The 57,671-nt window shown below is 51.3% G+C and carries 55 protein-coding genes and 1 pseudogene (2 of these 56 cut by a window edge); 43 read left to right on the plus strand and 13 right to left on the minus strand.

Annotation, left to right across the window (positions count from 1 at the left end; all coding sequences use genetic code 11):
* Together EDM52_RS10835 and spoIIP are read left to right on the plus strand one after the other, a co-directional pair.
* On the plus strand, positions 1-788 hold the 3' portion of the coding sequence (locus tag EDM52_RS10835; protein ID WP_122909010.1) for an NAD-dependent epimerase/dehydratase family protein. The gene continues 103 nt to the left of window position 1, outside the view; 788 of the gene's 891 nt are visible here — the last part of the coding sequence; the start codon falls outside the window, past its left edge; its stop codon occupies positions 786-788.
* 187 nt (positions 789-975) lie between these two features.
* Positions 976-2,709 (plus strand): stage II sporulation protein P, encoded by a 1,734-nt coding sequence (spoIIP, locus tag EDM52_RS10840; protein ID WP_122909011.1) that lies wholly within the window; start codon positions 976-978, stop codon positions 2,707-2,709.
* A 62-nt stretch (positions 2,710-2,771) separates the two neighbouring features.
* On the opposite strand, the gene EDM52_RS10845 is transcribed toward spoIIP, so the two are convergent.
* Both EDM52_RS10845 and EDM52_RS10850 read right to left on the minus strand, forming a co-directional pair.
* Positions 2,772-3,887 (minus strand): aminopeptidase, encoded by a 1,116-nt coding sequence (locus tag EDM52_RS10845; RefSeq protein WP_122909012.1) that lies wholly within the window; start codon positions 3,885-3,887, stop codon positions 2,772-2,774.
* 108 nt (positions 3,888-3,995) lie between these two features.
* Positions 3,996-5,195, minus strand: a complete 1,200-nt coding sequence (locus tag EDM52_RS10850) for an iron-containing alcohol dehydrogenase (RefSeq protein ID WP_122909013.1) — start codon at positions 5,193-5,195, stop codon at positions 3,996-3,998.
* Between the two features lie 277 nt (positions 5,196-5,472).
* On the opposite strand from EDM52_RS10850, the gene purC reads away from it, so the two are divergent.
* Genes purC through purN form a run of 7 tightly spaced genes read left to right on the plus strand, consistent with a single transcriptional unit; the run spans position 5,473 to position 12,455 of the window.
* Complete coding sequence (purC, locus tag EDM52_RS10855; protein ID WP_122909014.1) at positions 5,473-6,192, plus strand: phosphoribosylaminoimidazolesuccinocarboxamide synthase; 720 nt, start codon at positions 5,473-5,475, stop codon at positions 6,190-6,192.
* Complete coding sequence (gene purS, locus EDM52_RS10860; RefSeq protein WP_122909015.1) at positions 6,185-6,433, plus strand: phosphoribosylformylglycinamidine synthase subunit PurS; 249 nt, start codon at positions 6,185-6,187, stop codon at positions 6,431-6,433. The genes purC and purS overlap by 8 nt, the downstream gene beginning before the upstream one ends.
* Positions 6,434-6,436: 3 nt before the next feature.
* Positions 6,437-7,129, plus strand: a complete 693-nt coding sequence (gene purQ / locus EDM52_RS10865) for a phosphoribosylformylglycinamidine synthase subunit PurQ (RefSeq protein ID WP_122909016.1) — start codon at positions 6,437-6,439, stop codon at positions 7,127-7,129.
* Positions 7,110-9,353 (plus strand): phosphoribosylformylglycinamidine synthase subunit PurL, encoded by a 2,244-nt coding sequence (purL, locus tag EDM52_RS10870; RefSeq protein ID WP_122909017.1) that lies wholly within the window; start codon positions 7,110-7,112, stop codon positions 9,351-9,353. The genes purQ and purL overlap by 20 nt, the downstream gene beginning before the upstream one ends.
* A complete protein-coding gene (gene purF, locus EDM52_RS10875; protein ID WP_122909018.1) occupies positions 9,338-10,756 on the plus strand; it encodes an amidophosphoribosyltransferase in 1,419 nt (472 codons plus the stop codon). Before purL ends, purF begins: the two co-directional genes overlap by 16 nt.
* A gap of 47 nt (positions 10,757-10,803) precedes the next feature.
* Positions 10,804-11,844: a phosphoribosylformylglycinamidine cyclo-ligase gene (gene purM, locus EDM52_RS10880; RefSeq protein WP_122909019.1), complete on the plus strand. Its 1,041-nt coding sequence runs from the start codon at positions 10,804-10,806 to the stop codon at positions 11,842-11,844.
* The gene (gene purN / locus EDM52_RS10885) at positions 11,838-12,455 is read left to right on the plus strand and encodes a phosphoribosylglycinamide formyltransferase (RefSeq protein ID WP_122909020.1); all 618 of its coding nucleotides are present in this window, start codon (positions 11,838-11,840) and stop codon (positions 12,453-12,455) included. The genes purM and purN overlap by 7 nt, the downstream gene beginning before the upstream one ends.
* Positions 12,456-12,513: 58 nt before the next feature.
* On the opposite strand, the gene EDM52_RS10890 is transcribed toward purN, so the two are convergent.
* Both EDM52_RS10890 and EDM52_RS10895 read right to left on the minus strand, forming a co-directional pair.
* Complete coding sequence (locus EDM52_RS10890; RefSeq protein WP_338068301.1) at positions 12,514-12,993, minus strand: helix-hairpin-helix domain-containing protein; 480 nt, start codon at positions 12,991-12,993, stop codon at positions 12,514-12,516.
* 19 nt (positions 12,994-13,012) lie between these two features.
* On the minus strand, positions 13,013-13,498 hold the full coding sequence (locus tag EDM52_RS10895) for a DinB family protein (RefSeq protein ID WP_122909021.1): 486 nt from the start codon (positions 13,496-13,498) through the stop codon (positions 13,013-13,015).
* A gap of 120 nt (positions 13,499-13,618) precedes the next feature.
* Here EDM52_RS10895 and EDM52_RS10900 point away from each other — a divergent pair, with 120 nt between their 5' ends.
* The 5 genes from EDM52_RS10900 to EDM52_RS10920 all read left to right on the plus strand — a co-directional run bounded on the left by EDM52_RS10900 (position 13,619) and on the right by EDM52_RS10920 (position 18,590).
* Positions 13,619-14,563 (plus strand): helix-turn-helix transcriptional regulator, encoded by a 945-nt coding sequence (locus EDM52_RS10900; protein WP_122909022.1) that lies wholly within the window; start codon positions 13,619-13,621, stop codon positions 14,561-14,563.
* A 93-nt stretch (positions 14,564-14,656) separates the two neighbouring features.
* On the plus strand, positions 14,657-15,028 hold the full coding sequence (locus EDM52_RS10905) for a hypothetical protein (RefSeq protein WP_122909023.1): 372 nt from the start codon (positions 14,657-14,659) through the stop codon (positions 15,026-15,028).
* Between the two features lie 191 nt (positions 15,029-15,219).
* On the plus strand, positions 15,220-16,770 hold the full coding sequence (gene purH / locus EDM52_RS10910; protein WP_122909024.1) for a bifunctional phosphoribosylaminoimidazolecarboxamide formyltransferase/IMP cyclohydrolase: 1,551 nt from the start codon (positions 15,220-15,222) through the stop codon (positions 16,768-16,770).
* A 38-nt stretch (positions 16,771-16,808) separates the two neighbouring features.
* On the plus strand, positions 16,809-18,080 hold the full coding sequence (purD, locus tag EDM52_RS10915) for a phosphoribosylamine--glycine ligase (protein ID WP_122909025.1): 1,272 nt from the start codon (positions 16,809-16,811) through the stop codon (positions 18,078-18,080).
* 90 nt (positions 18,081-18,170) lie between these two features.
* Positions 18,171-18,590, plus strand: a complete 420-nt coding sequence (locus tag EDM52_RS10920) for a hypothetical protein (RefSeq protein WP_122909026.1) — start codon at positions 18,171-18,173, stop codon at positions 18,588-18,590.
* Between the two features lie 55 nt (positions 18,591-18,645).
* On the opposite strand, the gene EDM52_RS10925 is transcribed toward EDM52_RS10920, so the two are convergent.
* The 4 genes from EDM52_RS10925 to EDM52_RS10935 form a co-directional block, all read right to left on the minus strand.
* Positions 18,646-19,839, minus strand: coding sequence for an MFS transporter (locus EDM52_RS10925; RefSeq protein ID WP_122909027.1), 1,194 nt, complete (start codon positions 19,837-19,839; stop codon positions 18,646-18,648).
* A gap of 10 nt (positions 19,840-19,849) precedes the next feature.
* The gene (locus EDM52_RS10930; protein WP_245996783.1) at positions 19,850-20,293 is read right to left on the minus strand and encodes a MarR family winged helix-turn-helix transcriptional regulator; all 444 of its coding nucleotides are present in this window, start codon (positions 20,291-20,293) and stop codon (positions 19,850-19,852) included.
* Between the two features lie 88 nt (positions 20,294-20,381).
* Positions 20,382-20,510 (minus strand): EYxxD motif small membrane protein, encoded by a 129-nt coding sequence (locus EDM52_RS25430; protein ID WP_338068308.1) that lies wholly within the window; start codon positions 20,508-20,510, stop codon positions 20,382-20,384.
* A gap of 18 nt (positions 20,511-20,528) precedes the next feature.
* Entirely contained in the window at positions 20,529-21,035 is a 507-nt protein-coding gene (locus EDM52_RS10935; RefSeq protein ID WP_122909028.1) for a YgaP family membrane protein, read from the minus strand.
* Positions 21,036-21,226: 191 nt separating this feature from the next.
* Here EDM52_RS10935 and EDM52_RS10940 point away from each other — a divergent pair, with 191 nt between their 5' ends.
* The 11 genes from EDM52_RS10940 (at position 21,227) to EDM52_RS10985 (ending at position 31,883) form a co-directional block, all read left to right on the plus strand.
* Positions 21,227-22,660, plus strand: coding sequence for an amidohydrolase family protein (locus tag EDM52_RS10940; RefSeq protein WP_245996787.1), 1,434 nt, complete (start codon positions 21,227-21,229; stop codon positions 22,658-22,660).
* 12 nt (positions 22,661-22,672) lie between these two features.
* Positions 22,673-22,981 (plus strand): adenine deaminase C-terminal domain-containing protein, encoded by a 309-nt coding sequence (locus EDM52_RS25160; protein ID WP_245996789.1) that lies wholly within the window; start codon positions 22,673-22,675, stop codon positions 22,979-22,981.
* A 330-nt stretch (positions 22,982-23,311) separates the two neighbouring features.
* Positions 23,312-24,553: a branched-chain amino acid ABC transporter substrate-binding protein gene (locus EDM52_RS10945; protein ID WP_122909029.1), complete on the plus strand. Its 1,242-nt coding sequence runs from the start codon at positions 23,312-23,314 to the stop codon at positions 24,551-24,553.
* A gap of 196 nt (positions 24,554-24,749) precedes the next feature.
* A complete protein-coding gene (locus tag EDM52_RS10950) occupies positions 24,750-25,703 on the plus strand; it encodes a branched-chain amino acid ABC transporter permease (protein ID WP_122909030.1) in 954 nt (317 codons plus the stop codon).
* Positions 25,704-25,712: 9 nt separating this feature from the next.
* Positions 25,713-26,996, plus strand: coding sequence for a branched-chain amino acid ABC transporter permease (locus EDM52_RS10955; protein WP_122909260.1), 1,284 nt, complete (start codon positions 25,713-25,715; stop codon positions 26,994-26,996).
* Between the two features lie 20 nt (positions 26,997-27,016).
* On the plus strand, positions 27,017-27,793 hold the full coding sequence (locus EDM52_RS10960; protein WP_122909031.1) for an ABC transporter ATP-binding protein: 777 nt from the start codon (positions 27,017-27,019) through the stop codon (positions 27,791-27,793).
* Between the two features lie 14 nt (positions 27,794-27,807).
* Positions 27,808-28,515 carry an ABC transporter ATP-binding protein gene (locus tag EDM52_RS10965; protein ID WP_122909032.1) on the plus strand — a complete coding sequence of 236 codons (708 nt, stop codon included), beginning with the start codon at positions 27,808-27,810 and terminating at the stop codon, positions 28,513-28,515.
* A gap of 538 nt (positions 28,516-29,053) precedes the next feature.
* A complete protein-coding gene (pdxR, locus tag EDM52_RS10970) occupies positions 29,054-30,496 on the plus strand; it encodes a MocR-like pyridoxine biosynthesis transcription factor PdxR (RefSeq protein ID WP_122909033.1) in 1,443 nt (480 codons plus the stop codon).
* Between the two features lie 50 nt (positions 30,497-30,546).
* A complete protein-coding gene (locus EDM52_RS10975; RefSeq protein ID WP_122909034.1) occupies positions 30,547-31,230 on the plus strand; it encodes an AzlC family ABC transporter permease in 684 nt (227 codons plus the stop codon).
* A complete protein-coding gene (locus EDM52_RS10980; RefSeq protein ID WP_245996791.1) occupies positions 31,220-31,546 on the plus strand; it encodes an AzlD domain-containing protein in 327 nt (108 codons plus the stop codon). Before EDM52_RS10975 ends, EDM52_RS10980 begins: the two co-directional genes overlap by 11 nt.
* A gap of 133 nt (positions 31,547-31,679) precedes the next feature.
* On the plus strand, positions 31,680-31,883 hold the full coding sequence (locus EDM52_RS10985) for a hypothetical protein (protein WP_148038745.1): 204 nt from the start codon (positions 31,680-31,682) through the stop codon (positions 31,881-31,883).
* Positions 31,884-31,972: 89 nt separating this feature from the next.
* On the opposite strand, the gene EDM52_RS10990 is transcribed toward EDM52_RS10985, so the two are convergent.
* Positions 31,973-32,728, minus strand: a complete 756-nt coding sequence (locus EDM52_RS10990) for an IclR family transcriptional regulator (protein WP_122909036.1) — start codon at positions 32,726-32,728, stop codon at positions 31,973-31,975.
* Positions 32,729-32,912: 184 nt separating this feature from the next.
* On the opposite strand from EDM52_RS10990, the pseudogene EDM52_RS10995 reads away from it, so the two are divergent.
* The 6 genes and pseudogenes from EDM52_RS10995 (at position 32,913) to EDM52_RS11020 (ending at position 39,054) form a co-directional block, all read left to right on the plus strand.
* Positions 32,913-34,040 (plus strand): annotated as a pseudogene (locus EDM52_RS10995) (ABC transporter substrate-binding protein).
* 9 nt (positions 34,041-34,049) lie between these two features.
* Positions 34,050-35,147, plus strand: coding sequence for an ABC transporter ATP-binding protein (locus EDM52_RS11000; protein ID WP_122909262.1), 1,098 nt, complete (start codon positions 34,050-34,052; stop codon positions 35,145-35,147).
* 3 nt (positions 35,148-35,150) lie between these two features.
* The gene (locus tag EDM52_RS11005) at positions 35,151-35,993 is read left to right on the plus strand and encodes an ABC transporter permease (protein ID WP_122909037.1); all 843 of its coding nucleotides are present in this window, start codon (positions 35,151-35,153) and stop codon (positions 35,991-35,993) included.
* Positions 35,990-36,790, plus strand: a complete 801-nt coding sequence (locus tag EDM52_RS11010; protein WP_122909038.1) for an ABC transporter permease — start codon at positions 35,990-35,992, stop codon at positions 36,788-36,790. Before EDM52_RS11005 ends, EDM52_RS11010 begins: the two co-directional genes overlap by 4 nt.
* A gap of 12 nt (positions 36,791-36,802) precedes the next feature.
* Positions 36,803-37,939, plus strand: coding sequence for a M20 family metallopeptidase (locus tag EDM52_RS11015; RefSeq protein ID WP_122909039.1), 1,137 nt, complete (start codon positions 36,803-36,805; stop codon positions 37,937-37,939).
* A 140-nt stretch (positions 37,940-38,079) separates the two neighbouring features.
* Positions 38,080-39,054 carry an aldo/keto reductase gene (locus EDM52_RS11020; protein ID WP_122909040.1) on the plus strand — a complete coding sequence of 325 codons (975 nt, stop codon included), beginning with the start codon at positions 38,080-38,082 and terminating at the stop codon, positions 39,052-39,054.
* 67 nt (positions 39,055-39,121) lie between these two features.
* Here the strand turns inward: EDM52_RS11020 and EDM52_RS11025 are convergent, their stop codons facing one another.
* Entirely contained in the window at positions 39,122-40,621 is a 1,500-nt protein-coding gene (locus tag EDM52_RS11025) for an IMP dehydrogenase (protein WP_122909041.1), read from the minus strand.
* Between the two features lie 153 nt (positions 40,622-40,774).
* Between EDM52_RS11025 and EDM52_RS11030 the strand changes: the two genes are divergently transcribed.
* A complete protein-coding gene (locus EDM52_RS11030; RefSeq protein ID WP_245996793.1) occupies positions 40,775-41,566 on the plus strand; it encodes a GNAT family N-acetyltransferase in 792 nt (263 codons plus the stop codon).
* Positions 41,567-42,141: 575 nt separating this feature from the next.
* Here EDM52_RS11030 and EDM52_RS11035 read toward each other — a convergent pair.
* Positions 42,142-43,542, minus strand: a complete 1,401-nt coding sequence (locus tag EDM52_RS11035) for a HAMP domain-containing sensor histidine kinase (protein WP_122909042.1) — start codon at positions 43,540-43,542, stop codon at positions 42,142-42,144.
* The gene (locus tag EDM52_RS11040; protein WP_122909264.1) at positions 43,539-44,240 is read right to left on the minus strand and encodes a response regulator transcription factor; all 702 of its coding nucleotides are present in this window, start codon (positions 44,238-44,240) and stop codon (positions 43,539-43,541) included. The genes EDM52_RS11035 and EDM52_RS11040 overlap by 4 nt, the downstream gene beginning before the upstream one ends.
* 159 nt (positions 44,241-44,399) lie before the next feature.
* Here EDM52_RS11040 and EDM52_RS11045 point away from each other — a divergent pair, with 159 nt between their 5' ends.
* The 9 genes from EDM52_RS11045 (at position 44,400) to mglC (ending at position 54,940) form a co-directional block, all read left to right on the plus strand.
* Entirely contained in the window at positions 44,400-45,455 is a 1,056-nt protein-coding gene (locus EDM52_RS11045) for a DUF3048 domain-containing protein (protein WP_122909043.1), read from the plus strand.
* 108 nt (positions 45,456-45,563) lie between these two features.
* Complete coding sequence (locus EDM52_RS11050; RefSeq protein WP_055747723.1) at positions 45,564-45,854, plus strand: YerC/YecD family TrpR-related protein; 291 nt, start codon at positions 45,564-45,566, stop codon at positions 45,852-45,854.
* Positions 45,855-45,867: 13 nt separating this feature from the next.
* The gene (gene pcrB, locus EDM52_RS11055; RefSeq protein ID WP_122909044.1) at positions 45,868-46,557 is read left to right on the plus strand and encodes a heptaprenylglyceryl phosphate synthase; all 690 of its coding nucleotides are present in this window, start codon (positions 45,868-45,870) and stop codon (positions 46,555-46,557) included.
* 136 nt (positions 46,558-46,693) lie between these two features.
* The gene (locus EDM52_RS11060) at positions 46,694-48,304 is read left to right on the plus strand and encodes a response regulator (RefSeq protein WP_122909045.1); all 1,611 of its coding nucleotides are present in this window, start codon (positions 46,694-46,696) and stop codon (positions 48,302-48,304) included.
* A 4-nt stretch (positions 48,305-48,308) separates the two neighbouring features.
* Positions 48,309-50,066, plus strand: a complete 1,758-nt coding sequence (locus tag EDM52_RS11065) for a cache domain-containing sensor histidine kinase (RefSeq protein WP_122909046.1) — start codon at positions 48,309-48,311, stop codon at positions 50,064-50,066.
* 13 nt (positions 50,067-50,079) lie between these two features.
* A complete protein-coding gene (locus tag EDM52_RS11070) occupies positions 50,080-51,057 on the plus strand; it encodes a substrate-binding domain-containing protein (RefSeq protein ID WP_122909047.1) in 978 nt (325 codons plus the stop codon).
* Between the two features lie 128 nt (positions 51,058-51,185).
* The gene (locus EDM52_RS11075) at positions 51,186-52,229 is read left to right on the plus strand and encodes a galactose ABC transporter substrate-binding protein (RefSeq protein WP_122909265.1); all 1,044 of its coding nucleotides are present in this window, start codon (positions 51,186-51,188) and stop codon (positions 52,227-52,229) included.
* Between the two features lie 129 nt (positions 52,230-52,358).
* On the plus strand, positions 52,359-53,879 hold the full coding sequence (locus tag EDM52_RS11080) for a sugar ABC transporter ATP-binding protein (protein WP_122909048.1): 1,521 nt from the start codon (positions 52,359-52,361) through the stop codon (positions 53,877-53,879).
* A 41-nt stretch (positions 53,880-53,920) separates the two neighbouring features.
* Positions 53,921-54,940, plus strand: a complete 1,020-nt coding sequence (gene mglC / locus EDM52_RS11085) for a galactose/methyl galactoside ABC transporter permease MglC (protein ID WP_183184984.1) — start codon at positions 53,921-53,923, stop codon at positions 54,938-54,940.
* Between the two features lie 216 nt (positions 54,941-55,156).
* Here the strand turns inward: mglC and EDM52_RS11090 are convergent, their stop codons facing one another.
* Positions 55,157-55,372 carry an EamA family transporter gene (locus tag EDM52_RS11090; RefSeq protein WP_122909050.1) on the minus strand — a complete coding sequence of 72 codons (216 nt, stop codon included), beginning with the start codon at positions 55,370-55,372 and terminating at the stop codon, positions 55,157-55,159.
* 144 nt (positions 55,373-55,516) lie between these two features.
* On the opposite strand from EDM52_RS11090, the gene EDM52_RS11095 reads away from it, so the two are divergent.
* Positions 55,517-56,326, plus strand: coding sequence for a VanW family protein (locus EDM52_RS11095; protein ID WP_122909051.1), 810 nt, complete (start codon positions 55,517-55,519; stop codon positions 56,324-56,326).
* Positions 56,327-56,434: 108 nt separating this feature from the next.
* On the plus strand, positions 56,435-57,671 hold the 5' portion of the coding sequence (pcrA, locus tag EDM52_RS11100) for a DNA helicase PcrA (RefSeq protein WP_122909052.1). It continues 1,091 nt past the right edge of the window; the window shows 1,237 of its 2,328 coding nt (coding positions 1-1,237); the start codon lies at positions 56,435-56,437; its stop codon lies beyond the right edge, outside the window.

Genomic DNA, 57,671 nt, shown 5'->3' on the forward strand with positions numbered 1-57,671 from the left:
GGGCCTCAGATCCTTTTGGTGACAATGTTCAGAGATTGATCATCGACCGGGAGGACAAGCAATCTCTGGAAGCAGCATTTGAAGTAGAAGACCTGTTTTATGATTGCGTGTTCGATCAATCCTGCTATTCGCCCCAGGAAGTAAAAGACGTACTCGATGTTTTGAATGGCAGGATCGGTCACTATGTGTTTACCTCCACGATGTCTGTTTACGATTACGGTACCTTCAAGCAGGAAACAGAGTACGATCCGTATCGCTATCCAATCGAGCTGAAGTCACGCCGAGAGTATTCCGGGATCCCTGGGTACAAGGAGGCGAAGAGGCAATCGGAAGCAGTATTGTTCCAGCTTGGAAATCTTCCAGCTACTGCCATTCGCTTTCCGCTTGTTGTCGGGGATGACGATTATACCGGGCGCTTTCAATTTCACGTGGACAGGGTAAAAGCTGGGGAACCGATCGGTTTTGCCAATCCGGAAGATCGCCTCGGCTACATCACATCCGAGGATGCAGCAAGATTCCTTCAGTTTGCCGCGGAAGAAAAACTGCAGGGACCGTACAACCCAGGATGTGCAGGCGACCTTTCGCTTCAGGAGCTGGTCGATCGGATCGCTGCTGCATCCAACACAGAAGCGATTGTCATCACCCCGACGGAAAAGGAATCCACTTCCCCATATAATGTGGGAGGGTCGCTCTCTCCCGATGTGAGCAAGGCTGAGGCTGCCGGTTTTGAATTCCGCAGGCTGGATGACGTCTTGGATGAATGGATTGGACATTACCTGCAGAAATAGGTCATTCACATATTCGATGTATCCATACAGGCCGGTCGAGACACGAACAAGTGTCAGATCGGCTTTCTTTTTTGCGAATGCCTGAAAAACATGTCATAAAATGAAGGATTATGTAAGGAGATCGAGAAATTCTTACTATATAGATGATTTTTCCAGTCATAATGAGTCGAAGAGAGGGACGAGGCTGTTGCGGTTACGTATAAATACTTGGTTGATCGTGGTTTGTTTCCTGTTGTTGTTCATGCCGCCATCGTTTGCGCAAGCTGCTACCCACGTTGAGGTAGCGGTAGACCAATTAAATATTCGCAGTGCTCCCAACACAACATCCCAAATCATCGGAACTGTCGGCAAACCTACACGACTTCCGATCCTTACCCAGCAAAACGGCTGGTCACAAGTGAAGCTGACGAATGGGAAGACGGGCTGGGTCATCAATAAATATGTCAAGATGATTGAAGTTCCGCGGATCATCTATGTAAAAAGCACGGTAGACATGCTGAATGTACGGGCTGAGCCGAATGCAAATGCCCAAATATTGCAGATCATCGACCAAAACGGTGTCTATTTGCAATTGAAAAAACAAGAAAATTGGGTGCAAATCAAGCTGTCTGACCAAGTGAGCGGCTGGGTGAATGCACGTTATATGGTCGAAACAGCAGCGCCAGCACCCGCACCTGCTCCCACACCCACTCCTGCACCGGTGCAAACACAAACACCTCTGGACCCGATTGCTGTACCCACTATACCGGTAAATCCGCCGCCTCCTCTGCCCGCAGGGGATGGACAAGCTGTTGGTACCATTGTGCTGCAAGAAGGGCTTGAAATTTTCTCCCAGCCCGATTTTTTGAGCCATGTCATCGGCCAGCTGCAAGGCGGTGTAGTGATCAATCAATACGGATATGCAGACGGCTGGTACAAGATCAGCTTTAATGGAACCTATGCCTATATTTATAAGCCTATCATCCAGGAAGCTCCGGATCAGGGTCAGGTAATCGACACGCCTGTGGCCCCGGTCCCCGATACAGGAGTTGGTCAAGCAGAAGCGATGATACGCGTGAAAAATGCCGATACCAATCTGCGCAGTGGTCCCGGAACCGAGCATGCGGTTGTCGGTATCGCTCAACCTGGGCAAACCTACCCGATCGTACAAAACGCAGGAGACTGGTATATGATTCGGCTCCCGGATCAATCCACGGCCTATGTAGCGGGGTGGATCGTCGATCAGATCCTGCCAGCTGGAAGTCAGCCAGGCGGATACAATCATGGCATGGTCGGAAACGAGACCGTCTATATTTACCATACCCATAACCGCGAGTCATGGCGGAATGTTGCGAGCCAGACCCAGGGAAGCTCTGTGGACGATCCCGTCATCAACATTACGCTGGTCGGGAAGCGATTGGGTGAGCTGCTGCAGCAAAGAGGCATTCAGGCGATGGTGAATCAGGATGATTTTGCTAAGAAGCTGGCTGAGCAAAAGAAAAGCTTCGCAATGTCCTATACGGAATCGTACAAAGCGGTGGTGGCGGCAACCAACACAAGCCCGCATCTGAAGTATCTCTTTGATATTCATCGGGACAGTGATGAGCCACGCAGCAAGGTAGCCCATACCTTGAACGGAAAGACTTACGCGCGCGTCATGTTTGTGATCGGGACAGCCCATCCGACCTATCAGGAAAACAAGAAGCTGGCAGAAAGCCTGCACGCCAGACTGGAAGCTGCATACCCTGGCTTGTCGCGTGGCGTCATTCTGAAGGGCGCGAACGAAGGAAACGGTGTGTACAATCAATCCGTTCACGAGGGAAGCTTGCTCCTGGAATTTGGCGGTACGAACAATACGCTGGAAGAATGCTACAATACCGCAGAAGCATTTGCGGAAGTGTTGACCACGTATATTATGGAATCGCAAATCGTGTTTAAATAAATGCAAAAAGGCAGCCGCTGGGGTTCTCCCTGGGCTGCCTTTTGCATTTTCAGCGTTGTCCTTTACACCAGATTCTCCGGGTTCAAGCCTTCCAGCTCTGGCAAAACAAAGCGTCCGTCTTTACGAATCAGGACGTCATCGAACCAGATTTCTCCGCCGCCGTACTCAGGACGCTGGATTTGCACCAGATCCCAGTGAACCGAAGAGCGGTTGCCGTTGTCTGCTACGTTGTAGGCATTGCCTGGCGTGAAGTGGAAGCTGCCGGCGATCTTTTCATCGAACAAAATATCCAGCATCGGGTGCAGGATGTAAGGATTGAAGCCAATCGCGAACTCCCCTATGTAGCGCGAGCCTTCGTCTGTATCGAGGATATCGTTGAGCGCTTTGGTATTGGAGCTGGTCGCTTCGACGATTTTTCCTTCCTTGAATGTGAATTGCACATCGGTAAAGGAAGTGCCGTTATAGTTGGTTGCTGCGTTGTAGAAAATGGTTCCTTCTACAGAGTCACGTACCGGAGCGGTATACACTTCACCATCCGGGATGTTTCGTTTCCCGTCACATTTTACAGCGCCAATCCCTTTGATCGAGAATCGCAGATCCGTTTTCGGGCCGACGATGCGGACGCGGTCTGTGCGATCCATCAGTTCTTTGAGCGGCGTCATGGCTCTGGACATTTTGGCGTAGTCCAGATTGCAGACGGAGAAGTAGAAATCCTCGAAGCGCTCCAGGCTCATGTTGGACAGCTGTGCCATCGATTTGTTCGGATAACGCAGAACAACCCAGCGCTTGTTGGCTACGCGTTCATTCGTATGTACCTTTTGATACAGAACGCGGGCGTAGATACCCATCTTGTCTTCAGGCACATCAGCCAGCTCATTGATGTTTTCATAAGCGCGAATCGCGATGTAGGCATCCATGTCTTTCATCCGGTCGTATTCGTATTTTGCCATCAACGCCATATGCTCTTCGCTTGTTCCTTCATATAAAACGCGCAGTACTTCCTGGTCCTTCAGTGTAACAAGTGGGAGCGCTCCCACGGCAAAAGCTTCGCGGACGAGAGCTCGTACCATCTCAGGCTGAAGTCCTGTATTTTCGATGAGCAGCTTTTCTCCCTTTTGCAGGTTAAGCGAGTAACGAATAAGACGGCTCGCCAGTTCGTTGATCCGTGGATCCGCCATAGCTTGACAACCCCTTAAGTAAAAATTTTTTTACTAATCATATTATCGCACAAATCATCCAAAACATGCCATAGCCAGGTTAGCGAATCCTTTCCTTGCTGTCCATTTCTACAGGCAAGCCTCGTAGATAGAAACGATCTCTGCCGCATTCAGTTTGTGAGAGCTAGGCAAGTATCCCACACCTCGACCGCCGATTTGAACAGCTTCTTCAGCCATACGTGGAAGTGCATCGCGGGTCACGCCGAAATCGGACAGGCGCTCCGTGATTCCCATCCGTTCGTACCACTGCCGCACTGCTTCGATGGTTGCTCGCGCGCAAGCTTGATCGTCTGCGATATCGATGCCAAAGCAGTTTCGTCCCATGCGAGCGAGTCGCTCCGGCCGATCGGCCAAGATGATCTGCTCGAAATAAGGAAGAGAAAGAATGGCGAGTCCTCTGCCATGCGCCATGTCATAAATACCGCTCAATGGATGCTCGATGCCGTGCAGAGGCATGCTGGCACCACGGCCAGCGAGGGCAAACGGGCTAATCCCGAGTGTGCTGGCCCAAAGCAAGGTGGCACGCGCTTCCGCATGATCCGGCTGCTGGATGGCTTTCAGGGAATGCTCGACGACCAGACGGATCAAGCTTTCGGAAATGCCGTCCTGCACGTGGGTTCCACTGGCGCTGATCAGATAGCTCTCAAATATATGGGAGAAAATATCGGCACTCGCTTCGGCTGTAATGCGTGCTGGAACGGTAAAAGTAAGCTCCGGGTCGAGGATGGCGATTTTCGGGAAGAGGGCAGGACCGTTGAAGGAAGATTTCTCGTGTGTCTCCCAATGCGTCAACACGCTGATGGCGTTGGCTTCGGACCCGGTAGCGGCGACGGTCGGAACGGTTATTAGCGGGAGAGCGCTTTGGACAGGGACCAGCTCCTTGGCGGTACCGAGCGGATTGCCGCGCATGTAATCGTAGATCGGCCGCCCCGAAAGTGCGGCTGCAGCAATGGCTTTGGAAGCATCCATGACCGAACCGCCGCCAACGGCCAGCACAAAATCACAACCATGCTCACGTGCAAGGGCTGCTCCGGCATCTACGGTAGTCGTACGTGGATTTGGTTCAATTTTATCAAAAAGAATAGCCTCGATATTCGCCGCTTCCAATAGAGCCTGAACACGGGCCAAAAGACCAGTCCGCTTGGCTGCGTTTCCCCCGGTAACGAGCAGGGGCTTGCAGCCTAGGGTTTTCGCTCTCTCGCCCAATTGATTGATTTCCCCAATGCCAAAAAAGATTTGCGTCGGAAAAGAGACCTCAAACGACAACATCTGGATTCCTTCTTTCACTGTAGGTTATACAACGTTAGTTTATCACAAATAGTAGAAAGGAGCGGAAATCAGAGAAGTTCATTGTAGGACGAAAGTGGCATCGATCCCGAATGTTTAAGCAAATGTTAAGATGAATTACATATAATTCCCGAACATTTGTCGAAGTTCGTTAACGGAGTTTTCGTTGATAAATGCGTATGATTATGTTTTAATGTATTTGAATCGTTCGTAAATTAATCACAACTCAACCTTTTTACTTGGGAAGGTGGCTCCTGCGGTGGAAAAACAAGAACAACTATACGAAGGTAAGGCGAAGCGTATTTATCGGACTTCTGTATCTGATCAATACTGGGTGGAGTACAAAGACGACGCCACAGCATTTAACGGAGAAAAACGGGCTCAAATCACCGGAAAAGGTGAGCTGAACAATCGGATTACTGCCATCTTTTTCACGATGCTCAAAGAGCGCGGCATTGACAACCATTTTATCCGCCTGTTGTCAGCGACAGAACAAGTTGTACGTAAAGTAGAGATCATTCCATTAGAGGTTGTTGTCCGCAACATCGCCGCAGGTTCCTTGGCGAAGCGATTGGGAATGGCAGAAGGCACCGTCTTGCCGCAACCGGTTGTTGAGTTCTACTACAAGGATGACGCCTTGGGCGATCCGCTGGTCAATGCTTCCCACATCAAGGTGCTGGGCATTGCGAGTGAAGAGGATCAGGCGACACTCGAACGCATGGGTCTTGAAGTCAATGAAGTGCTTCGTCCCTACTTGCGCGAACGAAATATTACCCTGGTCGATTTTAAATTGGAATTTGGAAGAACGCCGGAGGGAGACATTCTCCTCGCCGATGAAATATCACCGGATACATGCCGGTTCTGGGATTCTGTAACGAATGAAAAGCTGGATAAAGACCGCTTCCGCAGAGATTTGGGCAATGTAGAGGAAGCGTACCAAGAAATGCTGAAACGATTGGGAGGAGATGTACATGTTTAAAGCAGTCGTATACGTAACCTTGCGCGAGAGCGTTTTGGATCCACAGGGACATGCGGTAAAAGGAGCGTTGAACACGCTTGGTTTCGATGAAGTGAAAAACGTGCGCATCGGGAAGTACATGGAGCTGGAATTGGGAACCAATGACCGTGCTCAGGCAGAAGAGCGCGTTCGTGAAATGTGTGAAAAGCTTTTGGCCAATACGGTGGTTGAAGACTATCGCTTTGAGATCGTGGAGGGCTGAGTCATGCGAGTAGCCGTTATTGTTTTTCCCGGCTCCAACGCCGACATTGATTTGTATAATGCGGTTGAAGATGTCATGAGTGTGCCGGTAGATTATGTGTGGCACTCGGATACGGATCTTTCCGCCTATGACGTGATTTTATTGCCGGGCGGTTTCTCCTATGGAGATTACCTGCGCTGTGGTGCAGTTGCCCAATTTTCTCCTGTCATGGAGCAAGTGGTGAAGGCGGCAGAGGAAGGCAAGCTGGTCATGGGGATCTGTAATGGTTTCCAAATCCTCACAGAGTCCGGTCTGCTGCCTGGAGTTCTGCTGCGCAACCGTTCGCTCAAATTCCGCTGCAAGCTGTCTGCCTTGCGCGTAGAGAACAACGATACAGCTTTCACAAGTGATTATGCACAGGGAGAAGAGATTCACATCCCGATCGCGCACGGTGAAGGAAACTACTACTGTGATGAAGAGACGTTAGCCAAGCTGAAAGCGAACAACCAGATCGTGTTCCGCTATCACGGGGAAAATCCGAATGGCTCACTGGAAGATATCGCCGGGATTGTCAACGAAAAAGGCAACGTGCTGGGCATGATGCCTCACCCGGAGCGCGCCGTTCATACCTGGATGACATCCGATGACGGTCGCCGCATGTTTACTTCGATCCTGAAGACTTGGAGGGAACGGAACAGTGTCACAACTCACGCATAAAGAACCGACAGCTGAACAAATTGCCGAGCAAAAGCTATATCGTGAAATGGGTCTGACTGACGACGAGTATCAGCGCGTAGTCGACATCATCGGCCGCAAGCCAAACTGGACAGAGACAGGTCTGTACAGCGTTATGTGGTCGGAGCACTGCTCCTATAAAAACTCCAAGCCTGTCCTGCGCCGCTTCCCGACAAAGGGACCACGCGTCTTGCAGGGTCCTGGTGAGGGTGCGGGGATTGTAGACATTGGCGATAACCAAGCCGTCGTCTTTAAAATCGAAAGCCACAACCATCCATCTGCGATTGAACCTTACCAAGGTGCGGCTACGGGTGTCGGCGGCATCATTCGCGACGTGTTCTCGATGGGTGCGCGTCCGATCGCTGTATTGAACTCGCTTCGTTTCGGGGAGTTGACCAACCCTCGTGTGAAATACTTGTTTGAGCATGTGGTAGAAGGCATCGCAGGCTACGGCAACTGCATCGGGATTCCGACAGTAGGCGGAGAAGTCAATTTCGACCCGACCTATGAAGGCAATCCTTTGGTAAACGCGATGTGTGTGGGCCTGATCGACCACGATAAAATTCAAAAAGGTGTCGCCTCCGGTATCGGAAATCCGGTGATTTACGTAGGTTCCAGCACAGGACGTGACGGGATTCACGGCGCTACCTTTGCCTCCGAAGAGCTGAATGAAGAATCCGAGAAAAAACGTCCTGCGGTACAAGTGGGCGATCCGTTCATGGAAAAGCTGCTTTTAGAAGCGTGCCTGGAGCTGATCGACACCGGTATCGTCGTAGGGATTCAGGACATGGGAGCAGCAGGCTTGACCAGCTCCAGCTCCGAGATGGCATCCAAAGCGGGAAACGGGATCGAGATGAATCTCGACCTGGTGCCGCAGCGTGAAGCGGGCATGTCTGCTTATGAAATGATGCTCTCCGAATCCCAAGAGCGTATGCTCGTTGTAGTAGAGAGCGGCAAAGAGGCAGAAGCGATCGCGATTTTTGACAAATGGGGCTTGGCTTCTGCGGTCGTGGGTAAAGTAACAGATGACAGCATGCTCCGCCTGCTCCATCAAGGGGAAGTCGTAGCGGAAGTGCCTGTAGACAGCCTGGCCGAGGAAGCGCCTGTCTATCACCGTCCGTCTGCTGTTCCTGCTTACTATGAAGCAAACGCGCAGGTTGATGTTGTAGGCGCAATCTCCGAGCCTTCTGACCTGAACGAAACGCTGAAAAACGTGTTGGCTCAGCCAACAGTTGCCAACAAAGCGTGGGTGTATGAGCAGTACGACCACATCGTACGCGCGAATACCGCGGTAAAGCCTGGCTCTGACGCAGCTGTTGTCATGGTGCGCGGTACACGCAAGGCTTTGGCGATGAGCACGGATTGCAACGGACGCTACGTCTACCTCGATCCGAAAGTGGGCGGCGCGATTGCCGTAGCCGAGTCTGCGCGCAACGTTGTGTGCTCCGGCGCTGAGCCGTTGGCGATCACAGACTGCCTCAACTTCGGCAGCCCGGAAAAGCCTGAGGTGTTCTGGCAGTTCGAGAAAGCGTGCGAGGGCATGAGTGAAGCCTGCATAGCTTTGGATTCTCCGGTTATCGGCGGAAACGTTTCTTTTTACAATGAACGCAGCGGTGACGCTATCTACCCGACCCCTACTGTCGGCATGGTAGGCTTGATCACCGATGTAGACCATATTACAACGCAAGATTTCAAGCACGAAGGCGATGCCATCATTTTGCTGGGCGAAACCTTTGCCGAACTGGGCGGCAGCGAGTATCAAAAGCTCGCAACCGGCTCCATCTCCGGCCGTCCTCCGCAAATCGATCTGAACAAGGAAGCGGCTGTACAAAAACTGGTTCTGGCTGCCATCCGCAAAGGGCTGGTCAAATCCGCCCACGACCTGTCAGAGGGCGGTCTGGGTGTAGCTTTGGCGGAATCCTGCTTCGGCAAGGAATTCGGGGCAGAAGTGGCGCTCGAATCTGTGTTGCGTCCTGATGTATTGCTCTTTAGCGAATCGCAATCCCGCATTCTGCTCAGCACGGCGCAAGAGCAGGCAGATGCGGTATTGGCTCTGGCAGCAGAGCTCGGCGTACCAGCGCAAGTGATCGGCAAAACCGGAGGCAGCAGCCTCGTGGTAAAAGTGAACGGAGCAGAAGCGATCAACGCTTCGATTCAAGAGGTGAAGGCAGCCTGGAAGGATGCGATTCCATGTTTGATAAGCTGATCTGGGACAAACTGAATGAAGAATGCGGCGTCTTTGGCATCTACAACCACAATGAAGCGTCTCAATTGACTTATCTGGGTTTGCACGCCCTCCAGCATCGCGGACAGGAGAGCGCAGGAATCTGCGCCTCCGACGGCGAGAAGTGGTATAAGCATCGTGGTATGGGCTTGGTATCGGAGGCATTTGGCAAAGGGGATCTGGAAAAATTCCGCGGCCACATCGCCATCGGTCACACTCGCTATACAACGGCTGGATCGAGCAAGATCGAAAATGCTCAGCCACTGTTTTTCCGCTACGCACAAGGCAGCATGGCAGTCGCGCACAACGGCAATCTGGTCAATGCAGCGGTTTTGAGAAAAGAGCTGGAGGCTAAAGGCTCCATTTTCCAAACGACCAGCGATACAGAAGTCATTGCCCACTTGATCGCGCGCTCTGAAAGCAGTGATTTGCCTGGAGCGGTGAAGGATGCCCTCCAGCATATCAAAGGTGCTTATGCGCTTATCGTCATGAACAATCATCAGCTCGTCATTGCGCTCGATCCCAACGGGCTGCGCCCGCTTTCCCTGGGCCGCTTGGGGGATGCCGTCTGTGTGGCGTCCGAGACCTGCGCCTTTGACATCATCGGAGCTGAGTACTGGCGCGATGTGCAGCCTGGTGAATTGATCGTGATCGATGAAAACGGCATTACTGAAACCAGCTTTACCGAGAAAACGCAACGTTCGCTCTGCATCTTTGAATATATTTACTTCGCTCGTCCGGACAGCGACATTGACGGAATCAATGTGCACATGTCGCGTAAACGTCTGGGCAAGCAGCTTGCGCAGGAATCTCCGATCGAAGCCGATGTCGTCATTGGGGTGCCAGATTCCAGTATCTCTGCTGCGATCGGGTATGCGGAAGCTACCGGAATCCCGTATGAAATTGGCTTGATCAAAAATCGCTATGTGGGACGCACCTTCATCCAGCCAAGTCAGGAAATGCGTGAACGCGCTGTATATCTGAAGCTCTCCGCGGTGCGCAAGGTGGTGGAAGGCAAGCGGGTGGTCATGATCGATGACTCCATCGTTCGCGGTACGACCAGCAATCGCATCGTTCGCATGCTGCGCGAAGCAGGGGCGAAGGAAGTACATGTACAGATCAGCTCTCCGCCCGTGATGAATCCTTGTTTTTACGGAATCGATACCTCCAGTCGCGAAGAACTGATCGCAGCCACCAAATCGGTAGAAGAAATTCGCCAAGCTATCGAAGCTGACAGTCTGTACTTCTTGTCGGTTGAAGGAATGATCCAAGCGATTGGACGTCAGGATACAGCTCCTAACAACGGACATTGCCTCGCTTGCTTTACAGGACAATATCCGACTGAGATCAATTTTGAAGAGGCGCTGCCTGCGATGAAATGCTAAGCAGTGGTTCTGCTTGAGAAAGAAACCACCTCTTAGGGGGAGAAACGATGAGTGAAGCATATAAACAGGCAGGGGTAGACATCGACGCGGGGAATGAAGCGGTTGAACGGATGAAAAAGCACGTGAAGCGCACGTTCCGTCCCGAAGTGATGACGGATTTGGGCGGCTTCGGCGCTCTCTTTCGCCTGGATACGAAGAAGTATGAAAAGCCGGTGCTGGTTTCCGGCACGGATGGAGTCGGCACCAAGCTGAAACTCGCCTTTGCAATGGATAAGCACGACACGATCGGGATCGACGCTGTCGCCATGTGTGTCAATGACGTCGTCGTGCAGGGAGCAGAACCACTCTTTTTCCTGGACTATCTGGCTGTCGATAAAGTCATTCCGGAAAAAATTGAAGCCATTGTCAAAGGAATCTCCGATGGCTGCTCCCAGGCAGGCTGCTCCTTGATCGGTGGGGAAACAGCTGAGATGCCAGGTATGTACGCAGAAGGCGAATACGATATCGCAGGCTTTACTGTCGGTGTGGTAGACGAAGACAAGATGATTACCGGCTCTACGGTTGCAGCTGGCGACGTCTTGATCGGTCTTGCATCCAGTGGTGTGCACAGCAACGGTTTTTCATTGGTTCGCAAAGTCCTGCTCGCAGATAAAGGCATGTCTTTGCACGATCACGTAGAGGTACTGGGCAAAAAGCTCGGAGAAGAGCTGTTGACGCCAACGCGCATCTACGTGAAGCAGGTCCTGTCGGTTCTGGAAAAGCATGAAGTCAAGGCATTGGCCCATATCACAGGCGGTGGTTTTACCGAAAACATTCCGCGTGTTCTGCCTGAAGGCACACAAGCGGTGATAGAAGTCGGTTCATGGCCAGTCCTGCCGATCTTCCAGCTGGTTCAGGAAGCGGGCAGCATTTCGTATCCGGACATGTACAAAACCTTCAATATGGGGATCGGGATGATGCTCGTAGTCAAGCCAGAGGATGCAGATTCCGTGATTGAGGAATTGAAGCAGCTGGGTGAAGAGCCGTATCGGATTGGCAGCATTCAGGAGGGTGAACGCAAGGTCGTATACAACGGGGTGGAATGGTGAGAAAGCTAGCCATTTTCGCCTCAGGAAGCGGCTCCAACTTTGAAGCGATTGTCCAGGCTGTACAGCAGGGGCAGCTGCAAGGTGTGGAAGTAACGCTTTTGGTCTGCGACAAACCCGGTGCAAAGGTATTGGAGCGTGCAGAGCGACTCGGTATCGAGGCTTTTGTGTTCGACCCCAAGGCATATGCAGGCAAAGCCGCTTTTGAAGCTGAGATCGTTGCAGAGCTGCAAAAGCGCGGAGTTTCACTGGTCGTTCTGGCGGGCTACATGCGCTTGGTCGGAGAGACGTTGCTTCATGCTTACGAAGGGCGTATCATCAATCTGCACCCGTCTCTTTTGCCAGCCTTCACAGGCAAGGACGCCATTGGTCAGGCGCTGGCTTACGGAGTGAAGGTGACGGGCGTTACGGTTCACTTCGTGGATGCAGGGCTCGATACCGGACCGATTATCGCCCAGCTCCCGGTAGTCGTAGAGGAGAATGACACGGAGCAAACACTGGCTGGGCGCATTCATCAGGTTGAGCACGGTCTGCTGGTAGAGGTGATCGGCTTGCTGGCAGCAGATCGCGTAAAGCTGGACGGACGACAGGTTCGCGTATTACCTGAATCATGATTCTATAAATAGAGGGCAGTCCCAAGGTGTAAGCTTACACGCTGGGGACTGCCCTCTTCTATATCATTTCCTTTTTGCCCTCGTACCAGGGGATGGATGGTCTGGTAGCGGGGTAGCCATGTGCTTCGCGATAGCTCTTTCGTTCTGACGTAAAATCAAACCAGCTTTTCTCGCTTTCCGGGTGATTGGCGTGGTGGACGATACAGCGGAAGCAGTCCTCCAGACAGGGATCATTCCAGTAGCCTGTCAATGCTTCATAGCGGTTGATCAAATCGGCTCCATCCTCATTTTTGATTTCCGCAAGTGAATAGTAGCCGAGTGAGACCACTCCTTGTGCAACCTTTGGCCCGATCGAGGGGATGGTCTGAAACTCAGCCAGCGCACGAAGGTATCGGGCACGTACCGCAGACACCTGTAGCGCTTGCTCGATACGATGCACATCCTGCGTGGCAAATTCTTTTAAGGTGAGCCTGGCTGAGCGCATATTCTTCCGTTCCTCGGGCGTCAGAGGCAGCTTGGGTGCAGTCCTTTGCAACACGGTTCTCACTCCTGTCGGCTTAATACAAGTCAAACATATTGACGTCGTACCCTTTTGTTTTCAAGTAAGTAAACAGCTGCGCACGGTGGTGCTGAGCATGGGTGACGATTTCGATCAGCCATTTGGCCTGTTCAGTGCCATGCGGCAAGTAAAACGGAGTTGTTTTCTTGTAGAGGAAATCCTCGTCTGATAATGCTTCCATATACGCCTTGAGCTCGTCCAAATCCTGCGTCATCCGGTTGATCAACGATTCTGGGTCGCGATCACGGGCAAACACGTCCTCCAGACTGCGCACTTCATCCTGACTTTTTTCTTGCAGGATAAGCAGGTCTACCGCCGGGATCGCGACGAGATGCTGTACCAATTCCAGCAAGCAGCGCATGTTTTCGCGAGGCCGGTACGTCCAGTCCTCAGCCGAAATTTTGCGAATCAGGCCAGCAGTGGTGTTGGTGATAAGCGCAAGCTCCTCGAACAGGTATTTCTTCATTTCCTTGGCTACGTCCATGTTTGATCGCTCCATTCAGGTTTCATTAACTGCTCTGTCTGCATTCTAGCGTATAATAGTGACAAGAATTGTCATGGTTATCAAAGAAATTGGCTTGCTGCCAAGATGAGGGGTTCACTCATGTCCAAATCCAAGCGACTGATGGAGTTAATGATGACCGTCAATCGGATGCGCAAATTCACCGTCGGGGAGCTTGCCACCCAATTTGGCGTATCATCCAGAACGATATTGCGCGATTTGCAGGAATTAAGCGAGCTTGGAGTCCCGTTGTACTCCGAGGTAGGCCCACATGGCGGGTATCAGGTGATCAAAGAAAGAGTTTTGCCGCCGATTGCCTTCTCGGAAGAAGAAGCAGTCGCCATGTTTTTTGCCAGCCACTCGTTGCGCCACTATCCATTGTTGCCCTTTGAGACCGAATCCAGCTCGGCGTTGAACAAATTTTACTACTACATGCCGGGAGATGTTCGAGACCGCATCGATCAGATGAAGAATCGGGTCGATTTTTTCACACCTACTCGCCAGAAAGAATCGCCCTATCTGTCTGTTCTTCTCCAGGGCGCTATCGAACAAAAGGTCATTCACATCCAGTATGATTCCCGGGAAGGGGATTCCTGCCGATTGATCCAGCCGGTCGGGATATACGCCAACAACGGCTTCTGGTACTGTCCTGCCTACTGCTTTTTGCGTGAAGATTTTCGACTGTTTCGCTGTGACCGCATGCTTGCAGCGCAGATCGATGAATCTGCAGAGCCGTTGGACCACCGGCATGTTCACTTGGGGAATTGGGAAACGTTTAGCAAAAGGCAAAGAGTGGATGTTCGGTTTTACGTTGAGCTGACGAAGGTCGGCATGCAGCGCTGCGAGGCAGAATTGTGTCCAATCCCGAACCTGGTCGTATGTCCGGATGGCAGCGGTTATCTGGACAGCCTTATACCACAAAGCGAAATTCCGTTCTTTGCTTCCTTTTTTCTCGGTCTGGGAACGGATGCAATCGTCAAGGAACCGCAAGAGCTGGTTGATCAAATGAAGCAAATGCTTGCCCGCATACAGTCTATCTACGGATAGACTGTTTTCATGAGGAAATGGGTAAGTGTAAAGAAAACCAAACTGGACCCTCTGACATACAGTAGAAAGAAGCCAAAGCAGAGGAGGGGCCCAATGAGCGGGGATTTTGTAGCCGATTTGCTGGGCAAGCTAAGTAAGCGCACTGGTCGGGAATGGACGCTTACAGATATTATGAAGCTTGCGGAAAAGATGCCAAAAGACGGAACACAAAATATTGATTCATTATTAAAAGAGTTGTCCAATATGGGTCTTGATGTGCCTGAGGAGACCAAGGAAAAAGTCAAAAGTCAGATGAAGGATGGCAAATCTATCTCACTGGATGAATTAGGCAAGCTGCTGCCCAAGGACGTCAAGGCGAAGAGCGACAAGAGTCGCAAGGCGTCGAGAGCTAGTGGAAAAAGCAAGCATCTCTCCTTGGCTCAAAAGGTGAAAAAGCTATCCGGCGGCAAGAAGAAAAAACGCTAGGAATGCATATGATATCGTTGGCTGCAGCCGCGAGTGCTTATGAGCAGTCGCGGCTGTCTGACGTTTGAAAAGGGATAATCTCCTGACGAAAACCTTGATAAAAGCGTACGATTATGATTTAATATTATAGGAATGTTCGTGTTTTATTCGAATAACTATTTCTTCTTAATAAAAGTCAGGAGGTTCTATCTGTGAGTGTGAAAAAAGCGTTAATCAGCGTTTCTGACAAGACTGGATTGATTCCGTTTGCGCGTCGACTTGCTGCTGCCGGGGTTGAAATCATATCCACGGGAGGTACAGCTTCCCTCTTGAAAGAAGCGGGGATTCCCGTGGTTGGGATTTCCGAAGTAACCGGATTCCCGGAAATCCTGGACGGACGTGTCAAAACGCTACACCCGAACATCCACAGCGGTCTTCTGGCTGTGCGCGACAACGAGGCTCATCAGAAGCAACTGAAAGAGCTGGAGATCGAAACCATCGATCTGGTTGTCGTCAATCTCTATCCATTCAAACAAACCATTGCCAAACCAGACGTCACGTTTGAGGAAGCAATCGAAAATATCGATATTGGCGGCCCAACCATGCTGCGCTCTGCTGCGAAAAACCACGCTTTTGTGACCGTTGTGGTCGATGCGGCGGACTACGAGCAAGTCATGGAGGAAATCGAGGCCAACCAGGATACAGCATTGGAAACACGCCGTCGACTGGCAGCGAAGGTATTCCGTCATACGGCTGCTTACGATTCCCTGATTTCTCGCTATTTGAGCGAGCAGGTGGGGGAACTGCTGCCTGAGAGCTACACAGTGACCTACGAAAAGGCCCAAGACCTCCGCTATGGGGAAAATCCACATCAACGCGCTGCCTTTTACCGTGCGCCGCTTGCAGGTACAGCCAGCATTGCCTATGCGGATCAGCTGCATGGGAAAGAGCTTTCCTACAACAATATCAATGACGCGGATGCTGCCCTGGCGATTGTTCGTGAATTCGATCAGCCTGCCGTGGTCGCCATCAAGCACTCCAATCCATGTGGTGTAGGAATCGGGGCAGACATTCGCGAAGCGTATCAAAAGGCGTACGAAGCGGACCCTGTCTCCATTTTTGGCGGAATTGTCGCTGCGAATCGCACGATTGACCGGGAAACTGCGCTGGCGATGAAAGAAATCTTTTTGGAAATTATTCTGGCTCCTGATTTTACCGAAGAGGCTTTGGCTGTGTTGATGGAGAAGAAGAACTTACGTCTGCTGCGTATTCCGACTCTGAATCAACCCGAGCAAAAAGCAGACAACCTGTTCCGCGTAGCTCCAGTGGCAGGCGGTGCCTTGGTGCAGGATTACGATCAGAAGCAACTGGAAGATGATGAAATCCGCGTGGTGACCGATCGTCAGCCGACTGCTGAAGAACTGGCACAATTGAAATTCGCCTGGAAGGTAGTCAAGCACGTAAAGTCCAATGCAATCGTTCTGGCAAAAGGAAACATGACCATTGGGGTAGGCGCAGGTCAAATGAACCGCGTAGGTGCAGCCAAGATTGCCATTGAGCAAGCGAAGGAGCTGGCCACTGGTTCTGTCCTCGCTTCCGATGCCTTCTTCCCGATGTCCGATACTGTGGAGGCAGCCGCTCAAGCTGGCGTCACCGCGATTATTCAACCAGGCGGCTCTGTTCGTGACCAGGAATCCATCGATGCCTGCAATCGTTTTGGCATCACGATGATCTTTACGGGCACTCGTCATTTTAAACACTAAACCAAGAACGCGGAACCTCTAACACAGGAGGAAATACAATGAATGTTTTGATCGTAGGCAGTGGGGGCCGTGAGCACACCATCGCCTGGAAACTGTTGCAAAGTCCTCGCGTTGAAAAAGTGTACTGCGCACCGGGCAATGGTGGAACGGCTCAAATCGCGCAAAATGCACCGATCGACGTCCATGATTTTGCAGCCCTCGCCCAGTTTGTCAAAGATGAAGGCATTGATTTGACTGTGGTCGGTCCGGAAGATCCACTTCTTGGGGGGATTGTCGACTTTTTCAACGAGCGCAATCTGCCTATTTTCGGACCCAACTCACAGGCTGCCAAGATTGAAGGCAGCAAGTCTTTTGCGAAAAGCCTGATGAGGCGCTACAACATTCCGACTGCTGCTTACGAATCGTTCCTCGACTATGAGTCGGCCATCGCCTATGTGCGAGAGCAAGGCGCCCCGATCGTTGTCAAAGCGGATGGTTTGGCTGCTGGAAAAGGCGTCGTCGTAGCAGAGACGCTGGAAGAGGCAGAGGAAGCACTTCGTCAGATCATGCAGGAAAATGTGTTCGGCCAAGCTGGAGCGCGGGTCGTGATCGAGGAATGCATGCGCGGAGAGGAATTGTCCCTGCTGTCGTTCGTAGATGGTGAGACCGTCAAGCCGATGGTTACCTCTCAGGATCACAAGCGCATCTATAATGATGACCAGGGTCCGAATACAGGCGGGATGGGGACGTACGCTCCGGTGCCGCAGATGTCAGACGAGCTGGTCGCAAAGATCGTGGAGACGATCGTCGAACCGATGGCTGTTGGAATGGCGAAGGACGGAATTCCGTTCAAGGGGATTCTCTACACAGGATTGATGATTACGGAAGCTGGACCGAAAGTGGTGGAGTTCAACGCCCGCTTTGGCGACCCGGAGACACAGGTCATCCTGCCTTTGCTGGAAACCGATCTGCTGGAGATCTTCCTCGCTACGGTCAGCGGAGAACTGGCTTCCGTAGATGTGAAGTGGAAAAAAGAAAGCGCAGTCTGCGTAGTGATGGCAGCTCCGGGCTATCCGGGGAATTATCCGAAGGGTGCAGTGATCTCAGGCTTGGAGCAAATCGCTCCGCCAGTGACGGTATTCCACGCTGGAACCAAGGAGACTGAAGCGGGAGTCGCGACCAATGGCGGTCGGGTCCTCGGTGTGACCAGTACAGGTGAAAATCTGGCGAAGGCGCGCGAGTCTGCTTACGCGGCGGTACAGTCCATTTCTTTTGAAGGGGCTCATTACCGGACCGATATTGCCGACCGAGCCATGCGCTTTGAAAAATAAGAAAAAGCAGAGTCCTGGCCCGCGAAAATGCGTTGTCAGGACTTTTTTAAGGATCGATTTGGTTGGTTGCTGGAAGTGCTTTGTCTAACCATGATTCTGGGAGGAGGCTTGGTACTGGCTGCTTGTGTTCGTCCGTTTTTTCTTCGTACTCAAGCAGTCAGTACAAATCCTGAAATCATCTCAACCGTGGAGGATCTTTCCATAAAGGCGTGGAATCGCTACAATCGATATTCCTTCTATTGCAGTCTTGGTCTGTTGGCTTTGGACGTTATTCGCTTCTCGGCCGGCATGGTGCTCTCCTTTTGGCATCTCGCGACGATTCTTGTTCTGGTGCTGGCTTTTATGCGGAAATTTTCTATTGACCATCAGCTCAGCAAACGACTGCGTGATGAGGCTGCAGGAGCAGTAGGGAGCAAGGAGCAGAATGCAGGACATCGAGAGGTCGAGATGATTACCAAGTTGATTCTCATCCTTGCTTTTGTCACGCTGCTTTTGATGAACCTTCCCTGAATACAGCGAAAACCCCTGACATTCTTGCTCGCAGATGTCAGGGATATTCTCTTCACTAAGCAGCCAATTGCTGTTCCTTGGATGCTTTTGCTTTGAAATAAGAGACGAAGTAGATAACCAGAAACAGAAGCATGAAGATAGCTGACCAGCGGTACATAATCGAGTAGCTGGAATAGGTGATAATGATACCGAGCAATAACGAGCCGATACCGATGCCCAGGTCGATCGTACTTAGAAAGACAGCGTTGGCCATCCCACGCTGCTCGGGAGAAACCACTTTCACCATCCATGCCTGAATAGCAGGCTGGATAAATCCGTACCCTAAGCCGTAGAATGCGGCAGAGGTAAACAACAGGTAGTTGTTGTCTGTAAAGGAGAGGATCATCAGACCGGTTCCTGACAATAAAGCACCGAGAGGCAGGACGGCGATGGGCCCCTTGCGATCGAACAGCTTGCCGGATAGAGGCCGGACCAGCAGGATCGTAATCGCATTACAGAAAAAATACCAGCTGACGTTGGCGAGATTGGCTTCCTTTCCGAAGAGTACCAAAAAGCTCATCAGGCCTCCATACGTTATGGCAAGAAGAGTATTCAGGACGGTAGGAAGCAAGATCTTTCTGTCAAAAAAACGTCCCAGTCCTTTTGCCTGCAGTTCTGGATTTTGCAGGACCGGCACTGGCTGAGAACGTGTGCTAAAAAGTAAAGGTAGGGCAATGGCTACCATCCCAACTGCTGCAATGACCATGATGGTAAATCCATATTCATTCAAGAGGGTAATTCCGACGATTGGCCCCAGCGCAAGAGCGAGGCTGACAGATAGGCCGAAGTAACCCATTCCTTCACCAATTCGCCTGGGAGGGATGGAGTTGGAAGCCAATGTAGCAAAGGTTGTGCTGCCGAGTCCAAAGCCGACCCCGAACACGGCGCGTAACGCAATCAGCAGGGTGATGGTCGCGCTAAAAAAATAGCCGATCATCGCAAGACCTGCGATCATCAGACCGAGAAAGGCCAATACCTTGCTCCTTTTCGTTTTGATCGCTTCCCCTGTATACATTCTGGAAACAATCGCACAAATATTAAAGAGCATGATGACGAGCGAAGCTACGAAATCGTTCGAATGATAGGTCTCTTTCACATAAGCGGGGAGGGTGGTTGCCTGCATTTGCACTGTAGTGAACAGGAGCAGATTGCTTAGCGTGATCAGGATGAAGTCCTTGGTCCACAGCCTTTCAGGATGTTCTTCTTTCATGTTGACACTCCTATTCTTGTGTATGCCTTTGAATATTTGCGCTGCAATGCAGCATGATTTGCTTCAGCCACTCGATCTGTTCGGAATCCAATCCTTCAAAAACCTGTTCCAAGGCTTTGTTTTCCACGGGAATGGCTTCCTCCATCACTTTTCTACCCTTTGTGGTGATGCTGATCAGGAAAGCGCGCCGATCTGACTGGCACATTTTCTTTTCGATCAATCCTTTACGGGACAGGGCATCCAGGATGCGAGTCGTTGTGGGCTGGTCTTTGGACGTGCGCTTGGCCAATTCCTTTTGATTGATTCCATCACTTTTGTACAGCTGAAACAAGGCGGCAAACTGCTCGGTTGTAATATCGAAGGGACGCAGCTGAACCGATATGTGCTGCACCATCTTCCGATACATATTGCCAATGTAATACCCCATTGATTCTTCGAGCCATTTATCTTCCAAGACGGTATCTCCTTTACTAATGCTTGTTACGACAATTATATTCTTGACAAGTATTTTTGTAAACGGAAAAAATAAAAACCGCCAGACTCTACTGGCGGTACCTTCCTTTTCTCCGGCTGATCGTGTAAGCGAAATACACCATCACCACAATGACGCCAATGATGCTGGCGATGACAAACAGGTTATGTGACAACCATTCGTATAAAGTGGATCCCACTAGCAATGGATTCGCCCCCTAAGAGTAGGTAGGGTATCGGTGTTCTTCATGGCTGAATGACTCTGAGTAGCTTCTATCGTTTGTGGAAGAGCTGCTTGCAGATGGCATGTCATCGGAAGGCATCTCAACGATTTCACGGACGGTCTGTTCCATCCTGAGATCCTCTGCCGAAAGCTTCATTTCGCCACGGGGTTGAGAAGCGGGCGAATGATTGGTGGTGGCTTGCGGACCTTCGCTTTTTTCTTCACGAGCGGAACCGCCCAATACCTGATTCATGACGGTTTGCATGCCAGCATTCTTGATTTTGTCCATCATGTTCGTATTTCCCTTGGAATCAATGCCCATCGCAGCATACATCGGGCAAAATCTCGTTACGCCTTCCGCTACCTTCATCGCAGACAAGGACATCAACAGCCAAGGTGTGCGGTATGGACGTCTGCCCATGACACCCACTCCGTATGCCAGCCCCAGCAGTCCACCCGTTATTCTGATCATCGCGTCGGTTGTTCCCACGTTTTTGCGCATGTTGGTCTGCCTCCTGTTTATGCGAACTTCTATGAACTATTCTTTGTTTGGGACAAGAAAACAAGACGTGGTAATTGTTGCAAGCAGCAACAGCTAGTGGAAAGGGGATCGTCCTGTTCATGGCGAAGCATAAAAGAAAGATGAATGACCATTCAGTAGAAAGAAACTTCAACAAGAGGGAGCGATCATACATGCGTGTAAGACAAATGACAGACGAAGCTTTTTTGCAATTGATCCGAGTATCGAGGCGAAAGGCGCCTGCGACCATGTGGATCAAAGGGGCAAGCGTCCTGAATGTGTATACCAAGGAATGGCAGCAGCTCCACGTATACACGGCTGGGGAGCGCATCGCATACGTTGGCGAGCAGGAACCGATGGTAGATGGGGATACGGAGATTGTGGATGCGACAGGACAGTACATGGTACCTGGATACATGGAGCCGCACGCTCATCCTTTTCAGTGGTACAACCCTTATACGCTGGCTGATTTTGCTTTGCAGCGAGGGACCACCATGCTGATCTCGGACACGATGATGCTGATGAATCTGCCGATGGAGCAGGTGGAAAAACTCATGGAATCGCTCGCTTCTCATCCGGTCAAACAGTTTTTCTGGGGCAGACTCGATCCACAGACTGGCAAGGATCACCCTCATTTTACCAAGCAGGGTTTGGCTCGCATGTTGGAGCATCCTCAGGTGATTCAGGGCGGAGAGCTGACGAATTGGCAGGGTGTGCTAGGCGAGTCAGATGAGATCCTGTTTGGCTTGAAGCATACGCGGGATTTGGGCAAGCGGATGGAGGGGCATCATCCCGGAGCATCGGCGGAGACGCTGAATACGGCAGGGGCAGCAGGGATAACAGCCTGTCACGAGGGGATTTCCGCCCAAGATCTGCTGCAGCGTCTGCGCCTGGGAATGTACGCGACATTGCGCCACTCCTCGATCCGTCCTGATTTGCCTGAATTGGTCAAGGGATGGCTTGCGCTCGGCCTGCCCTGGTCGCCTCGAATGATGCTTACTTCAGACGGGAGCACCCCTCCTATGCATCGGCATGGGTTGATGGATTATACGATCAAAGTGGCGATCGAAGCGGGGATGCCGCCGATCGAAGCATACGTCATGGCAACGCTGAATCCGGCGGTATACTACGGGCTTGATGCTGAGGTAGGAGGAATCGCACCGGGCAGGATCGCAGATTTGCTGTTGCTGCACTCTGAGGATCAGCCGACTCCCACCTTGGTGATTGCCAACGGCCAGCGCGCGGCTTCGAATGGGGACATCCTGATCCCGACAGTCGAACCTATCTGGGAGGAATGTCACTTTCCGCCTGTAGACCAGCTGGATAAAAAGGTGTCAGAGGAATGGTTCTATCTTCGCCAGGAAAACGGGGAGACACCGATCGTGGAGATGCTGAACGCAGTGATCACCCGATTGCGGATGGAGGAGCTTCCTTTAAAGGAAGACGGGGTAGTGTCCTTGGAGCATGACCCGGAGCTAGCCTACATCGTAACCATTGATCCTTTTGGCAGACGAAAGACGCAAGCGGTGCTGTCGGGGTTCGGCCGCCATCTGGAGGGCTTGGCCAGCACGTATTCGGCTTCTGGTGAATGGCTGGTTATCGGGTGAGATCCGCATGTCATGAAAATGGCCCTGGATCGAGTAAGAGAGATTGGCGGAGGCGTCGTTCTGATGGATCAAGGAAGTGTGGTCTGCGAATGTCCGCTTCCTCTGGCAGGGAGATTTTCGAGCGCACCGATGGAGGAAGTCATCGATATGGCGGAAAGATTGATCGACCAGATTCGTCAAAAAGGGCATGCCCATCTCGATCCGATCTATTCCATCCTGTTTTTTTCTTCGACGCATTTGCCGTACGTCCGGTTGACCGCGGAAGGAATTGTCGATGTGAAGACGGGTAGGATTGTAGTCCCATCTCTCCCACTTGAATGATGAAAAGGCAAGGTAAAAAAAGGAATTACTGACAATGTGATTTTCATTACGCAAAACATTAATGCTTTATCGTGATGAAGCAATGATATGTTCATTTGATTTCAATAACGGTCCATTTATCATGTTGATGTATCAGTTGAACATGTTTCTTTAAAAAATATTTTTTCTCTTGTAAATTTTCAAATTTATTTTACAATAAGGAATAACCAAGCCAGCTCTATCTTGAGGCCTAGTAGAATCGGTAGATCGTAAGTCGCAACCTGCTAAGTAAGATAGATGGATGGGAGAAAAATAAAAATAAAAATTAATAAAAGGGGGATTCAATTCCGCATGAAAAAATTCTCTCACCTCAGTTTTTTATCTGCGGCATTGGCAGCAAGTCTTGCACTCACAGGTTGCGCGGGTGGTAACAGTTCGACAGGAAATACCAACAACAATTCAGGGGGAGGTACACCAGCGGCTCAACCCAACACTTCCGGCAGTGGCGGTGGAGCACTTGAAGTCATTAAAATTGCCACGCAGACGCCGCTTTCCGGGAACCAGTCATCGCTCGGGGATGCGATCAAAACCGGAGCTGAGTACGCACTGAACTTGCGTAAGGAAGAATTCAAGGCAATGGGCTTAGATGTACAGCTGTTCCCGCAGGACGACCAGGCTGACCCCAAAATCGGCGTCTCCAATGCGGAAATGCTGATCTCCAATCCGGAAGTATACGGAGTAGTCGGTCACTTGAACTCCGGTGTTGCGATCGCTGCATCGGTGAAGTACGAGGAAGGCAAGCTCGTCATGGTATCGCCGGCCAATACAGCCGTCAAGCTGACGGAAGAAGGCAAGAAGACCGTGCACCGGATTTGTGCGCGTGACGATGCACAGGGACCGAGCGCTGCGATGTACGCCAAAAACACCCTGAACGTCAAAAACGCTTTCATTATTCATGACAAGACCGCATACGGCCAAGGTCTTGCTGACCAAGTAAAAATGCAATTTGAAAAAGACGGTGTTCCCGTACTCGGCTTTGAAGGAATCACACAAGGCGAGAAGGATTACAGTGCCGTACTCAACCAGGTAACGGTAGCCAATCCGGACATCATCTTCTTCGGCGGACTGTATCCGGAAGGCGGAATCCTGATCAAGCAAGCTCGTGAAAAAGGGTATAAGGGCTATTTCATGGGAGGAGACGGTCTGGACTCTTCGGATATGATCAAAATTGCAGGCGCAGCTGTAGAAGGTGTTGTGTTTACATCTGTAGCGGGTGACGTAACCCAGACAGAAGAAGGCAAGAAGTGGGCAGACGAGTACAAAAAAGTGACAAACAAGCCGCTGGAAACCTACTCGGTATACGGCTATGACTCGATGAACGTCATCTTGAACGGTTTGAAGGAAGCGGTCAATGCCAACGGAGGCAAAAAGCCTACCCGTGAGCAAGTATTGGATGCCGTTCACAAGACAAAGGATTTCCAAGGACAATTTACAAAAGTCACGTTTGACGACAAAGGTGACAACGTGCACTCCGACGTCTTCGTGTACCGGTACGACAAAGAAAAATCCAATTTTGTCGGAAAAGCCCAGTAAAACCACATGATTGACCCATTCAACTTAGAATTCGCTTACGTTTAAGGCCTCATCCAGCTAGGGGCGGCACGAGAGTGTTCGCCCCTCCTTTATGGAATTTCACGTCTGGACAGCTTGATTTTGTAGATGTGAATGGCGGCCATAAGTGATGCAGAAACGAACGACAAGTCTACAAAGGAATGAGGGATGGGTAAGCATGCTGCTAAGCATTTTGCCTCAAGTGTTGGTTGACGGTTTGACGCTTGGATTCATGTACGCAGTCGTGGCCCTGGGCTATACGATGGTTTACGGTATCCTGGAATTTATCAACTTTGCTCACGGTGAGATTTTCATGGTGGGTGCCTTCGTCGGCACTGAAGTGCTTCTGCTTACGGACGCAATGGGTGCGTTGGAGGGAATGAATCCATACGTTGCGCTATTTATGACCATTATCATTACGATGATCATAACAGGTGCTTTAGGGGTAGGGATTGAACGACTGGCTTATCGCCCGCTGCGTGGAGCACCGCGATTGGTTCCGTTGATCTCCGCGATCGGTGTATCGTTTTTGCTGCAAGACCTTGTCCGTTTTACGGAAGCTATCGCTCGTAATGAATTTTATCTGAATACGCCAATACTGTTTACCGGATCGGTTTCATTGTTTGGCATCGCAACAATACCCGTCAAGGGATTGATGGTTATCATCCTAGCCATCGTGCTGATGATTGCACTTTCGCTGTTTGTAGGCAAGACAAAGTGGGGAATCGCCATGCGTGCCGTCGCACAGGATCAGAGTACGGCATCGCTGATGACCATAAATGTGGACAAGGTAATCATGCTCACCTTTTTGATCGGCTCCAGCCTGGGAGGAGCCACGGGCGTTCTGTTTGCCCAAAACTACGGAACCATTGATCCGTACATCGGATTTATCCTTGGTATGAAGGCATTTACCGCCGCTGTTTTGGGTGGGATCGGCAATTTGCGAGGAGCGATGGTGGGGGGCGTTTTGCTCGGCCTGCTGGAATCACTCGCTGGCGCTTATATGGGACCATTGACCAACCAAGCGTTTGGTGCCGAGTACAAAGACGTATTTGCGTTCAGTATTCTAATCCTTGTGCTTCTCTTCAAGCCGGAAGGGCTGTTTGGCGAAGCTGTCAAAGAGAAAGTGTAGGTGAAACCAATGGCAAATCTGGCCTTGAAATCATTCAAAGGTATTCCGCTCGTCGTCACATTGATTTGGATCGCAGCATGCGCCTCGGCATTGCACTTTCTGGATAAATCGGTTATCGCATTTCTCGGTATCCTGACCTCAATCGTTTTGATTTACTACACCAATACGAGCAAGCTGATCAAGCTCGTGATCGGCGCGGCCGTACTGATTATCATTATTCCGTTGGTAGCCGGTGAAAACCGCTATTACATGGAAGTGGCCTCGCAGGTAGGAATCTATGTCGCGATGGCGCTTGGCCTGAACATCGTAGTGGGCTTTGCGGGCCTGCTTGACCTGGGCTATGTGGCGTTCTTTGCCGCTGGTGCCTATGCATACGCCATTTTTTCTACCTCCCAAGCGAACGAATTTATTGCGGGCAATCTGTTCCCGTTGTCGGGTGACTGGTTCTGGCCGTTTCTGATCGTCGGGCTGATTGTCGCCGCCATATTCGGGGTATTACTCGGGTTGCCGGTATTGCGGGTAAAGGGTGATTACCTGGCCATCGTAACGCTGGGCTTTGGTGAGATCATCCGAATCGTCTTCAACAACCTGGATAAGCCGATCAATATCACGAATGGTCCACAGGGAATTACGCCAATTCCGGCCCCTGAGCTTTTTGGGATCAAAATGGGGACGCCGTTCTATTTTTACTTCATTGTATTGTTTGTCATTGCCTTTATCGTGCTGGCCAATATCCGCTTTGAACACTCTCGTCTGGGCCGCGCATGGGTTGCGATCCGCGAAGATGAACTGGCCGCGCAATCGATGGGAATTTCACTGTTGAACACCAAGCTGGCTGCGTTCGCGACGGGAGCTTCCTTCGCAGGAGTAGTGGGCGTGATTTTTGCAGCGAAGCAAACCTTTATCGACCCTACCTCCTTTACGCTGATGGAGTCGATCGGGATTCTCGTCATGGTCATTCTCGGAGGCAGCGGCAGTATTCCAGGCGTCATACTCGGGGCTGCATTCGTTACGCTGCTGCAGGTTCAGCTCCTGAAGGAATTCTCCAACTTTCTGCACTCCTTACAGCAGTCAGGTATGATCAACCTGCCCAATCAGTTGGATCCGTCCAAGTTCCAGCGTCTCATCTTTGGTATCATGCTGATCTTCGTGGCGTTGTACCGCCCGAATGGCCTGATTCCAGCGAAAAGGAAAACCAACGATATCGATGCGATCAAGGCTAGTCCGTTTGGCAGAGGAAAATTGGGAATTCTGAGCAAGCTTTCTCAGTCGTCGTCTGGTAAACAATCGTAGCGAACAGGGAGGGATGCAAAATGGCACTTTTGGAAGCTGTAGGGTTGACCAAGAAGTTTGGCGGTCTCGTCGCGAACCAGGATGTGACACTGAAGATAGACAAAGGAAGCATTACCGCTGTCATCGGTCCGAATGGGGCAGGAAAGACGACCTTTTTTAACATGATCACAGGCTTTTACGAACCGAATGAAGGGGAAATCCTGCTGAATGGCAAAAGCATCAAGGGGCTGCGTCCAGACCAGATCGCCAGCAGAGGAATTACCCGAACCTTTCAAAATATTCGTCTCTTCAAACAAATGACAGCGCTCGAAAACGTCATGGTAGGTGTCCACAGCCGACTTTCGGCAGGCATCATGGGCATTCTCTTCAATACCAAGCGAGTGCGCGAGGAGGAAGAGAAGGCGCGGGTCGAAGCGTATCAATTGATGGAATACGTAGGAATCGCCCATATCGCCAACGAAGCGGCGGGAAGCCTGCCTTACGGGTTGCAGAGAAGGCTCGAGATCGCCCGAGCGCTGGCGACCAATCCGCAGATTATTTTGCTGGATGAGCCAGCCGCAGGGATGAATCCGAGGGAAACGGTGGAAATGACCGAATTTATTCGACTCCTGAAAAAAGAGCTGGATTTGACCATCATCCTGATCGAGCATGACATGAAGCTGGTGATGGGCTTGAGTGAATACATTCACGTGCTGGATTACGGACGCAAGATCGCAGAGGGTTCGCCGGAGCAAATCCGGAACAACCCGAGTGTCATCGAAGCGTATCTCGGAAAAAGCGCGTCGGAAGTGTCGTAGGAGGAGGAAGCGATATGGCCATGTTGGAGCTGCAAAACGTTCATACCTATTACGGCGGAATCCACGCGTTGAAAGGCTTGTCCATCCAAGTGAATCCGGGAGAGGTTGTCACCCTGATCGGGTCGAATGGAGCAGGCAAGTCCACCACGCTCAAAACGATCTGCGGGCAGACGCGGGCGCGTGAAGGGAAAATCTTTTTTGAAGGCAAAGATATTACCCAGATGCGCACACATGACATCGCCTTGTTGGGAATTGCACATGTACCAGAAGGACGCCGTATTTTTCCCAAGCTGACGGTCCATGAAAATCTGGAGATGGGCGCTTTCTTCACCAAGGACAAACAAGTGATTGAAGAGGGGATCGAGCGCGCCTTTCAATACTTCCCGCGACTCAAGGAACGGATCAGTCAAAAAGGCGGCACGATGTCCGGTGGCGAGCAGCAAATGCTAGCCATCGCACGTGGCTTGATGATGAAGCCGAAAATTTTGATGCTGGATGAACCGTCGATGGGGCTGGCGCCAATCCTCGTGGAGCAGATTTTTGAAATCATTACGGAACTGAACCGCGAAGGAACGACGATTCTGCTGGTGGAGCAAAACGCCAACCAGGCCCTGTCAGCAGCGCATCGCGGATACGTCATCCAGACAGGTGAAATCATTCTGAAGGATGATGCGAAAACATTGTTGGCCAACCCGCAGGTGCGGGAAGCGTATTTGGCATAGGGATTGTGGGGACCGATGGAGTCGGAAATGACTTCGTCGGTTTTTTCATTTGAAAGCACGTAATCCAAGCTTCAGTGGTGGGCAGGAAACAGGAGAAAACGCTCCAGATTCTTGGGCTGCCTGCACAGGAGATTCACTGCCCGACTCGGTAAAAAAATCTCTATCGAGGCCAGTTCAAGGAGGAGCGACCACGTATAAGCGGAAGGTTTTTATGCGTTCCAGAAAGTTAAGCAAAGTTGCATTGACATGTGAAGCACTTAAACTTCCTTACACGTTGAAAAAAACGAAACCGCGTCCAAAGCAGTCGCTTCAGGAAGTCTCTCAAGGGGTGGATGCTTAAAGGCGTGTTTCGTTTTTTTCACGGAGCTGGACAGGAATGACCCTCAGTGGGAATCCCAAGAACTTGTGGCCTTTTCTTCTTTTTTCTCTCCTCCACCATAGCATGGATCGATAACTCTATGAAAAATGTCCTCCTGTTAAGAGAATTTTGATAAAATTCAATGAGAAATAGGCACAGGTCCGTTCGGGAGGAAGAAAGATGCTGGATATCAGTCCTCGCTTGGAGGAAGGCGGCGAACCGCTATATTTGCAGTTGTATCAATATTTCTGCACAGAGATTCGGGAAAGACGACTGCCATCTGGCACAAGGCTGCCTTCGGTGAGGGCGTTGAGCAAATTTTTGCACATGAGCAAAACAACAGTGGAGAGCGCCTATCATCAGCTTTTGGCAGAAGGATATATCGAGAGCAGGGAACGAAGCGGATTTTACGTGGTGGACATTTCTTGGGATGGAGCGATCCGGGTCAAAAAGTCGGGTGGGGGAGGAAGCGTAGCGAAAAAAGAATGGACCGATCCCGAAGTGCCCTTCCCATCGATTCCGTTTCGCTACGATTTTCATCAGGCCAGGGTGGACCCGGATTCCTTTCCTTTTGAACTGTGGCGGAAATATACCAATCAAGTCACGAGGTCGGAAAACAAAAGCTTGCTCTATTACGGAGATCGGCAGGGTGAACCAGAGTTGCGGCAGGAGCTTGCTCGTTATCTGCGCCGAGCGAGAGGGGTGCAAGCTACGGCAGAACAGATCGTGATCGGGGCAGGGACGCAAACGATGATCAATCTGCTGGGATGTCTCTTTGGAATGCGCGGACAAGCCGTAGCGATGGAAGAGCCCGGCTATCAAGGCGTCCGCAGGGTGTTTCTCAATCAAGGCTTTGATGTTCGGCCGATTCCCTTGGAGGAGGATGGCATCGATGTACAGAGGCTGAGTGAAAGTGGAGCCAGACTGGTCTATATTACCCCATCGCACCAGGACCCGACAGGAATCGTGATGCCCTACGCCAAACGCTTGAAGATGCTGCAATGGGCTAGGCAGGTAGAGGGATATATCATCGAGGATGACTACGATGGAGAGTTCCGCTATCACGGCAGGCCCATTCCGTCCCTGCAAGGCTTGGATACGGCGGGTCGTGTCATCTATTTGGGGACATTCTCCAAGTCGCTTTTGCCCTCGATTCGCGTCAGCTACATGGTCTTGCCGGAAGCGTTGCTGCCGCTCTATCAGGAGCATCTGGCCGATTACGATCAATCGGCATCGCGCATTCATCAACAGACGCTGGCCCTGTTTATGAAAATGGGAGATTGGGAGCGGCATATCCGCAAAATGAGGACGCTATACAAGAACAAGCATGATGCTTTGCTTGGCTTTTTGCGAGAGGAAATGGGAGATTCGATCCGCATTACCGGACACGACGCGGGGATTTCTGTCACGGTGGAAGTTCGGAGCAGCTGCACATCGCAGGAATTGACAGAGCGTGCGGCGTCCGCAGGTATTCGCGTCTATCCGACGGATCATAAATGGCTCCATCCGACGAGACAGGGCCACCCCAGCTTTCAGTTTGGATTTGGTGGACAGACGGTGGAGGAGATGGAAGCAGGCATTCGTTTACTCGGTGAGATCTGGCGCCCCACATTCCAAGGCTAGTAGCGGGAAGCAGAACAGAATAAGAGAAAGTGCAGGAGTGAGAAGCTAGCATGGGTTCATCATATGGTTTATTTGTGAAAGGGATGAAACAGATCATTCCGGTCGCAGCGGCCGGGATCATCGACGGTATCGTGTTTGGTCTTTTGGCCAGACAGGCTGGTCTGGGTGTGACCGAAGCGGTCTTGTTTTCTTTGCTGGTCAATGCAGGTTCGTCCCAGTTTGCGGCGGTTGGCTTGATCTCGCAGGGGATTGTCGGATGGCCAATCCTGCTTTCTACCTTATTGTTAAACGCGCGCCATCTGTTATATGGGCTTTCATTGGGTCCGAAGTTTCAGGGGACGCCCGCCTGGAAGCTATCTTTGATGGGCTTGGGTTTGAATGATGAGACGTACGCATTGAAGGCGACGTATCTGGATACGGGCGGGAAGCCGAGTCTCGCGTTTTTTGCCGGAGCCGGCATCGTGGATTATTTGATCTGGAACGCGAGTACGTTTGCCGGAGCCTGGTTCGGAGCGGCGTTTACCGAGACCGAAGCTTACGGACTGGATTTTGCCTTTATCGCCACGTTCCTGGGCTTTCTCGCTGTCAATTTGTTCAGCTCCCTTCATGTTAAAGTGGCGGGATGTGCCGCAGCAGCGGCCTGCATCGGCTACTGGCTTGGTGGGGGAACAGCAGCAGTGATCGTAGGAACCTTGACTGCGGTCGTGATTGGGGCGGTGAACGGTGAACGATAATATCGTCTGGATGATTGTGCTGATGGCGCTGATTACGTATTTGACGAGATTTCCGATGCTTTTGATCAGCTCGCGATGGGAGATCCCTGCCTGGCTGAAGCGGGGACTGGCGATGGTGCCAGTAGGTGTGTTCAGCTCCATGACGATTCCGCCGATATTGTTCCACATGCGCGAGGGAGTATGGAACCCGGAGTACCTCGTGGCGGGTGTCGTGTCGCTTGCGGTGGGCTGGTGGAGAAAGCAGATTGTCTGGGCCTTGGTAGCAGGGGTAGTCGTGATTGCCTTGTATCGGCAGGTTCTATTGTTCATTTTATAAGGTTTCGTAAAAGGACAGGATATAGACCAAAACAGCCAAGAGAGCATGAATTATGGCTGTTTTTTCTATTTTACGTGAGGAATGCTACGGCGAATGACTCATCAAGATGGGCCTCGACGAGAATAGGCAGCTTGTGCTGACCGCAAGTCTTACCAACAAGAAGAAAAAGGATGTTACGAAGTCTGCAGAATGGGAATCGGAAGACCCTGATGTAGTCAGTTCCACAGGTCATGCCGGGGACCGCAATCTGGTATGGGCATTTTCTAACCATGGCATCTACGAGCTGTCTACTCCTTTAATGGGTGAACCTAAAAACGGTTTGCCACAGGCAAAATAGCTGAAACACGTCCAAGGGGGCTCCAGAAAGTCGGTGTTGACCGATTTCCTGGAGCCCCCCTTTTAATGAGCATCTGAAATTCCTCGATTTCAAGGCCGATAACCCAACTGCACCGACATCTCCTGAACCGTCTCCAGCACCTCGCGCAGGATATTATCGAGCTCAGGCTGGACACGATCGGACGGTCCGACGACACTGATCGAGGCTGCAACCTGATCCGACGAATCAAAGATCGGTGCCGCCACTCCAGTCACACCTTCGTTGCGGCGATTGGAGCTGACTTCGTAGCCGTGCTCCCGGATGATCTGCAGATTTTGCTTGATCTCTTCCGTGGAAGTGTACGAATGTTCGGTATACGTCTTCAATGGTTCTGCCAAAATCTCTTCCTGAAATTCGTCTGGTTGATAGGCGAGCAGTACACGGGCCGCAGAAGTCGAGTAGAGCGGAAATCGACGGAACGATTCTACGGTAAAACGGATCGGATGAGGGGAATCTACTTTGGCGACGTAGATGGCATCCTTTCCGTCTCTGACACAGAGGACGACCAGCTCGCTGGTACGTGACAACAGCCGATTGATATACGGCATGGAAAAATCTACAATGTCGTGATTCTTCAGTACTTTTGTGCCAAGCTCCAGCAAGGTGTAGCCAAGCGTATACTGCTTGGTTTTTTCATTTTGCCGGATAAAACCCTCCGACTCCAGGGTAGTGAGCAGCTTGTGGACGGCTCCTTTGGAAAGCTGAAGCTTTTTGCTCAGTTCGGTTACACCCAGCTCCTTGGGAGAGTCCAAAAAGATTTTTAATAGTTTACAGCCATTACGAACAGAAGAGAGAACTTGATCCATGCACACGTCTCCTTCAAAGTACAGTGACCTCAATTCTACCATAATAAGGTATTCGTACTTTACGTTTTTTTCGAAACAATCTTGAATTGTCAGTCTACTTATGGTAGTGTAACACTATCGTTCTCGAATAGCAAACACCGTTCTCTATTCGTGAACAAACTAGAAAATCGGGGGTTGAACTCAGATGAAGAAAAAAGCTCTATCCGTACTCTCCATTTTTGCTTTGACAGGCTCACTGTTGGTGGGATGTTCTTCCACACCTGCACCGCAATCTTCTGCACCAGCTCCAACACCAGCTCCAGAAAATGCACCTGCTGCTGAACAACAGGTACAGCTGGAAGATTCCCTGATCGTATCAGGTAATGGTGCGACGGTAGAAAAGCTGATGAAAGACGAGATCTTCAAGAAGTTTAACGAGAAGTACCCGAATGTGAAGCTGACATACGTATCCGGGGTTTCTACCGAGATCGTAGCGAAAGTAAAAGCACAGCAAAACGCTCCACAGATCGACATCGCGATTATCGAAGGTGGAGAGCAAGAAAAAGGACGTCTCGAAGGACTATAGGAACCACTTAACGAAGCAGAAATCCCGAATATGAAAAACATTTCCAAGGATTTGCTTGTAGCGGATAACAGTGGTGCAACGGTTAACTTTACCCCAATGGGTATTTCCTACAATAGCGAAATCGTAAAAGAAAAGAACCTGCCGGTACCTACCTCCTGGAATGACCTGGCGAAGCCTGAGTTGAAAGGCAACATCACGATGACAGACGTAGCGAGCAACTTCGGACGTTCTGCCACAATCATGATGGCGTATGCCAACGGCGGTTCCGAAAAGAACATGGAACCAGGATTTGAAAAGCTGACCACCATCGCGGGCTACATGCCGACATTTGCTAAGAGTGCAGCGCAATTGCAACAAAACCTGCAAAATAAAACGTCTGCTTACACCACTTGGACAATGGCTCGCAGCTTGACGCAAAAAGCAGCTGGTCTGCCAATCGAGTTCGTCTTCCCGCAAGAAGGTGCTAACCTCGTTCCAACGATTGCTTCTCTCGTAAAAAATGCCAAGCATCCAGAAGCAGCAAAAGCATTTATCGACTTCCTGCTGACTGACGAAGTACAAACCATGTATGCAACCAAGCTGTTCTACAATCCTTCCACAGCTGTCGCGTTGCCTGATGAAGTTGCCAAAGCACTCGAATTCGATCGTTCCAAAGTGGTTGTATTCGACTATGAAGTGATCAGCAAAGAAACGGCTGCATGGCTGGACCGCTTTAACAGAGAAATTGCACCAAACACAGGAAAGTAGGTGTCCTTTTTGGCAAAGGTATATGACGTCGAACTACGGAACATCATGAAAAAATTCCAAAACAATGTCGTGGTTCAGGACTTCAACCTGCAGGTAGAGCAAGGTGAGTTCGTCTCTTTTCTCGGCCCATCTGGCTGTGGAAAAACAACGACATTAAACATGATCGCTGGCTTTCTGGAACCGGACGGCGGGGATTTGTTGATCAAGGGACAGCGGATGAACGGTGTTCCCCCATACAAACGGGAGTTGGGCATGGTGTTTCAGACCTACTCCCTGTTCCCACACATGACCGTTGCGGAAAACATCGCGTACGGATTGAAACTGAGAAAAGTAAACAAAGCAGAGATGAAGGAGCGCGTCGATCGCGTCCTGTCTCTCGTCAAGCTGCCGAACGTAGCAGACCGCTATCCGAAGCAGCTGTCCGGTGGACAACGCCAGCGGATCGCCATCGCGCGTGCACTGGTGATCGAGCCCTCGCTCTTGCTGTTGGACGAGCCACTGAGCAACCTGGATGCCAAATTGCGCGAAGAGCTGCGTGACGAGTTGAAACGCCTGCACCATGAGATTGGCGTAACAACTATTTTCGTAACGCATGACCAGGAAGAAGCCTTGTCCTTGTCCGATCGCATCGTCGTGTTGAACCACGGCTTTGTCGAGCAGATCGGGACACCCCTGGAGATTTACAATCAGCCTGCTTCCGAATTCGTCCACACCTTTATCGGCAAGACCAACCGCCTGGAAGGGGAAGTCGTCGAGGTGGACGGTGATCGGATCACGGTACAAACGCCAGAAGGCATGCTGATTCATGCAGCGAAACAAAGCCGCAGCTTTACACCAAAACAAAAAGTAGTGGCTTTTGTAAGACCGGAGAAGATTGTCCTGTCCCAGACCGATTCAGGCGATGCTGCCAACAAGGTGAAGGGGAATTTGCAGCTGGCTTCCTTCCTCGGCTCCTATACCGAGTGTGAAGTAAAAGTCGGCGGTCAATCCTTGTCGGTAAAAATTCAGAAGCTGATCGACAAAGCAGCAGCGCAAGAGGCTGAAAAAGGCATTTACTGCCACTGGAATGCAGAAGATGTGCTGATCATGCCGACGGAGAGGGGATGACGTATGAGCAGACGTCTTTCCATCACGCTGTTGACTGCACCTGCCCTGATCCTGCTTCTGGGGGTCTTTCTGATCCCCATGCTGTTGATGCTGCTGCTTAGTTTTCAGGATGGTCAACAAGCGTTTACGCTGGCTAACTACTCGCTATTCTTTCAGGATACCTTTTACCTGGACATTCTCTGGAGAACGATTCGCGTCAGCCTTTGGACCGTTCTTGCCACCCTCGTACTCGGTTATCCGGTAGCCATGTTCATGGCACAGGCCTCGGGAAAAATGCGCGGGATTGTCACCATGTGCGTACTGGCTCCTCACTTGATCAGCGTGGTCATTCGCAACTTCGGCTGGGTGGTCGTATTGGGTGAAAAGGGCTGGGTCAATGAAATGCTGATGGCAATGGGAATTATCGAAACACCACTTCGCCTGCTGTACAACGAGCTGGGCGTGGTCATCGGTCTGACGGATTCCTTCATCGCCTATATGGTACTGGCATTGGCTACGAGTCTGTACGCGATCGATCCTTCGCTGAACAAGGCAGCTTCGATTTTGGGTGCCTCGCGTGCCCGCACGTTCTTCTCGGTGACGCTGCCGCTCAGTCTTCCTGGTATCGTGGCTGGGACGACACTGGTATTCAGCTTGTCGATGAGCGCATTCGTGACACCTGCCCTGATGGGGGGAACCTCCGTGAAGGTGATTCCGGTACTCGCTTATGAACAAATCATGTCGACCTTGAACTGGCCGCTGGGTGCAGCGCTTGCCTTCCTCTTGCTCGGAAGCACGATTGTGTTGGTCAGCCTGTACACGAAACTGATTGAAAACAAGAGATACAAAGAGGTGTTTGCGTCATGAAAAAGATCAATGTTCTCGGGCTCATCACCTTCATTGTCATCATCTTGGTCAATCTGCCGTTTTTGGTCATTATTCCAAGCTCCTTTACAGCCGCAGGCTATCTGGCATTTCCACCAGAAGGCTTCTCATGGAAATGGTATGCGATGATTCTGGACAGACCGGAATTCATCGATTCCTTCTGGACGAGCATCAAGCTGGCGACACTGACTGCGATCCTGGCCACTGTATTGGGAACGCTGGCAGCCTTCGCCTTGTCCAAATACAAGTTTCGCGGGAGCGGCTACATCAACGCTTTGATGCTCTCGCCGCTGACTGTTCCGTCTTTGATTATCGGGATTTCTGCGCTGCTGTTCTTTACACGCATTGGCATCGCAGGTACGTTTACGGGTCTTTTGCTCGCCCATATCCTGATTTCCATCCCGTACGTGGTTCGTCTGGTGCTGACCGGGCTCAGCTCGTTTGACTACACACTGGAAAAGGCGGGTTACATGCTGGGTGCTCATCCGTTCCGCGTATTCTGGGATATTACGCTGCCACTCGTGCGTCCAGCGATTGCATCAGGGATGATCTTCTCCTTCCTGACCTCGTTTGACAACGTGACAGTATCGCTGTTCCTGGTGGCGCCGGATACGACGACGCTGCCGCTCGCGATCTTTAGTTACATGCAGGAAACACTTGACCCGCTGGTTGCTTCGATCTCATCGGTCGTTATTCTGCTAAGTCTTGTGTTCATTATCTTGTTGGAAAAAGTGTACGGACTGGAGCGCCTGTTCGGACTTAATTCTCAATCACATTAAGGAAGAGGCAATATGTCAATGCACACGTATATCGAAGAAAACCTGCAACACTTTCTCCAACTATTGGAAGCCTCGGTGAACATGGATTCCCCGTCAAAAAATAAACGACTGGGAGACCAGATGGCAAAGTGGTTCGCGGAGCAGTTCGAATCACTGACCGGGGGCAAGGCGGAACTAGTAGCAAATGCGACCTATGGCGATCAGGTGCGTTGCACATTGGGAGAAGGGGACAAGCAGGTTCTCATCATCGGCCACTACGATACCGTATGGCCGGAGGGGGAAGCGGCGCGCCGTCCTTTCTCGATGCGCGATGGCAAGGCATACGGACCCGGCGTCTACGATATGAAGGCAGGGGTCTTGCAAGCCATGTTCGCGATGCGGGCATTGGTGCAGCTAGGCCGCTTGCCAGCGGACAAAAAAATCGTGCTGATTTTAAGCAGTGACGAAGAGATCGGCAGCCCGACTTCACGAGAGCTCGTCGAGCAGGAAGCTGTGCGTTCGATGGCGAGTTTTGTTCTGGAACCGCCGAGTGAACCGGTCGGTGCGCTGAAAACCTGGCGCAAGGGAAGCGGGCACTTTACCCTGCAAGCACGCGGGATCTCTTCTCATGCTGGCGTCGATCATCAAAAGGGTGTATCTGCCATCGAAGAGCTGTCGCGCCAAATCCAGTTTCTGCATTCATTGACGGATTACGAAAAAGGAACAACGCTCAATGTAGGGCTGGTCAAAGGCGGAATTGGCTCCAATGTCGTGGCAGATCTTGCAGAAGCAGAAGTCGATGTCCGATTCATGACGATCGCAGAAGCGAACCGGATTGAGCAGGTGTTCCATGCCCTCTCGCCACAGCTGGAGGGAGCGAGGATCCAAGTCTCGGGGGGCATTCGCCGTCCGCCCATGGAACGCACGGATGAGACGGAGCGGTTGTTTGCGCTCGCTCAATCCATCAGTCACGACGAATTGGGCTTTACCTTGCATGAGTCTGGTACAGGCGGTGTAAGTGACGGGAATTTTGCCGCGGCTTGCGGAAGCCCTACCCTGGATGGACTCGGTGCGAGAGGCGATTTTGCTCATTCGCCCGATGAGTTTGTGGAGCTCGCAGAGGTGCCGATACGGACGGCTCTCTTGGCGAGGTTGATAGAGGAAGTATAGGAAGCTAGTAAAAGCGAAAGCACCTGCAAGCTGTCTCGTGGACATCTGTGCAGGTGCTTTTCAATTAGCAGAAAGATTTGTAAAAATGGAGAAATCATCCTATAGTGAAATGAGAGGATGAAGGAAGGAGCTGAATACCGATGAGATATCATCGCTTGGGAAACAGTGGATTGCAAGTATCGGCGATGGGGATTGGAACCAATTCCTTTGGAGGACGTGCAGACGAGGCAGCCTCGCTGGCGATCATTGACGCAGCATTGGAGGGCGGTATCAATTTTATCGATACCGCCAATATTTATACGGGAACAGAATCAGAGCGCATCATCGGAAAAGCATTGGAAGGACGCAGACATGATGTCGTACTGGCGACCAAGGCCGGCTTGCCACGCGGAGAGGGAGTCAATCAGCGAGGATCTTCACGCTACCATTTGCAGAAGGAGCTGGAAGGCAGTCTGAAGCGCTTGCGCACCGATTATGTGGACCTTTACCAGATCCATACCTTCGATCCGCACACACCGTTGGAAGAAACACTGAGAGCGCTGGATGACATGGTACGCTCTGGTAAAGTTCGCTATATCGGCGCTTCCAACTACTTCGCCTGGGAACTGATGAAAGCGCTCGGAATCAGTGAGCTGAAAGGCCTGAATCGCTTCGCATCTCTGCAAATCAGCTACTCGCTGGCAGACCGGACACCGGAGCGCGAAATGATTCCGCTTTGCCTGGATCAGGGATTGGGAATTATTCCGTATTTCCCGCTGGCAGGCGGCATTCTGACAGGAAAGTATACCTCAGCCGAACAGGCACCGGAAGGCTCACGTCTGGAAAAAGAACCGCGCTTTGGCAGATTGCTCGGACAGGATAAGATCGAGCTGGGCAAGCAGGTCGCAGATCTCGCGCACGAGCTGGGCATGACGCCAAGCGTTCTTTCTATCGCCTGGCTGATGAACAAGCCTGCTGTCTCTTCCGTAATCGTCGGCGCTTCGCGTGTCGAGCAGCTGAGCACCAATCTGGAGAGTGCCTCGGTAGAGCTGGGCGCGGACACCATGAAGCGTCTGGATGAACTGAGTGATCCGTATCGTCTGGGTGAGCCGTTCGGGTTTTATCGCCTGCCATAGCCTGCCTTTCCGTCAGAATACATAAGGACCCTCGCCACTACGGAGTGGGAGGGTCCTCTTCATTGAATTATTCAGCCGCCATGCTGCTTTCCTTGAGAATAACGTCATGCGCGCCGCCTTCGACCAGGCTGGTCGCAGAGACGAGTGTAATTCTTGCCTTTTGCTGCAATTCAGGAATCGAGAGCGAACCGCAGTTGCACATGGTGGATTTCACTTTGTTCAAGGTTCTGTCCAGATTCTCGCGCAGGGTTCCCGCGTAAGGAACGTAAGAGTCTACCCCTTCTTCAAAGACGAGGCTTTGCTTGCCGCCTGTGTCGTAACGCTGCCAGTTGCGTGCGCGGTTGGAGCCTTCACCCCAGTATTCTTTTACGAAGTTGTTCCCGATTTTGACCTTTTTGGTTGGACTTTCATCGAAACGGGCGAAGTAACGGCCCAGCATGACGAAATCAGCGCCCATGGCCAGAGCGAGAGTTACGTGATAATCGTGTACGATACCGCCATCGGAGCAGATCGGGACATAGATGCCTGTTTCCTTGAAGTATTCGTCACGAGCAGCTGCCACTTCGATGACAGCAGATGCTTGTCCGCGCCCGATCCCTTTTTGCTCGCGTGTGATGCAGATCGAGCCGCCGCCGATCCCTACTTTGATGAAATCCGCACCAGCTTCGACCAGGTAGCGGAAACCTTCCTTGTCTACTACGTTTCCAGCGCCAATCGCCACGTTGAAGTTGGCTTTCACGTATTCGACCGTTTCCTTTTGCCATTCACTAAAGCCGTCCGAAGAGTCGATCACGAGAACGTCTACGCCCGCCTCGACGAGGGCAGGTACGCGTTCCTTGTAATCCTTGGTATTGATCCCTGCGCCGACGATGTAGCTCTTGTTGGCATCCAGCAGAGAGAGAGGATTGTTTTTGCGAGAGTCATAGTCTTTGCGGAAGACCAGGAACTCGAGGTTTTGATTTTCATCCACGATTGGCAGACAGTTCAGCTTGTGCTCCCAGATGAGGTCGTTTGCTTCGGACAAGGTCGTGCCAGATTTGGCGTAAATCAGGGAGGAGAAAGGTGTCATGATTTCGCTAACCTTTTTATCAAGGGAGTCGCGGCTGATCCGATAGTCGCGGCCAGTCACGATGCCGAGCAGCTTGCCTTTCGCAGTGCCGTCTTCTGTGACCGCGCAGGTAGAGTGTCCGGTCAATTCTTTCAGATCCAGGATGTCCTTGAGGGTCTGGTCAGGTGTCAGATTGGATTTACTGACAACAAATCCAGCCTTGTATGCTTTTACCTTGCGGACCATCGTCGCCTGACTTTCAACAGATTGTGAACCGAAAATAAAGGAAATACCGCCACATCGAGCCAGAGCTACCGCCATATGATGGTCGGATACAGCTTGCATGACTGCAGATGAGAACGGTATGTTGAGGGAGATAGCTGGTTTTTCCCCTTTTTTAAACTTAGTAATCGGGGTGGACAAATCTACATTAGCGGGTGTGCATTCCTTGGTTGTGAGATTAGGAAGCAACAAAAACTCGTTGAAGGTCCGGGATGGTTCGTTGTAATAGGTTGCCAAGATTCTCTCCTCCTGAAAGTTCTCTCATGAAAATTTTTGATCGATCAAAAAGTATGTGGTACGCCAAAAATCTTGGCGTGGCCAAGTGTTCTAATCATGGTAACTTTGAAGTGGAAAGACGTCAATAGGGAATTCAAGAATGGGGTGTATTTCATGTTTGTGTGGGACGAAAAGTCGGGGCAGGTTGATATGAAAGGCCATGTGCCATTGGAAAATGCTTTCATCTTATATGGAAATCTTTTTGTTCGACCCGAGCGGTGCGTGAGTCTGATCGATGATAGCAAAGAGGCAGGGAGAATCGCAGCGATCGGTTCCTATCTAAAGGGCTTGCCTTTTCATGCCTTCACGATTCACGTCGACGAGGAAGTGGAGGAGTACGATGTGGTAGGGATGCTGGAGCGTTTGCGTACGGAGGTGGCGATCACCACACCAGCAGGGTCTACCACCTCCATTTTCACGGTACCAGAGAAGCTCCTGAAGAAGCTGCGCATCCCCCATATGCAATCACAACGCACCATGCTGCTGAAAAAGCTGACATATCCAGCACGACTGCTGCCACAAGGTGAATCACGGCTGATTACAGAGGCGGATGTCGATGCCATCACCAGCATGACACCAAAAATCGGCATGACGAGCTTTCAACCGAACAAACTTCTCGAGATGCCGCACTTGGGGCTATTTGATGGAACGAAGCCTGTCGCTTTGGCAGGATTTCATATCTATAAGGAAGAGTTTGTGGAGATTGGAAACATCGGAACCTTACCTGACTATCAGGGAAAGGGCCTGGCCACACAGATCACGTCTGATATTAGCCGGATCGGTCTGGAGAAATCGGACAAGGTCTACCTATGCGTATTCGAAGATAACCTGCCTGCGATTCGTGTCTATGAAAAGCTGGGGTTTACAACCGTGGAGCGGTATGTATTTGTGAGCTTTTTGTTCTAGGAACCGGATGTCAGTACAAAATTAACGATGCCGATACAGACGAGCAGACCCAGCAAAAATATGAAACCGTACCCGATCAGCAGAATCATTTTTTCAATCTCTCTGTTCATCCTGTCTCCCCCTTAAAGTGAGTCGCGCAAGTATTTGGAAATATTTTACTAAAAGATATCCGAAGACACAATGGGTGCAAAGTCATGCAGGCTGCCGGGATCGACTGGCAGCCTTTGCGTCGTGTGATACTAGGATTCTAGCAAGTCGGACCAGGCCTCTTTTAACAGGTAAGAGAATGATCAGAATAAAAAAGGGATAAACCATCATAGCTCCTAATGACAAAAGACCTGTCGCTGGATTGGGATCGTCACCGCCGTAGGTGATGGGAAACAGCCTGGCGAACACATAAATAAAAAAGATAAAGTATGGAAGCCACAGAACGGTTGTCCAATAAGCACTTTGAATATGAAGACGGATGAAATAGACAATCAGTTACATGTAACCTTTCCGAAGTAGAACAAACCCAAGAAGACCCTGTTCTCACAAAAATGAGAGAGGGTCTTCCCTGATGTCTGATACCGTTCCTAGCTCAAGCTCTTCACCGGAACCGTCATCGTAAAGCACGGTCCGTCCGCTGTATTCTCAGCGACAATCGTTCCGCCATGCGCCTCAAATACGGCGCGGGCAATCGCCAGTCCCAGTCCGTGCTTTCCGGACTTCCCTTTGCGAAAGCGCTGGAACAATTGAGGGAGCAGAGCTTCCTCGATCGGTGGTCCGTCGTTGGAGATGGTGACGATGACCTGCTGCCCTGCTTGCTTTCCGGTGATGTTCAAGCGGCTTTTGGCATAGCGAAGCTGGTTTTCCATGATATTGACAAAGGCCGTACTCAGCTGTTCGCCATCGCCCTCCATGACCAGCTCAGGGGGAAGCTTCAGCTCCCACTCGACTTGCGGGTTCAGGACGGACAGGCGCACCTTCAGCAGCTTAAACATCTCGCTCAGATCTACACGTCCCATCTGCATCATCTGTGCGACGGATTCAATCTTGGTCAGATAGAGCAGCTGGCCGACTACTTTTTCCAGTCGTTTGCTCTCTTCCATGATGATCGTCAGTCCTTTTTCTGCCTGCGGTCCTTGAAAGACGCCCTCGATCAGGCCTTGCGTATAGCCCTGGATCGCCATGATCGGTGTCTTCAGCTCATGGGAGATGTTCTGGATAAAGTGTCGCTGGGACTCATCGTATTCCTTCAGCTGATTTTTCATGGAATCAAAGGATCGGGCCAGCTGTCCAATCTCGTCCCCGCGGTCCATCGCCAGCGGAATATCGAACTGACGGCGGGCAATTTTTTTGCACAGCTCCTCCAGACTGCGCAGCGGTTTGCTCAAGTAACCGCTAAACCAGACAGCCAACAGCCAGCTGACCAAAAGCAGCAGACTGAATACCAAAAGGAACTGACGGGTCAGAATGGAATTGATCTGATTGAGCTCCTGTTCCTTGGAAAACAGCACGATATAGTAGGGAAAGCCGTGGTAGTCCATCTTTTTGCTGACGAACAGGTAGCTCTCGTCAGCACGGTCCAGCTCCCCATGCTGAATTCGCCCGGACGGATGGGAGGCAGCCTCTCGGAAGAGGTCCATACTGTCCTGATAGGTAATCTGTCCGCTGCTACGGCTGCCCAGATGACGTCCATCGATCGAGTAGACGATCATGTCAAAAGAGTACTCGTAGCGGGAGAGCAGCAGCTGCAAAAAGTACGGGGCTGAAGACGGTATCGTAAGCAGCTCGTTCTTTTCATTGAAGGTAATATGCTCGGACAAGGAGAACAGCTCATCTTCTAGCAAAGCGTACGTGTTGTTCACCAGGTACTGCTTGACGGCAAACGGATAACCGATTCCCAGCCCCACGCCCAGCACACTGGTCAACAGCATGAACAAAATCAAAATTTGCCGGGAGAGCGGCAGGTTTTTCAGACGGAATTTGCTCATGTGCGTGTCAGGCGATAGCCGAAGCCGTAGACGGTCTCCAGCGGGAGCTTGCTCATTTTCTTGCGGATTCGTTTGACCAGATCATCTACAGCACGATCCGACCCGATGTAATCCTCCCCCCAGATTGAGGTGAGAATCTGCTCGCGGTTGAGAGCCATCCCCTGATTGTGCAGGAGGTAGATGATGAGTTCAAACTCCTTGGTGGTCAAATCCAGCAGCTCTTCGCCTTCCTTCACCTGCCGTCCTTTTTCGGAAATCATATACGGTCCAATCGTCACCCAGTCTTGAAAGGTTTGGGAAGGAGCAGCCGGATTGACTCCGTTTTCGTAAATGCGCTGTAGCAGCTTTTTCGCCCGGATGACCAGCTCCCGGGGAAGAAACGGCTTGGCCAGGTAGTCGTCGCTGCCCAGCTCCAGTCCAATGATTTTATCGACATCCTGATCGCGAGCCGAAATGAAGATGATCGGCACATTGGATTTCTGACGGATCAAGCGCAGCAGCTCGTAGCCGTCAATGTCTGGCATCATGATGTCGAGTATCCATAAATGAGGCTGCTGTTCCTCTTCCAGAACAGACAGTACCTCGGTTCCATTCGCAAATGCCCTTACCTGTAAACCAGCGTTTTGCAAGTAGGATTGCAATAGCTCCAATAGATTGGTTTCGTCGTCCACAAGATAGACGAGGTAGGGAGTATCCACGGTGCATCCCTCGCTTTGCATCACTCTTTTTCTTCATTGTAGCATAGGAAAAACATGATGTGTGGGAGGGGCGTATGAGAATCGTGGAAAACATGTGGAAGCAGGATTCACTATAGTGGAAGCGAAAAAGAAGTAGAGAACCCAGGAAGGAGCGATTCCATGCAACGAAACATCAAATCATCTCTCGTACTGCTCTCACTGCTGCTGCTCACCGCATGCACCGGACAACCTGTTGTCGAGGTTGAGCCCAAACCAGTGCCAGAACAGCCGCCCGCTCCCGTCGTTGAAACCCCTGTCGTGGAAGAACCAAAGCTTCCCTACATATCGCCTTTGACAGGATTGGGCTCCAATCAGCCACCCGAACAGCGACCGATCATGGTCATGATCAACAATGCCCCGCCTGCACGACCGCAGACTGGCTTGAATCAGGCAGACATGATTTACGAAGTGCTGGCGGAGGGGGAAATGACCCGTTTTCTCACCCTCTATCAAAGTCAAAAGCCGGAAGTGATCGGACCCGTCCGCAGTATCCGACCTTATTTTATCCAATTGGGTGTCGGATTTGACGCCGTACTGATCCATGCTGGAGGAAGCCAGGAAGCCTTGAATACCTTGGCCCGCTCAGACTACAGCCATCTCGACGAAATTCCCAACGGTCGCTATTTCTGGAGGGAGCAATTCCGCAAGATGCCGCACAATCTCTATACCAAGATAGAGCTGATCGAACAAGCCATGCTGGACAAGGGAATGCGGACGACAGCGGAGCCAGTGCACTTTTCATTTCTTCCCGAGGATGCCGTGATCACAGAGGGAGAGCCTGCGACATCGATTGAGATTATCTTCCATTCCCTGAACAAGGCAGGCTTTCATTACGATGCCGAGAAGAAAAAATACATGCGTCTCACGGAAGGCAAGCCGCATATCGATCTGAGCGACAACGAGCAGCTCACAGCGACCAACGTACTCGTCATTTCGTCCAAGCACCGTGTTCTGGACAGCGAAGGCAGACGTCAGGTGGACGTAGTGGGGCCAGGAGACGGATACCTGTTCCAGCAGGGAAAAGCCAAGAAGATCAAATGGAAGCGCAGCAACGGCGTCATCAAAGCGTATGCGGATGAAGCGATGACGCAAGAAATACCGCTTTTGCCAGGCCAAACCTGGGTAGAGATCGTACCAAATTCTCCTGGACTTGCCCAGTCATTGAAATTTCAGTAGGGGCTTGCAGCCTCCCCCTGTTTCTTTTATGATTAAAGCTAGGACTTTAGCGCTTAAAAATTTCACAGTGGGAAATTGGAGACGTATTCATAAATTGGGGTGAATGGCATGCAACTGGAGAAATTGAAAGGGAAAGGGATCGAACAGCTTTTTGAAGCCGTCCTTTCCTTGGAAACAATGGAAGAGTGCTATCAATTTTTCGACGATCTGTGCACGGTTAACGAAATGCAATCGCTCGCTCAGCGCTTGGAAGTAGCGCGTATGCTTCGCAAAGGCTTTACCTACAATCAGATTGAAGCAGAGACTGGTGCAAGTACAGCGACTATCTCGCGTGTCAAGCGTTGCCTGAACTATGGCAATGACGGCTATCAGATGGCGCTGGAGCGGATCGGAAAATAGGGAGGCAGCATCGTTGATTGATTATCGTGGCTGGCGCCATGTTTTTAAGCTGGACCCGGATAAAACCATAGGAGACGAGGCACTGGAAGCGATCTGCGAATCGGGAACAGACGCGATCATCGTAGGCGGTACGTACGGTGTGACGTTTGACAACACGTTGGAGCTGATGTCGCGCATTCGGCGCTACGCCGTTGTGACGGTGCTGGAGATCTCCTCACTGGAAGCAGTGGTTCCAGGCTTTGATTCGTATTTTGTTCCGCTCGTGCTCAATGCAGGCGACCCAGACATGCTGTTTGCCCCGCATGTGTCGGGGCTTCTCGCTTACGGGTCTTATATTCATTGGGATGAGATCATTACCGAGGGATATTTGATCGCCAACCCGGATGCTGGAGTAGCCGAACGAACCCAGGCAGGTCCGATTCAGGATGCTGCGACGGCCAAGGCATACGCACAGGTAGCCACCCGTATTTGCCGCTTGCCGATCGTTTACCTGGAGTACAGCGGAAAATACGGCGATCCTGATGTCGTGCGGGGCTGCAGGGCAGGCGTACATGAGGCGCATTTCTTTTATGGAGGGGGCATCCGCACCCCTGAGCAGGCTGCTGAGATGGCGGCGATTGCCGACACGATCGTCGTGGGGAATCTGATCTACGAAGATTTGTCGGCGGCATTGGCCACTGTCGCTGCGGTGAAGAGGCCCTAACAGAAGAAGTCGAGTGATCCATGGGGATTGCTCGGCTTTTTTCTTTTTACCCCTCGACATCTTTCCTTTCTACCCATCATAAGAAGGAAAAAAATAGGTGCTCGTGGTAGAAGTAGAGCAACGAGGAGGTGCTCCCATGTACAAATTGCTACTGGTTGATGACGAGGAGGATGTCAGGGAAGGGGTCAGCCAAGAGATCGATTGGGAAGGCTTTGGCTTTCAGATTGCAGCGAAAGCGGAGAATGGAAAAGAAGCGTGGGAGCTGGTCGAAAGGCTGAGACCCGATCTGGTCGTGACCGATATCAAGATGCCCTTCATGGACGGCCTTCAGCTGGCGGGCTTGATTCGCGAGCACTATCCTGCGACACGGATCATGATTCTGACTGGTTTTGACGAGTTTGACTACGCCCAAAAAGCAGTCAGGCTCGATATAGACGAATATGTACTGAAGCCTTTTTCAGCGGTGGAGCTGATCGAGGGACTGCTCAAGGTCAAAAAGCGGATGGATGAAGAAGCAGCTTACCGGGAGAACGTCCAGCTTTTGCGGGAGAGCTATGAGAAAAGCCTGCCTGTCTTACGCGAGGTCTTTCTCACCTCGCTGATGAGCGCGAACAAGCTGACGAGGGCAGAAATCATGGAAAAAGCCAGAGAATACGGAATCAAGCTGGGTGCCAGCGCCTATCTGGTAGCAACCCTCTGTCTGGACGAGAGGAACCAGGAAGATCGGCAGCTTTGTCTGTTTGCGGTCAAAAACATCGCACAGGAATACCTCGGCAGCTCCTGCCCGGCCCTGCTTTTTCACCACAACGATCAGCTGGTGCTGCTGTTTCTAGCCGATGATGCTGACAACGAACGGAAGCTGTACCAACGCATACAGCCTGTACTCGAAGAAATTCGACGGACGGTAGACAAGTACATGAGCTTTACGGTGACGATTGGGATCGGGACCACGGTCCATGATTTGACCGAACTGGCTTATTCCTATGAGAATGCGATGCTCGCTCTCGATTACAAGGCGATTCTCGGCAACAATCAGCTCCTGTTCCTGGAAGATGTAGAACAACATACGCGAGAGAAGCTGCGCTTTGACGAGAGGAAGGAGCATGAGCTGGTTCGCTGCATCAAAATGGGAACCTATCCAGAATTGATGACGGTGATGGATGAGCTGTTTCGCGAGGTGGAGCAAGGACATGTAGCGATTCAGGAATATCGCATTTACCTCCTGGAGATCGTAACCACCATTTTAAAGACGGCCAAGCGTACAGAGAGCGAGTCAGATACAAGCCAGGAGTGGGGAGGAGCATCGGACTTTCTCGCGGAGATCTCCACCTGCAACAACCTGGAAGAGGCCAAACAGATCCTCACCCTGACTTGCCAAAAGATCATGACGCGCATCGCTGCTGGTCGACACTCCAGCAACAAGCGGCTGGTAGATCAGGCTATCGACTACACCCACAGGCACTACCAGTCTCCCGACATATCCATCCACAGAATATGTGCTGCCCTGCATATCAGCCCCGGCTATTTCAGCAGTCTCTTCAAAAAAGAAACCAACATGACCTTCGTGACCTACCTGCAATCGCTTCGCATGGAAAAGGCACAGGAGCTTTTGCGCACGACGGATCTGAAAACCTTCGAAATCGCCGAACGAGTCGGCTTTACGGATTCCAACTACTTCAGCTTTTGCTTCCGCAAGCACGTCGGCATCTCAGCCAAAGCATACCGAAATGAAGTTCTAGAGGGGTAGGCGGATGAAAAGCTTTATTGCGAGCGTAGTCAAAGCCCTGCAGGTGAGGAGTATTCAGTTTATCATTACCACTTCGTTTACACTGGTCACGGTACTGGTGATGCTGTTCGTCGGGGTGATGCTGTACAGCAAATTTTCAGAGACAGCCGAGCAGAATGCGTATCTGAACACCCAACAGATTCTGGAGCAGGTGAAGTACAATCTGGACAGCTATTTGAATGCCATGACCCAAATCTTTGAGCTGGTGGATGACAAGATTCGCAATAACCAAGGGGGATCGGACGGCAAGCTGAATGAACAGCTGGAGGCCATCGTGGAGACGAGAAAGGACATCGTCTCGATCGCGGTATTTTCCCGAAGTGGCGAACTGCTGACTGCGACACCAGCCAGACAGATGCGCAATCACACACAGATCACCGAGCAAAGCTGGTTCCGCTCGGCAATAGAGGACCCGCACAACCTGTCCTTCTCTCTTCCTCACGTCCAAAATCTGTTCAAGGGAGAGTATCCCTGGGTGGTCTCCATGAGCAGGGAAATTACAGTCAAGGGGAGCCATGGCGATATTCCCGCCGTGCTGTTGGTCGATGTGAATTTCAAGGAAATCGACGAGCTGTGCCAGCGCGTAGGCTTGGGAAAGAAGGGATATGTCTACATCATCGATCTGGTCGGCAATATCGTGTACCACCCTCAGCAGCAGCTGATCTACGTCGGATTGAAAAATGAGAATCGGGCCTTGGCATTGAAGCACTCCTATGGCAGCTATGTGGAAGAGACAGAGGGGGACAAGCGACTGATTACGATCAAGACGATTGATCCGTTGGGCTGGAAAATCATCGGTATCTCCTACATGGATGAGATCGTGACGACAAAAAAGGAAATCAGCCGCTTTATTTTCTGGCTGCTTATTTTTGTAATTGTCATCGTGCTGCTGGTTCTCAGCTATCTTTCTGAGAAAATTTCACGTCCGATCAAAATGCTGGAGCGTTCAATGGAGCAGGTCGAGCAGGGGGATTTTTCCGTCAACCACCCGATTACAGGCAGCCATGAAGTGCAGCAGCTGTCTCTTCGTTTTCACCTGATGGTCGGCAAGGTGCGCGATCTGATGAACCAGAACATCCGGGATCAGGAGGCCAAGCGAAAAAGCGAGCTGGAAGTGCTTCACGCCCAGATCAATCCGCATTTTCTCTACAACACGTTGAACTCTGTCGTCAGGATGGTCGGAATCGGCAAAAATGAGGATGTGATCACGACGATTACCTCCTTGTCCAAGCTGTTCCGCATCTCGCTCAGCCGTGGAAAAAGCATGATCACGATCCAGGAGGAGCTGGAGCATGTCCGACATTATCTCATTATTCAAAAAATGAGGTACAAGCAAAAATTTGAATACGAGATCACGGCAGAAGAAGCGGTTCTGCCCTGCAAGACCTTAAAGCTGCTGTTGCAGCCGATCGTGGAGAACGCCATTTATCACGGAATCGAGCAGATGGCTGACCCAGGGATGATTCACATCAAGGCATCCAAGTCCGATGGCAAGGTGCTGCTTGAAGTGAAGGACAACGGTCTGGGAATGTCTTCGCAGGTAAGGGAGCAGGTGCTGGCAGGCACGTATAAAAGCAATTCCGGCTCAGGCGTGGGAATCAACAATATTCATGAGCGCATCCGCCTTTCCTTTGGAGAGGGCTACGGGTTGGAAATCGAGAGTGAAATCGAGACTGGTACTGTGGTGAAGCTATGGATTCCGCATGTGCAGGACGAGAGCTGAAGGGGCTGTGGAAATGGGGAAATGGAAACAGTTGGTCCTTTATCTGATGCTGATTTTACTGGCATTGACCGCTTTTTATTCCTGTGAAGCCAGGTTTGATGCTCCGGTAGACAAGAAAAAGACAGTCGCATTGATCGCTGGAATGAAGCATGGCGATTACTGGCGTACGGTAAAGCTGGGGGCTCAGATGGCAGCGCGGGAATTCGATCTCAATTTGAACTTTTACGCTCCTGATTATGAGAATGATCCACAAAGTCAGATCGAGCTGGTCGAACAGGCTGCGCGTGACGGCTATGACGCACTTGTCGTCGCCCCCAGCGATGAGCAGGTCATGCAAAAAGCGTTGGAGCAAGATAATAAACAATCCATGCCCATCCTGACGTTGGACGAAGAAGGAGAGTATCCCATGATCCGGAGCTACGTCGGGACAGATAACTACGAAATGGGCAAAAAGGCGGGAGAGAAAATGCTCGCCATCATTGGAAAGCTCGGTCAGGTTGCCCTCATTGGTTCCGGGGAGAAACAAGCCAATACAAAAAGGCGGGAGCAGGGCGTGCTGGATGTGATGAATGGGACGGCAGGAGTAGAGCTGGTGGCTACGCGTTATGTCCAGTCCGACAAAAGGCAGGCAGGGGATCTGGCACGTGAGGTCATCCGCAGCTATCCAGGAGTAGAAGGCATCATTGCGCTGGATGCCAGTACGGCTACGAGAGTGGCTGCTGAGATTGAGCGTCTCGGTCTGCAAGGCAAGGTGAAAGTGGTGGCCATCGACAGTCCGCCGGAGGTGCTGGAGTATTTGCAGGAAGGTGTGATCCAGGCCACGATTATTCAGAATCCATTCTCGATGGGGTATCTGGGAGTCAAATACGCGCTCGAGGCTAGTGAGGGCAAGTCTATCCCCAAAAGGCTGGATACGGGCACGAAGGTAATCGACCGAGAGAACATGTTCTGGTCGGAGAATCAAAAGCTGCTCTTTCCCTTTGTCAAATAATCGGGATTTCAAACTGATGAGAATTTTGATAAAAGATCGCAGGATTTTCGATGGTGAACGCGATGGAAAACGCTTACATTTTGTGTATATCCATTGCACACACGAAAGGAAAAAAGGGGGAAATTCTCATGAGAAAGTTGCTTGCCACATCACTCATCGCAGCGCTTGCACTCTCTGTGGTCGGTTGTTCACAATCAGGCGGTTCGCAGCCGTCCTCTTCGGGAGGAGGGGCCGCAGGTGGCACCCCTTCGATCGGTGTCGCCATCTACAAGTTTGACGATACCTTCATGACGGGTGTACGCAATGCGATCTCCAAGGCAGCAGAAGGCAAGGCTCAGGTGGATATTGTAGACAGCCAAAATGCCCAGCCGACCCAAAATGACAAGGTGGACTTGTTCATCAACAAGAAGGTGAGTGCGCTCGCCATCAACCCGGTTGACCGGACGGCTGCTGGTGTCATCATCGACAAGGCCAAGCAAGCCAACATTCCGGTCGTCTTTTTCAACCGTGAACCGATGCCGGAGGACATGACGAAATGGGATAAGGTGTATTACGTAGGCGCGAAGGCGGAGGAGTCGGGTACCATCTCGGGGCAGCTCTTGGTCGATTACTGGAAGGCCAATCCGGATGCGGACAAAAACAAGGATGGCGTGCTCCAATATGTGATGCTCAAGGGAGAGCCCGGACATCAGGATGCAGAGCTGCGGACGAAGTTTTCCGTCAAGGCTATTGAGGATGCCGGGATCAAGGTAGAGAAAGTAGCCGAAGACACCGCGATGTGGGATCGCGTGAAGGGACAGGAGAAAATGGCGGCCTTCCTTGCTGCTTCCGGTGACAAGATCGAAGCGGTGCTCGCCAACAATGATGATATGGCCTTGGGCGCGATCGAGGCACTCAAGGCATCTGGATACTTTACGAATGGCAAATACATGCCGGTCGTGGGCGTTGATGCGACGGCGCCAGCACTCAAGGAGCTGGAGGCAGGCACCTTGCTTGGTACGGTGCTCAACGATGCGAACAACCAGGGCAAGGCAACGCTAGAAATTGCCGCTGTTCTGGCCAAGGGTGAAGTGCCGAGCAAGGACAACACAGGCTTTGAGATTGTGGATGGCAAGTACGTCTGGGTTCCTTACAAGAAGATCACGAAGGAAAACATGGACGAAGCGAAGTAAGCCGCTAGCGGTGCGTTTTGGATGAAAAGTGGAGAAAAAGGATGGCTTTCGCTGCTGGATTTGGCGAAAGCCAGGTTTTTCTCTTCCCTTTACATCCGTGCACACGATACGTACAGGAGGTCAGAGCGCATGGTCCATCATGAATACGTACTGGAGATGCACCACATAACGAAGGAGTTTCCTGGCGTAAAAGCGCTGGATGATGTGACGTTGAAGGTACGTCCAGGGACCGTGCACGCGCTGATGGGCGAAAACGGTGCAGGCAAATCCACCTTGATGAAATGCTTGTTCGGGATCTATACCCCGGATGCCGGGCACATCATTCTGGATGGAGAAGAGGTGCGCTTTCAAAGCTCCAGGGATGCACTGGAAAAAGGGATTTCCATGATTCATCAGGAGCTGCACCCTGTCCCCTATCGCAATGTGATGGAAAACATTTGGCTGGGCCGCTTCCCAGTGAAAAGGCTGGGCCCCTTTCCTTTTATTGACGAGAAAAAAATGGTGCGGGACACAGAGCAGCTTTTTGCTGACCTCAAGATGGATCTGGGTCCCTATGAAATCGTCAAACACCTCTCCGTCTCCAAAATACAATCCCTGGAGATCGCGAAGGCTGTCTCCTACCAGTCCAGAGTGATCGTCATGGACGAACCTACCTCCTCGTTGACCGGAAACGAAGTGGAGCAGCTTTTTGCCATTATCGATGAGCTGAGGAGTCGAGGGGTCGCGATCATCTATATCTCGCACAAAATGGAAGAAATATTGCGCATCTCGGATGAAGTCACGATCATGCGCGACGGTCGACTGATCGGGACCTGGGAGGCAAAAGAACTGACCACGGATCTGATTATTGCCAGAATGGTCGGAAGAGATTTGACCCAGCGCTTTCCCGCCCGCAGCAACAAGCCGGGAGAGGTCGTCCTGCAGGTGGATGGCTTGAGCTCTACGTTTGAACACTCCTTTCAGGACGTATCCTTCGAGCTGCGCAAGGGGGAAATTCTCGGTGTAGGCGGTCTTGTCGGGGCACAGAGAACCGAGCTTATCGAAGCGTTGTTCGGGCTGCGTTCCTTGAAGGCCGGGAAGGTCAGGCTGAAGGGAAAAGAAGTGCGAATCAAGTCAGCCAAGGACGCCAAACGGCACAAAATGGCTCTGTTGACAGAGGAAAGACGGGTGACGGGTATTTTTCCTGTCCTGCAGGTATTGGAAAATACGGTGGTTGCCAATCAAGCCAGCTACCAGACTCCGTACCTGCTGCTAAACGAGAAAAAGCGCCGGGAGCATGTAGCGCAAAGCATGGAGCTGCTTCGAGTGAAAACGCCGTCGATGAAAACACTGATCAAGAATTTGTCAGGAGGTAATCAGCAAAAGGTTTTGTTGGCTAGATGGCTGCTCACGGAACCGGAGATTTTGCTTCTGGATGAACCCACCAGAGGGATTGACGTCGGAGCCAAATACGAAATCTATAGCATCATCGCCGATCTTGCCGAGCGTGGAAAAAGCATCATGATGATCTCGTCTGAAATGCCGGAATTGCTGGGCATGTCGGATCGCATCATGGTCATGTGCGAGGGGCGGCTGACAGGCATCCTCGAAGGGAACGAAGCAAGAGAGGAAGAGATCATGCGGCTTGCTACCCGTCACGCCGCCCAATAAAACAATGTGAACGTATACAGATGAGAGGAGGGAGGAAAAACGTGAACCAACCAGCGCTAAAGCAGGTGCAGGGGTTTGTGACGCAAAACGCGATTTACATCGTACTGGTGGTTCTGATCGCAGGAATTGCCTTGTATGATACAAATTTTTTGTCCTTTACGACACTGCGGGATATTCTCATGCAATCTTCTACGCGTGCCATCATCGCCTTGGGAGCAGCGTTTGTTCTGATCACGGGAGGGACGGATTTGTCTTCGGGGCGTGTTGTCGGTCTGACAGCGGTCATTTCCGCTTCGATGCTCCAGACGCAGGATTACGGGCGTCGCTTTTTTCCCGACTTGCCTGATTTGCCGCTCTTGGTGCCGATCCTGATTGCCATCCTGGCGGGTCTTTTGGTTGGCCTGATCAATGGCATCGTCGTCTCCCGTTTTAGTGTCCCGCCTTTTATCGCTACACTTGGCACGATGGTGATGGTTTACGGGATCAACTCCCTCTACTTTGACATGGAGCCCAATCAGTCCCAGCCCATCGGTGGGCTGCGACCAGATTTTAATCATCTCGGGACAGGATACTTCGGTCCCAGCGGCCCTTATTCGGTGCCGTATATCGTCGTGATCGCGATCGCCATAGCCGGTCTGGTATGGGTGGTCTTCAACAAGACGCGGCTCGGGAAAAACATGTACGCCATCGGTGGAAACATGCAGGCTGCTATCGTATCCGGCATCAACGTTCGCTGGAATCTGATGATCATCTACGCGATTGCAGGTGCCCTCTATGGTCTCGGTGGCGTGCTGGAAGCGGCGAGGACGGGAGGTGCCACCAACAACTACGGGAACATGTACGAGCTGGATGCGATCGCTGCCTGTGTCGTAGGCGGTGTCTCTACCTCGGGCGGAATAGGCACCGTTCAGGGGGTATTGGCAGGGGTTCTGATTTTTGGCGTGATCAACTACGGATTGACCTTTATCGGGGTGAGCCCTTATTGGCAGCTGATCATTAAAGGCTTGATCATCGTGGCAGCTGTTGCCTTTGACATTCGTAAATACCTGGTGAAAAAATAACAGAGGCTCCGAGACGGCAAATGATCAGCCGTGACGGAGCTTTTTTCTGCACAAAGGGCACGTTGGTCCAACTGTAGTAGTGGGCAGGAAACAGGAGCATGTTGTTTGCAAGATGGATCAAGCGCCCAATCTTTTTTCTCTCCTCCACAAAAGTAACGAACTTGAACTTCCCGGGGATGTTACAAATCCTTCGCATCTTGCAGCTTCCTTTTCGGTTCAACAGAGATGAAGAAGATCGCGCCGAACACAAAAACCACTTTTTTCTTTGTAGTAGAAGAGAGCAAGCAGGATGACGGTCGCAATGATAAAACGAAGCTCGGATGCTAGGAAAACTGGGAAAGTCGAGGTGATCCGTTTACCGAACACAACTGAGCTTCCTACAATAGCCATTGCCAGAATGATTTGCAGATGGGCGATTACAAGCGGGTTCACAGGCTCATCTCCTCGCGTACAAAATGGACATTATCACTTTAACGCAATTGATGGGTGAATTGAGGCAGTAGAGACAGGTGCAACAAAATTCCCTGAATCACGTTTTACTTAGTAAGAGAAAACGTGTGGGGGACGTGCAGAATTATGAAACCGATCAAGAGGAGCAGATGGCGTCTGGCCGCTGGAATCACCTACTATCGCATGAAGCGCTATGGGGAATGGCTTTTTGGACGCAAACGATACGCGAAGATAATCGCGAAAGACTTGTTTGCCCATGTCCATTTTCGCCATCAGACACCGCTCTTGCGCCAGTTGAAGGACGTGGAGATGTGGATGCAGCACAACAAAGTAACAAATTTGCAGCTAGCGATTCAAAAGCTGGATGGCGTGCTGATTCAGCCGTCAGAGACTTTTTCCTATTGGAAGCTGATTGGAAAACCGACGAAGAGCAAGGGATACCTCCCCGGCATGCTGCTATCACACGGTCGTGTAACGGCAGGGATCGGCGGTGGGCTTTGCCAGCTTTCCAATCTGCTTTTCTGGATGACAATCCATACGCCGTTGACCGTCACCGAGCGGCATCGGCACAGCTACGATGTTTTCCCTGACGCCAATCGGACGCAGCCCTTTGGCAGCGGAGCTACCTGCTTTTACAATTACATGGACCTTCAGATCAAGAACGAGACGAAGCAGTCATACCAGCTGCATCTCTACCTGACGGACACGCATCTGGTTGGCGAGTGGAGGGCGCAGATGCCAGCAACACGCCGCTATCGGATCATTGAAAAGGAGCATGTCATCGAACCGTCCATTTGGGGTGGATACGAGCGTAAAAACCAGCTGTATCGTCAAGTGTACAGTCTGAATGGGGAGTGGCTGCAGGAAGAATGGGTGACCGACAATTTTGCCAAATTGATGTATGAGCCTCTTTTGCCCGAGAGTATGCAGAGCTAGAGGAGGATTTTTCCACATGTGGTTTCCTAACTGGAACTCGACCACGATCTGTGCGAAAATAGGAACATATGCTTTCGTTAGGGAACGTGGAAAGGTGGATTTATACATATGTCGTTAGTTGACCGCATCACTACAGGATTAAATCCAGAGCAAAGGGAGGCTGTGCTTACCACGGAAGGGCCAGTACTGATTCTGGCCGGAGCGGGAAGTGGCAAGACCAAGGTGCTCACCCAACGGATCGCCTATCTGATCAGTGCCAAACAGGTAGCGCCGTGGAGCATTTTGGCCATTACCTTTACGAACAAAGCAGCTCGCGAGATGCAAAATCGCGTGGCAGCGATTATTGGAGGGGTGGCTGCTCAGGAGACGTGGCTATCTACGTTCCACTCCCTGTGCGTACGGATTCTGCGCAGGGATATCGACCGTCTGGGTATCAGCCGGAACTTTTCCATTCTGGATGCAGGCGATCAGCTGTCGGTGGTCAAGCAGTGTCTCAAGGAGCTGAATATTGACCCGAAGCAATATGAGCCGCGCACGATTTTGTCACAGATCAGTGGAGCGAAGAACGAATTGACGGACGTGGCCACTTTTGCCAGATTGGCAGGGGACCCGATTTCACAGGTGGCTGCCAGGGTGTATGAGCTGTACCAGAAAAAGCTGAGAAACAACCAGTCGCTTGATTTCGATGACCTGATCATGACGACGGTTCGCTTGTTTAAAGAAGTGCCGGAAGTGCTGGAGTTCTACCAAAAGAAATTCCGCTACATCCACGTGGATGAGTATCAGGATACCAACCGGGCGCAGTACCTGCTGATCTCCATGTTGGCGGACAAACACCACAATCTTTGCTGCGTGGGGGATGCGGACCAAAGCATCTACAAGTGGCGGGGTGCCGACATTTCCATCATTTTGAACTTTGAAAAGGATTATCCGGAAGCGAAAATGATCAAGCTGGAGCAAAATTACCGCTCCACCAAAACCATTTTGCAAGCAGCCAACCAGGTGATTGCAAACAACAAGCTGCGCAAGGAAAAAAAGCTTTGGACCCAGAAGCAGGAAGGCAACAAGATCATCTGCTACCAGGGTGATTCCGAGCACGAAGAAGCGTATTTCATCGTCGATACGATCCGCAAGCAGATGGCAGAATACAAACGATACGACAAGTTTGCTGTCCTGTACCGGACCAATGCGCAGTCCCGCGTGGTGGAGGATGTGTTCATGAAATCGAACATCCCGTACACCATCGTCGGCGGAACCAAGTTCTACGATCGCAAAGAGATTAAGGACATTCTCGCTTATCTGCGCTTGATCTCCAATCCGGATGACGATATCAGCCTGACGCGCA

Source organism: Brevibacillus invocatus, from assembly GCF_003710915.1.
In the GTDB taxonomy this organism is placed as follows: domain Bacteria; phylum Bacillota; class Bacilli; order Brevibacillales; family Brevibacillaceae; genus Brevibacillus; species Brevibacillus invocatus.

What these genes read in the sequence shown, in the direction of transcription:
- EDM52_RS10845 (WP_122909012.1), bottom strand. Translation starts at nt 3,887, where the DNA reads ATGGCGGATCCACGGATCAACGAACTGGCGAGCCGTCTTATTCGTTAC.
- EDM52_RS10850 (WP_122909013.1), bottom strand. Translation starts at nt 5,195, where the DNA reads ATGTTGTCGTTTGAGGTCTCTTTTCCGACGCAAATCTTTTTTGGCATT.
- purS (WP_122909015.1), top strand. Translation starts at nt 6,185, where the DNA reads ATGTTTAAAGCAGTCGTATACGTAACCTTGCGCGAGAGCGTTTTGGAT.
- purQ (WP_122909016.1), top strand. Translation starts at nt 6,437, where the DNA reads ATGCGAGTAGCCGTTATTGTTTTTCCCGGCTCCAACGCCGACATTGAT.
- purF (WP_122909018.1), top strand. Translation starts at nt 9,338, where the DNA reads ATGTTTGATAAGCTGATCTGGGACAAACTGAATGAAGAATGCGGCGTC.
- purM (WP_122909019.1), top strand. Translation starts at nt 10,804, where the DNA reads ATGAGTGAAGCATATAAACAGGCAGGGGTAGACATCGACGCGGGGAAT.
- purN (WP_122909020.1), top strand. Translation starts at nt 11,838, where the DNA reads ATGGTGAGAAAGCTAGCCATTTTCGCCTCAGGAAGCGGCTCCAACTTT.
- EDM52_RS10895 (WP_122909021.1), bottom strand. Translation starts at nt 13,498, where the DNA reads ATGGACGTAGCCAAGGAAATGAAGAAATACCTGTTCGAGGAGCTTGCG.
- EDM52_RS10900 (WP_122909022.1), top strand. Translation starts at nt 13,619, where the DNA reads ATGTCCAAATCCAAGCGACTGATGGAGTTAATGATGACCGTCAATCGG.
- EDM52_RS10905 (WP_122909023.1), top strand. Translation starts at nt 14,657, where the DNA reads ATGAGCGGGGATTTTGTAGCCGATTTGCTGGGCAAGCTAAGTAAGCGC.
- purD (WP_122909025.1), top strand. Translation starts at nt 16,809, where the DNA reads ATGAATGTTTTGATCGTAGGCAGTGGGGGCCGTGAGCACACCATCGCC.
- EDM52_RS10920 (WP_122909026.1), top strand. Translation starts at nt 18,171, where the DNA reads ATGATTCTGGGAGGAGGCTTGGTACTGGCTGCTTGTGTTCGTCCGTTT.
- EDM52_RS10925 (WP_122909027.1), bottom strand. Translation starts at nt 19,839, where the DNA reads ATGAAAGAAGAACATCCTGAAAGGCTGTGGACCAAGGACTTCATCCTG.
- EDM52_RS10935 (WP_122909028.1), bottom strand. Translation starts at nt 21,035, where the DNA reads ATGCGCAAAAACGTGGGAACAACCGACGCGATGATCAGAATAACGGGT.
- EDM52_RS10940 (WP_245996787.1), top strand. Translation starts at nt 21,227, where the DNA reads ATGCGTGTAAGACAAATGACAGACGAAGCTTTTTTGCAATTGATCCGA.
- EDM52_RS25160 (WP_245996789.1), top strand. Translation starts at nt 22,673, where the DNA reads ATGAAAATGGCCCTGGATCGAGTAAGAGAGATTGGCGGAGGCGTCGTT.
- EDM52_RS10945 (WP_122909029.1), top strand. Translation starts at nt 23,312, where the DNA reads ATGAAAAAATTCTCTCACCTCAGTTTTTTATCTGCGGCATTGGCAGCA.
- EDM52_RS10950 (WP_122909030.1), top strand. Translation starts at nt 24,750, where the DNA reads ATGCTGCTAAGCATTTTGCCTCAAGTGTTGGTTGACGGTTTGACGCTT.
- EDM52_RS10955 (WP_122909260.1), top strand. Translation starts at nt 25,713, where the DNA reads ATGGCAAATCTGGCCTTGAAATCATTCAAAGGTATTCCGCTCGTCGTC.
- EDM52_RS10960 (WP_122909031.1), top strand. Translation starts at nt 27,017, where the DNA reads ATGGCACTTTTGGAAGCTGTAGGGTTGACCAAGAAGTTTGGCGGTCTC.
- EDM52_RS10965 (WP_122909032.1), top strand. Translation starts at nt 27,808, where the DNA reads ATGGCCATGTTGGAGCTGCAAAACGTTCATACCTATTACGGCGGAATC.
- pdxR (WP_122909033.1), top strand. Translation starts at nt 29,054, where the DNA reads ATGCTGGATATCAGTCCTCGCTTGGAGGAAGGCGGCGAACCGCTATAT.
- EDM52_RS10975 (WP_122909034.1), top strand. Translation starts at nt 30,547, where the DNA reads ATGGGTTCATCATATGGTTTATTTGTGAAAGGGATGAAACAGATCATT.
- EDM52_RS10990 (WP_122909036.1), bottom strand. Translation starts at nt 32,728, where the DNA reads ATGGATCAAGTTCTCTCTTCTGTTCGTAATGGCTGTAAACTATTAAAA.
- EDM52_RS11005 (WP_122909037.1), top strand. Translation starts at nt 35,151, where the DNA reads ATGAGCAGACGTCTTTCCATCACGCTGTTGACTGCACCTGCCCTGATC.
- EDM52_RS11010 (WP_122909038.1), top strand. Translation starts at nt 35,990, where the DNA reads ATGAAAAAGATCAATGTTCTCGGGCTCATCACCTTCATTGTCATCATC.
- EDM52_RS11015 (WP_122909039.1), top strand. Translation starts at nt 36,803, where the DNA reads ATGTCAATGCACACGTATATCGAAGAAAACCTGCAACACTTTCTCCAA.
- EDM52_RS11020 (WP_122909040.1), top strand. Translation starts at nt 38,080, where the DNA reads ATGAGATATCATCGCTTGGGAAACAGTGGATTGCAAGTATCGGCGATG.
- EDM52_RS11030 (WP_245996793.1), top strand. Translation starts at nt 40,775, where the DNA reads ATGTTTGTGTGGGACGAAAAGTCGGGGCAGGTTGATATGAAAGGCCAT.
- EDM52_RS11035 (WP_122909042.1), bottom strand. Translation starts at nt 43,542, where the DNA reads ATGAGCAAATTCCGTCTGAAAAACCTGCCGCTCTCCCGGCAAATTTTG.
- EDM52_RS11045 (WP_122909043.1), top strand. Translation starts at nt 44,400, where the DNA reads ATGCAACGAAACATCAAATCATCTCTCGTACTGCTCTCACTGCTGCTG.
- EDM52_RS11050 (WP_055747723.1), top strand. Translation starts at nt 45,564, where the DNA reads ATGCAACTGGAGAAATTGAAAGGGAAAGGGATCGAACAGCTTTTTGAA.
- EDM52_RS11060 (WP_122909045.1), top strand. Translation starts at nt 46,694, where the DNA reads ATGTACAAATTGCTACTGGTTGATGACGAGGAGGATGTCAGGGAAGGG.
- EDM52_RS11065 (WP_122909046.1), top strand. Translation starts at nt 48,309, where the DNA reads ATGAAAAGCTTTATTGCGAGCGTAGTCAAAGCCCTGCAGGTGAGGAGT.
- EDM52_RS11070 (WP_122909047.1), top strand. Translation starts at nt 50,080, where the DNA reads ATGGGGAAATGGAAACAGTTGGTCCTTTATCTGATGCTGATTTTACTG.
- EDM52_RS11075 (WP_122909265.1), top strand. Translation starts at nt 51,186, where the DNA reads ATGAGAAAGTTGCTTGCCACATCACTCATCGCAGCGCTTGCACTCTCT.
- EDM52_RS11080 (WP_122909048.1), top strand. Translation starts at nt 52,359, where the DNA reads ATGGTCCATCATGAATACGTACTGGAGATGCACCACATAACGAAGGAG.
- EDM52_RS11095 (WP_122909051.1), top strand. Translation starts at nt 55,517, where the DNA reads ATGAAACCGATCAAGAGGAGCAGATGGCGTCTGGCCGCTGGAATCACC.